Origin of the sequence: Paraburkholderia phenazinium (assembly GCF_900100735.1) — a bacterium.
Lineage (GTDB): Bacteria > Pseudomonadota > Gammaproteobacteria > Burkholderiales > Burkholderiaceae > Paraburkholderia > Paraburkholderia phenazinia.
Genome location: NZ_FNCJ01000001.1, coordinates 710,781 through 768,451 on the forward strand (window position 1 = coordinate 710,781; position 57,671 = coordinate 768,451).

Here is a 57,671-nt window from a genome sequence, read left to right on the forward strand (position 1 = left end):
AGTCGAGGCAGTGACAGAGCGCCTCGCTTTGCGTGGCGAAGCGCGCGCCCGCGGCGGCCTCGCCGGCCTGACCGGTTCCGCGGACGGTGCATTCCAGCAGGCCTTGGGCCGTATCCGCGTCGAGCAGGATGGCAACTGCGCTTTCCTGCACTTCGTCCTCGACCTTGCCGTACAGGGCGTCGGCCGGTTCGTCGGCATAGACGACCAGGACCGGCGGGGAGGGCTGTTTTATATGTTGCGCGTAAGCTTCGAGCAACGCGTAGCCGAGCGTTTCTGCGCCGGCCGATATCGCCGTCGCGGGCGAGCGATCGCCTCGCGCAATGCCGAAGATTCCGGACATGGCGTTGAGCACCGAAAGGCTGAAGGCGTTCGGCGAAACCGGTTCGGCTGCCGTGATGGTGCGCAAAATGTCCGTGGTGCGCCGCAGTTCCCCGTGCCGCGATGCGAACACCATGCGCATTGCCGGCTGCCCGTCTGCACAGTCGTGCGCGACCTTGAGCGCGGCCCGTGACAGGGAGCTCAGGCGTCGACGCACCATGGGCTCAATAAAACCTGCATCGGGTTTCGTCGCGGAGGTAGCGGACCAGAACGACCAGTGGCCAACTGGCATGGTCCAGCGCAAATCGGGCATATCGGTGTTCGTATATTGAGGACTGCAACGGTTTCAGGTTTCCCCGCCGGAGCGAAGTGTCAAAACTTTTTAAAACTTATCTCGCTACGGACCCTGATGGTGTGCAGAGGACGGTCAAGTTGTTATCGGTTATATACGTTAACGGCATGCCGTGCGAATTATATAGGTCCGAGAATGGAAATAATCCGAGTAGTCCGTCGGTCTTGACGAAATTTGACGCGCAGTGCGAACCAAATCGTTTTTACGGCAGCATCGCGCCGAATTTTTACTCGTCGATGAAAGCTTGGCGTAATGTAATGAAGCGTAAGCCCTTGTGTCTGGCCGCTTCAAACACGCGGGGCAATACGGAGAGGATCACCGGTTGGCCGTTCGCCGTGGTGGCGGCATTGCCGTCGTGTACGAGCAAGATGTCACGGGCCGCCAGATTGTGAAGCAAACGTTGTCGTACCCTCTCCGGATCCGCTTCGCGCGTGTCGAAGCCGCGTTTCGTCCAGGCGACCAGTCGCAGGTCGAAGTTTTGCAGCACGGGTTCCAGAAGGACGTTGCGTAACCCGGCCGGCGCGCGAAAGAACATCGGGCGTTCGCCGGTGAGTTCGATCAAGGTTCGCTGTGCCGCCTCCACTTCCTTGGCCAATGCGCCCGGTGCTTTAACGGAAAACGTGTGCCGGTGCGTGTACGAATGGTTTTCGACCGCGTGACCGCGCGCCACGATCTCGCGAGTGAGCGACGGATAGCGGCGGGCGCGCTCCCCGATGCAGAAAAAGGTCGCACGAATCCCGTAATGATCGAGCAGGTCGAGCACCTGCGGCGTGACGACGGGGTCCGGCCCATCGTCGATCGTCAACGCGATGCAGTTCGCGTTGCCGGCGACCGCCGGCAAATGGGTCCAGTTCGGCCCGAGCACCGACGAGCGTGGCCATAGTCCCGCGAAGGTGACAGCGGCATGGTTGATGGCCGTGCCGGCGAGCCACCACGGCCATGTGGATGGCGCGATCGCGCAACCGGCCAGCGCGGCCGCATGCCAGGCGGTAGTGAGTTTTAGGGCGTTGGGGTGGCCCGTGAGAGGCCAGCGACGTGGGGGCGGCGCTTCCAATCCGAGTGGCACCCGCGAGATGGGCTCGGTCATCCTGCTTCTTCTACTCTTGAATAAACAGCCGGCTGCGTGCAACGGGCCTCTACGACACGAATCAAGCTGACATTAAGCTAACAAAACGGAGCAGCTCGCCATTTACCAAGTATTCGCGAAAAACTCGAAGTTTATTGTATGAGGGCGGATTGGTGTAGGGGTAAATTAAAGGTGAGAGGATTCGGGATAGTGAGGACTTCCAGGAGAGCTTATTAAAGCATGATGTCTACACGCTGACTTTGCTCGGTGAGCGGGCGCGATTGTAAGGACCATACTTCATCGAGGCTGGGCTTCACCAGATCGAGCTCGGTCGATACGCCCGTCTCGCGGAGAAAGCGTGCCTTGTTGGCGGCTTGCGCCTCCACGATGGCCTGATCCTGATGGGCCACGTGACGCAGGAAGGGCCACGCGATCATCCGCACCGCCCACTGCGGCGCCCAGCGATTCTCGACGTGCAAGGTGCCATGCACCTGCGTCAGCGCTTCGCTGACCGGGCTGAAATGAAGGGTGAAATACAGCGCGCTACCGTCCTGATAGCGGTATTCGAGCTGCGCCGTGCCAGCCGCCGCGGCCGCAAAATGGGCACGCTCCAGATTACGTGGCGATTCGAACAAGCGGTACAACCAGCCGCTTTGTTGCGGCTGTCCGCGATAGTCGACCTGCAGTACGCCCGCCGAGCGCGTCACGCTGGCGCTGACGATCTGGCGATTGCTGGCGCCACGCACGAGCCCCGGGTGCACGAAATGCGTGTGCAGCGGGTCGAGGAAATTCTCCAGTGCGTCGACCGCGTGAGCCTTCCACGTGGTGCTCCAGGTAAAGCGGCGGCTCCCTTGCGGCAACCTGCGCAGAAACTCGGGCAGGTCTTGCGACCCTGCGCTGTTCATGGCGTCAGGTTTGACCCAGATGAGCCCATCATGCTCCATCACGCCGACCGAGCCGACCCGGACCAGCGGCTTGCACGCCGGCGGTGCCAGCCCAGGGATCGCTGTGCAGTGTCCGTCGGCGCCGAAGGTCCAGCCGTGATAGCCGCACTGCAGCCCTGCCGCCGTGACACGTCCTGCCGACAGCGGTGCATGCCGGTGCGGGCAACAATCGTCGAGTGCGAGCAGTTCTCCCGACTGCAGGCGCGCCAGCACTAGCGGCCGGTCGAACAGCGTGACTGCCAAGGGCTTCGACTTCAACTGTTGTGACGATGCGACCACGAACCAGCTTCGATACAGCGCGGGGTTCCATGCGTTCATAGCTGAAAGCGCCTCATGATCGGTACGCCGAGTCGGGTCGTCAGCATCTGCAGGGCGCGCAGCGTGCGGCGTGTCGCCGTCGGCAAATGGCGGCTCAGCACCGCGCTGTATTCGATGGCGGGCTCGCCGCCCCTGAGCCGTTTAAAGTGCGCAGCGCCTGCGCTCAGATTGAGGACGGCCTCGCGTTCCAGAGTCGTCTTCAGCACATGCGCCATCAGCAGGCGATACAGGCCTGCGGCAGAAGGCCAGCTTGTGTCGTAGCCGACAATCGGCGCACTCAGCAACGCCCCTTGCCCGAACATGCCGACCACCGCACGCAGTTCTCCGGTGTCGTCCCGGAAGCCGAAGAATTCAAGCAGTCCCGCGCGATGCCAGGCCTTCAGAAACGCGGCCGTATAGCTCGGGTTCAAGCGCGAGTATTTGTCCAGATAGAGTTGCGCGTAAAGCGCTTCGCTACGCACAAAATCCGCGTCGCTGAAGTCGTCGTGGCCGACCGGCATCAGCGGTGTGGTGCGCAGCAGATGCAGATCGCGGCGCAGGTTCTGATGCCGGGTCGCGTTCTGCTTCATCTCGCGAAACAGGTACACCTGGCGGGTCGGGATCAGGTCGAAGCCGGCCGCTTCCAATGCACGTAGCCAGTGTGCATGTTGCATGAGATTGAGCGAGCGGAACCACACCGCATGGCGCGGCCAGCGCGCTTGAGACGCCGCGGCGAGCGCGGCGAAATCGATGCCGTCAGCTGCGGGATACAGATTCGTGCTGATCAGCCAGTTGTTCAGCGATACCGCGTTGTCCAGCTCGGCGCGGCGCAGCCAACCGTCGGCGAGGCCGATCACCCCGCTTAGCGGCGCCGCCAGCACACGCGGCGCGACGCGGCGGGTCTCTTCAAGCGCATAGCCGCTATAGGTCGTCAACGGTGAGCAGACCCACGCGTTGTCCGGCACCTTGCCATTGACGGTGACCGGCAGGGTCAGGCCGCCGGCCTCGAGCGTCTCTACGTGAACGTCGATGTTGGAGACGAAACCGCGCGTGGCGACGCCTGCGTGCAGCGCGGCGAAGGCGGCAGCCCTATCGGCGAAGCACCCTCGCGGCACGTACAGGCATTCGCTCATGCTTCGGGTAGCTCCTCACCGTCCCACTCGATATCTTGCGTCGCCGCCTCGCGCATATTGCAACGCTTTGCCATCGCGAGCCGCGCACACGACGCCAGGTCGCGCAGGGCTCCGCCGATCGGCCCGCGGTCACCGGGCGTGCCGATCACATCGGACGCGCGGCGATAGTCGTGCAGCCAGCGGCCGAGTTCGCCGCGCCGTAGCGCGTCGATCAGACCCACGCTCAACATCATCGCGCTGGCCATGCGCGGCGCGCCCAAGGACGGTTCGATAGGCGCCGTGAGTGTGCTCCCGAGCGTGCCGTCGAGCGCAGCCGGCAGCGGGTCGTCGAGCGTGAACAGATGGCAGCCGCTGGTCGCGCGGGGATTGCATTCGAGCACGCTGACGCGTCCGTCGGCCTGCTGGATCCAGTCGAAGGACAACTGCCCGGTGAAGTCGAGCTTGCGCGCGAAGTTTTCGACGAAGCGGCGGATGGCGTCGATGCGTACAGCTTCGAAGTAGAAGCTCGAACTGGTCGACATCCTCCAGCGCGGCCAATAGACGCTATGTGCGACCAACTGGCCGCGGTCGGCCACGCTGTACGAGCAAAATTCCTGGCCCTCCGCGAACGCCTGCACGACCCAGTGGCCGAGCGGCGCGAGCGGCGGCGCATCGGCGGGAATGCCGTGGCGATAGAGCCGCACGTGGACTCCGAAGCGCGAGTACTCCGGCTTCAGCACGACCGGCCGGGTGCCCGCCCAGGCGCGGGCTTCGTCAAGCGATGCGACCTTGGCCGAATCCGGCACCTCGGCGCCGCAGCCGCGAGCGAGCGCAAGAAAGCGCCACTTGCTGTGCACGTCGCGCATCTTGCCGAAGTCTTCGGCCAGAACGCGCACATGGCCAGGCAAGCGGTGGCGATAACGCGAGACGAAAAACACCTCCTCGCAGGTCGGCACGATCAGGTCGATGCCATGCGTCAGCGAGGCGCGCCGCAAATCGTCCGCGAAGCTGGCCGGTGCGTGACGCGGCGACGCGACTCGCAGCGTTGCCGTTACCGCGTGAGAGGCGCCGCTGATCTGGCAGGGAATGCTGTCCGCCACCCACACCTTCCAGCCCTGATGCGCGAAACGGCGCGCGTGGTCAAGTGCAGCGGGTGCCCGGCCACCGAGGATCAGGACGTTACGCGTCATGACGCTGCCCGGCAGAGTTGCGGGGCAGGCTGCTGCCCGCAATGGCAGTCGAGACGGGTGCGGGCCGCCTCATGTCAGTACACCATCACCATGCCGCCGATCGTCAGGCCCGCGCCCGAGCCGATCAGCATGATGGGATCGCCGCGTTGCATCCGGCCGCCCGCAATCGCGTGATGCAAGGCGGACGGCAGCGAGGCGGCGACCTGGTTGCCGTAGTCGGCGAGGATATCGACCGTGCGGCTCGCTTCGATACGCAGCCGTTTGGCGAGGTGATCGATCGCGAGGCGACTCGCCTGATGCGGCACCACGAGGCGCAGTTGATCAAGCGTGAGTTCCGCGCTGTCGAGCAGTCCCTTGACGAAGCGCGGCAGCTCACGCGACGCCGCTTTAAAAAGGCGCGGACCGTCCATATGGAACAGCGACAGCGGATCGATGCTGCTGCTCAGCCGGCGCGGATGATAGCGCGAGCCGCCGGCCTTGATGTGGCAATACTCGGCGCCTTCGGGGTAGGTTTCGATACGCGAAGCCAGTATCGACGAGGCTTCCCCCGGTGCGCTCTTGCGGATCACCGCGGCGGCGGCGCCGTCGCCAAAAATCGCCGATTCGCCGAGCGTCGACCAGTCCAGCGAAAAGGTGGCGATATCGGCGGAGACGATCATCACGTTGCGGTAGCGTCCGCTTTCGACCAGATAGCTGAGCGTGTCGAGTCCCACCAGAAACGACAGGCAACTTGCGCCGACATCGAACGCGGCAATCCGTTTGGCGTGGCCGCCGAGCGCCGCGAGGATCATCGCCGCGTTGTAGGGCAGCGCCTGATCCATGGTGGCCGACGCGGAGACCAGACAGTCGATGTCGCTCCAGCCAAGGCCGGCATTCGCGAGTGCCGCTTCGCATGCCTGTACGGCCAGCGTGGCCGAGTTTTCATGCACGGTGCGATGCCTTGCGCGCACACCGTAGCGCTTGAACACGGTACCCGCCGGCAGGCCGAAGCGCCGGTCGATTTCATCGCTCGTCAACACCTGTTCAGGCACGGCGACGCCTGTTCCGCAGATGCGGATGCTGCGCCGGTGATTCGTCATATTGCTTCCTCTGCATAGCGGGCCGTGCTTTCCAGCGCTTGTAGCAGCAGCGTCTTGTTCACGGTGAGAAATACCTCACGACCTTCCTTGCTCGCCTCCAGCAGGCCCGCCGACTGCAACACGCGAACGTGATGCAGGACGGCGGTCCGGCTAAGCGGGAGCGCGTCGGCGATCTGCTTGATCGTCAGCCGCTCTCCCGGCTCGAAGAACAGCAGGATGCGCTGCCGGTAGCTATCGCCCAGTGCCGAGAAAACGGCGGCGAATTGCTCCCAGTCCACAGGGATGTCGTTGGCATATTCGTTTCGCATATCTACAAATCTAGATATGTAGTTATTTTAAGTCAAGCTTTTGTTGCTCGGCAATCTGCTGATGAATCGCCTTGGCCAAGGCGCATTCAGTAGTCAAAACGCATCAATCGCTCGGGTCGTCTGCCAATACGGTTGCCGTCCCGAAAACAATACAGTTTGGTCGCGCGATGTTTGGCTGTGTAGGGAATCCGGCCGGCCGCGCCGATAAAGTCAGCGGGTCTCCAGGGCGCCCGCGCGCCGCTTCCATCCAGAACCCGAGGTAACGAAATGAATGCAGTGAACGAGCAAGCGAACCTGTCGGTGCAGCAACTGGGCCATTTCATCGGCGGCGTGGCAGCCGCGCCTGCGAGCGGCCGTTTCAAGGACGTGTTCAATCCCGCCACCGGCAAAGTGACCGGCTCGGTGGCGCTTGCCTCGGTCGAGGAAGTCGACGCGGCGGTCCAGGCGGCCAAGGCGGCCTTCCACGCATGGAGCGAGACTGCGCCGATCAAGCGTGCGCGCATTCTGTTCAAGTTCAAGGAGTTGCTCAATCAGCACCACGACGAACTGGCGCTGCTGATTACGCGCGAGCACGGCAAGGTGTTCTCGGATGCGCAGGGCGAAGTGGTGCGCGGCATCGAAGTGGTCGAATTTGCGTGCGGCATTCCGAACCTGCTGAAGACGGACTTCACCGACCAGATCGGCGGCGGCATCGACAACTGGAACCTGCGTCAGGCGCTGGGCGTGGTCGCCGGCATCACGCCGTTCAACTTCCCGGTGATGGTGCCGATGTGGATGTTCCCGGTGGCGCTCGCATGCGGCAATACGTTTGTGCTGAAGCCGTCGGAGCGCGATCCGTCGGCGTCGCTGCGCATCGCCGAACTGCTGAAGGAAGCGGGCCTGCCCGATGGCGTGTTCAACGTCGTCAACGGCGACAAGGTTGCGGTCGATGCGCTGATCGAGCACCCGGACGTCGCGGCGCTCTCGTTCGTCGGCTCCACACCGATTGCCGAATACATCTATACCGAAGCCTCGAAGCGCGGCAAGCGCGTGCAGGCTTTGGGCGGCGCGAAGAATCACCTCGTCGTGATGCCCGATGCCGATCTCGACCAGGCCGTCGACGCGCTGATTGGTGCGGCCTACGGTTCGGCAGGCGAGCGTTGCATGGCGATCTCGGTGGCGGTGGCCGTCGGCAATGTGGGCGATCGCTTGATCGAAAAGCTGGTGCCGCGCGTGAAGTCGCTCGTCATCAAGAACGGTGAAAACGCCGACGCCGAAATGGGCCCACTGGTGACGGCCGAACACAAGGCCAAGGTGGCCGGCTATATCGCGTCGGGCGAAGCGGAAGGTGCGAAGCTGATCGTCGATGGCCGCACGCATCCGGTGGCGGGCGAAGACGGTTTCTTCATCGGCGGCACGCTGTTCGATCAGGTCGGCACGCAGATGAAGATCTATAAGGAAGAGATCTTCGGGCCGGTGCTGGCAGTTGTGCGGGTGCCGGATTTCGCGAGCGCGGTCGAACTGATCAACGCGCACGAATTCGGCAACGGTGTGTCGCTGTTCACCTCCGATGGCGGCGTGGCGCGCGCCTTCGGCCGGCAGATTCAGGTGGGCATGGTGGGCATCAACGTACCGATTCCGGTGCCGATGGCCTGGCACTCGTTCGGTGGCTGGAAGCGCTCGCTATTCGGCGATCACCATGCCTATGGCGAAGAAGGCGTGCGCTTCTATACGCGCTACAAGAGCATCATGCAGCGCTGGCCCGACAGCATCGCCAAGGGCGCGGAATTCACCATGCCCGTGGCGAAGTAAGACCGCAATGAGGCCGCGCGGTCCTCACGGTGACGAGCCAGACGGCACGATCACCGTGCCCGCGTAGTTAGTCCTAGTCCCGCACGTACGTCACGATCTCCACCCGGCGATCCGGCTGAAGGCATCGCACCAGGTCCGCGTTATCCATATTGCCGCATTGGGTCACCGGATCCTGGCTGCCGAGTCCGTCGGCACGGATCTTCTGCGCCGGCACCCCCTGCTGGACCAACACCGCTTTGACTGCCTCGGCCCGCCGTCTGGAGAGATCCAGGTTATAGGCGTCGGAGCCGAGCCGGTCGGTATAGCCGCGCACCTCGACATGACCGAACGGGCTGGCGCGCAGACGCGCCGCGATCTGCGCGAGATCGGACAGGCCCGCAGGGCGGATGTCGTTCACGTCGCCGCGATCGAACGGGAACAGCGCGTCCGCCGAGAGACGCTCGACCCGCGGGGGCGGCGGCGGTTCAGGCGCCGGTTGTACCGCTGCCGGATACACGCCGTAGGCGACGGTCGGTTGGGCCACCCAAGTGCCCGAAATCCACACGTAGCGGCCATGCTCCCATTGCCAATAGCCGTGATGCCACATATGTCCCGGACGGGGCGGCGGAACGTGTTCTTGAACCGGACCAGGAACCGGCACCAGTACGACCTGTGCAAATGCGGCAGGCGCCGTGGCGGCGAGTGCGGCTGCAGCGACCAGCGTACGCACCAACGTGCGTGAATACGAGGCCCGTTTGCGGGAGGGCAGCGCGCGGTTTGCGACCGTTTGTGATTGTAGGGACGTCATCAGGACAACTCCGGATTGTTGTGGGGCACCGTGGATGGGACAGGCACATGCGCATTCTAGGAAGGGCGCATATGACAAGCTCTCTCGGTTTGTAACGAGACGTGTGCGGCGTTACGGATTCTCTGGTGAGGCCCGCTGGCTGGGCATGAACGAATTGCAAACGATGGTTAAAGGGGTGTGAGAAGCAGGCTTCAAGAGGTGCAAACCAGTCGGAGCGCTGCAGTGGCGAGATAAGGCTGCGCTATGCATCTGATCCGATGCGAACGACTAAAGGTGAGGATATTCGGGAGCCTAAAAAGGCATCGAGGCGACCTATGAGAATGCGGCGAGCCGGCTGGATAGCATCGTGTCGGCTATTTGAAGGCGTACCTGGCAATGCAGATTAACTGCGGCTCAATGCAAAGGTGAGGTTATTCGGGAGCCGTGTGTGCCGACGAAGAGGTGCGCTCTTGAGCCCACTTTGGTTTCACCTTTTGCGGCTCATCGGTGAGGGTCTTGCCGCACTCGCCTATCACCTTCGCACCCGATCGAGGGACGGCTTGCGGATTGGCGAGACGAAGCGCTGCACACGCTTGACTCCCGCTTGATAATCTCTGGCGCATCAATCACTTGCATCGTTTGCTAGAAAGTTATTCACACCCTTGCAAACAAATTCTGTGGACAACTCATCTTGGTCTCCCGACGCTCGTCCAGTGGCCGGAAAAATGGGATAAACGGTATATACTGTTTTGACGTTTTCCACACGGAGATGACCATGGCCACATCCAGTACCAGAAAGTCGACCAGGAAAGCCGTTCAATCGCCCGCGGGCGCCAATGGCAGTGCCGGGGCCGTTCACGCACCTGCGCCGGAAACCAAGGCCACGGTTGTCAAAGCGGCCAGAGCCGCGAGAGCGCCCAAAGCGACCAAAGCTAGTGGAGCGACCGGGGAGACCAAAGCGACGGCCCCAACGGGCAAGCCCCGCGCCAAGCCACGCCGTCCGGCAGAATCCGAACCGCTCAGCGTCGCAGTGGAGCAAAAGACAAAGCGCGCGAAGAAGGAGAAGGTGGTTCGCGATAGCTTCACCATGCCGAAGTCGGACTACGAGAAAATCGACGCGTTGAAGCAGAAATGCCTGGACGCGGGCGTGGCCGTTAAGAAGAGTGAACTGCTGCGCGCGGGTCTGCTGTTGCTTGAAGGGATCTCAGTCGACCGCCTGCTCGATGCCATCGCGGCTGTCGAGACCGTCAAGACGGGTAGGCCGGCGAAGCACTCGGAGCAGGATGCGGTGCACTAGGTGCACTTAAGCACGCGACGAGCAGTCGCGACGCACACCATCGCCGCACTCGGGCACGCTGGTCCGTAACCGAAAGGTGAGACTTTTCGGGAGCGTGCTTGAAGTGCGTCGGCGATGGATGCGTGGCCTGGGAGCGTTGGCGTAGCTTCTCGCTTCCTTTGTCCGGACGGGATTAGGGCAACGGTCCCAGAAGGTCAGCAAACCGCCGGGCCGCTTCGAGGCCGAAGCGGCTAGGTAGCAAGGCTGGGTCGCGATCGTGCTGCACCTCGAAACCCATACGCCACGCAGCGATGCGCTTGCCATAGCAGATCAGCGTATCGAGCGATTGCATCACGAACACGATGGCCGGCAACACCTCCCGATACAACGCTTCGGCCCGCGCGGAGTCGCCGGCTGTGAAAGCCTGATAGACGCGTTGTTGCCAGTCGAAGCAATCGGGCGCGACGATCATGCCGCTGCAACCGGCGCGCAGATTGTCGAGTAGCTCGAGGCCGCCACGCCCGTTCAGCACGGGCATCAGACGGCCAATGCGTGCAACCGTCTCCGCCAGTACGATCGACGGCCCCTCGCCCTTGAGCAGACAGAAATTCGGACACTGCGCCGCGAGCCGTTGCAGGTTGTCGGGCGAGAGTCCCACGCCAAGATATTCGGGGGCGTTCTGAATGCCCATCGGCACATCGAATCCCTCCATCACGGCGGCGAAGAAGTCGGCATAGAAGCTCTCTGGCTGGGGCGCGGTGCCTGGCGGCAAGACAGGCGGCTGCAGGATAAGCCAGCTTGCGCCTTGCTCGACCGCGAAGCGGGCTAGTTCGCGTTGGGCTTCTACCGATGTGCCGCTCACAGTCACCGCAAGCGGCAAGCTCCCACCGCTGTCTTCACGCGCCCACTGAATCACCTGCTCGCGCTCGGCACGCGAGAGCTTGTTGACTTCAGTCGCTAGACCGAGCATCGCCACACCCGGCGCACCGGCGCGGACAATGGCCTGCATCTGTCTGCGCATCGCTGGCCGATCGAGCCGGTTGTCGCGGTCGAAGAACGCATAGAGGATCGGATAGATCCCTGCGATTTCAGGTCGGCTTACGCTTGACGGAGTCATGGCTTCGAAGGCGAGTTGCTCAATGCTTGAATCAGGTTTGCCGATCAATGTCTTGATGACCGGCATCGTGTTCGCTCAATGCGAGTCGCGCGGCACCGCTGCGCCGCTTGAGCCGACGAGGAACTCGAGATCCGCGCCCAGATTGGCTTGCTGCACGCTCTCCACGTATAGCTTGTACCAGCCGCGCTGAGGCGCGGGCGGGGCTTGCCAGGCCGCGCGACGGCGCGCCAGCTCGGCATCGTCCACGTCGAGATGAAGCCGCCGCCCCGCCACGTCGAGTTCGATCATGTCGCCATCTTTAACCAGCGCCAACGTGCCGCCGGCAGCCGCTTCCGGGGCCACGTGCAAGACCACCGCACCGTAGGCCGTGCCGCTCATCCGGCCATCGGAGATGCGCACCATGTCCGTAATACCCTGCTTCAATACTTTGGGCGGCAAGGGCATATTGCCGACCTCGGCAAAGCCGGGGTAGCCCTTCGGTCCGGCGCCCTTGAGCACCATCACGCAACTGGCGTCGATATCGAGGCTGTCGTCGTTGATGCGCGCATGCAGGTCTTCCACGCTTTCGAATACCACCGCGCGGCCGCGGTGCTGCAGAAGCGCAGCCGTCGCCGCCGACGGTTTGATCACCGCACCATCCGGCGCCAGATTGCCCTTCAGTACAGCGATGCCCGCATGGGCCTTGAACGGTGCCTCAAAGGAGAAAATCACCTTGCGGTCGAAGCATTCGGCTTCGCTGACGTTGTCCCAGATCGTGCGGCCGTTCACCGTCAACGCATCACGATGGAGCAACTGCGCCTGACCCAGTTCGCGTAGCACCGCAGGCAAGCCGCCGGCGTAATAGAAATCCTCCATCAGGAATTCGCCGGACGGCTGCAGGTTCACGAGGCAGGGCGCCTCGGAGCCGAGCTCCCAGTCTTCCAGCTTCAGGTCCACGCCAATTCGTCCGGCAATCGCCAACAGGTGCACCACGGCATTGGTCGAGCCACCTATCGCGGCATTCGCGCGGATCGCGTTTTCGAAGGCCTGTCGCGTCAGGATCTTGTCCATCGTGAGGTCTTCGTTGACCATCTCGACGATGCGGCGCCCCGCCATGTGAGCCAGCACCTGGCGGCGCGCATCGACGGCGGGAATGGCCGCATTGTGCGGCAGTCCCATACCGAGCGCTTCGACCATGCTAGCCATCGTCGAGGCCGTACCCATGGTCATGCAGTGGCCGCGCGAGCGGTTCATGCAGCTTTCCGCTTCGATGAACTGCTCCATGTTCATCGTGCCGGCCCGCACCTGCTCGGACATTTGCCAGACACCGGTGCCCGAGCCGAGCGTCTGGCCGCGATAGCGGCCGTTCAGCATGGGGCCGCCCGAGACGGCCAGCGTCGGCAGGTTGCACGACGCCGCGCCCATCAGCAGCGCAGGGGTGGTTTTGTCGCAGCCGCATAGCAGGATCACGCCGTCGATCGGATTGCCGCGAATCGACTCCTCGACATCCATCGACGCCAGATTGCGAAACAGCATGGCGGTGGGCCGCAGATTCGATTCACCTAGCGACATGACCGGAAATTCCACCGGAAATCCGCCCGCCTCGTACACGCCCTTCTTGACATACTCGGCCAGTTCGCGGAAGTGCGCGTTGCACGGCGTGAGTTCCGACCATGTATTGCAGATGCCGATTACCGGACGGCCATCGAACAGATGATGTGGCAGTCCCTGGTTCTTCATCCACGAGCGATGAATGAAGCCGTCCTTGTCGGCTTTGCCGAACCAGGCCTGACTACGCAAGGGTTTCTTGGCGGGATTGTTCACGAATGTCTCCTTTCGTGTGCTTTATGAGCGGAATCGATGGATGCGGGGTGTTGTTCGATATAAAGCCCGCACGAATCGATCAAGGGCGCGGTGCTGCCACGCTTGCTATCTGTAATGCACTGTACGAGTGGCTTGGTGGCCAGTCAACCGACGTGCGGGTGTCCCCGTATCTGAAGCGTTTTGCTTTTGGATTCGACAGTGCGCACCACGCAAAAAGCGTAAGCCGTGCGAGGCGGCGGAAGGGGGGCGGTAAGCGAAAGGTGAGTGTTTTCGGGAGCGTCAGGGCTTGGTGAGCATGTTGCGGCGTGTGGCAGCACCGCTCGTGGCGTGGATCTGAGGCAAACGTCCCGCTTGAGACTCAAGTCTGCGGGCCGGCGCCGATAGGTGAGAATATTCGGGAGCCGGACCCGGAGGGGCCTAGGTGAGTCAGCTGCGCTGAGCCAACTCACGGATATCGGCGACCGGCGCTTGCCCGAACGCGTCGCTCAAGACGAAATCGATCAACTGGGTCGCGCATTGCTCGGGTGAAGTCAGTTGCCCATTGCGCTTCAGGTCTTCGAATTTCTCGCGCAGCGGGAACTGCTCTTTGTCACTGCCGCGAATCTCCGCCTGCATGTTGGTATCGACCACCCCGGGTGCAACGCTGCAAATCCGCAGCGCGCGGTTGGCGTCGAGCGCGACCGCACGCGCATGGTGATCCAGCGCGGCCTTGGTCGCGCAATAGATGCTCCAGCCCGGATAGGCGTTACGGGCCGCACCGCTCGAGATGTGCGCGATGCGCCGGTCGCTTGCCGTGACGCTCGCAGCCGCGATGGCGCTCGCCAGCATCAGCGGCGTCGCCACATTCAGGCCGACCGCGGCAGCAATCGCGCCGGCGTCCTGCGTTTCGATCGGGCCAATCGGCTGCACCATGCCGGCGTTGTTGAATAGCAGCACGCTTTGCGCTCCGTCGACGAAGCGGCGCAACGCGTCACCCGCGATCCATTGCGCGACTCGGGCAGGATCGGCGAGATCGAGCTCGATTTCCTCGAGCGTTTGCGGGTAACGCTCGGCGAGTGCGGCGTTCCGCGAACGCGAAAGCGCCAGCACGGCAATATCGCGCGCCAGCAGTTGTTCCGCAAGCGCAGCGCCGAGGCCGCGGGTATGGCCGGTGACGATGGCGCGGGTAATGGCTGTGGTCATGATGGTCGACGGGGAGGGCAGGTAGAACCCAGGATTTTCTCACGATGCCCCGTAAGCCTGCAGCGCCGCCGCACTCATGCCGAGCGGAAGCGTTCCCGATACTGCATCGGCGTCGTGCCGATGCGCCGCACGAACACAATGCGCATGCGGTCCGCGGTGCCAAACCCACAATCGTAGGCAATCGCCTTGAGCGCCGCGGGGCTGCTCTCGAGTAGCTTGCGCGCCGTATCGACCCGCGCCCGCTCGACAAACTCGTGCGGCGTGACGCCGGTCTCCTGCACGAAGACGCGGGCAAAATTGCGCGAACTCATGCTGGCGACGTCCGCGAGTTGCTTCACCGTGAAGCGCTCGCCGATATGTTCCATCACATGGGACTGAACCTTGGCCACTGCCGACGTTTCGTCCGCAGGCGCCGTCAGATAAGGACTGAACTGGGATTGCCCGCCTTGGCGCTGCGCAAATACAACCAGGCGCTTGGCGACCGCGAGCGCGATGCGCGGCCCGTGATCTTCGGCGACGAGCGCAAGCGACAAGTCGATGCCGGCCGTCACGCCTGCCGAGGTGACGAGCCGTTCGTCGCGCAGATAGATGCGGTCGAAATCGACCCGTGCACGCGGAAATTGCGTGGCCAGTTGCGCGGCGTGCTGCCAGTGAGTCGTGACGCTGCGTTCATCGAGCAAGCCCGCATGACCGAGTGCGAATGCGCCGGTACAGATCGATCCGTAGCGCTTGCAATGGGCAGCGGCGCTCTTGAGCCAGTGGGTCAGTCGCGGGTCGGGTTCGCTCTCCGGCAGGGCGGGGCCGCCGGCCACCAGCGCCAGGTCGAAGGCACGGCGTGCCTGTTCGAAGGTCTCGTCGGCGACCAGCTTCATGCCATTGGACGTGCGCAGCGCACCCGCTTCGGCGCTCAACAAGGTCACGGTGTAGTGGGCCTCGGGAGGGAGGAACAGATTGGCTTCCGAAAACACGTCAACCGGTCCCGCGACGTCGAGCGCTTGCACTCCGGGAAAGATCGCGACGGCGACGGTTGGCATTTAATGACCTCGTTGAGAACTAGCCGCACCGGCACTCATTGGGTGGCTTGAGTGGCGACGGCAGAAAGCGCAGTGCGTTTGGCAGGGTTGAGCGGTCCGCGCTCGTTGCTCGCGCGAAGCGGCTGACGAATACTGAACTACATCAGCCCGGCCCGGGAAACCAATCTCGGAACAGCATAGCAAACCCTTGTTGCGCATGGCTGGGCCCATTTAACTGCATCCCTTTGGAGACGCTCAAATGAGCACGATTGCAGGCATCAAGATCCCCGATAGTCTGATGGCGCGAGAAGCTACACAGCTTGTCAGGGACACCGAAACCGAGCTCCTGTATCACCACTCGCGGCGCGTGTTCCTGTTCGGCTCGCTCGCGGGTCAGCGCAAAGGGCTCAAATACGATCCGGAGTTGCTGTACATCGGCGCGATGTTTCATGACATGGGCCTCGTCGAGCCGTATAGCAGCGCACACGACCGCTTCGAAGTGGATGGCGCGAACGCGGCGCGCGATTTCCTGCAACATCACGGGATTGGCGAGAGCGACATCGAGCAGGTCTGGAATTCAATCGCATTGCACACCACGCCGGGCATTCCGCAATATATGAAGCCGGTCGTGGCGCTGGTGACGGCGGGCGTCGAGATGGACGTGCTCGGGCTTGCCTACAACGAGTTCACTGAAGAGCAGCGCCATGAGGTCGTGCATCACCATCCGCGCGGCGATCATTTCAAGGAAGGCATCATCGACGCCTTCGCGCAGGGCACGATCCACAAGCCCGAAACGACGTTCGGCAACGTCAAGGCCGACGTGCTGGCGCTGAAGGATCCGCACTACCACCGCGAAAACTTCTGCACGATGATTTTGCACTCGTCATGGAAGAGCTGAACTTGCTGGCGTGAATGTGCCTGCGCCCGCGCCGGGTCACCGCGCGGGCGATTCTTTTATGTGCGGTGGGTATGTTGAAAAGGTGAGGATTTCCAGGGACTTGATCCTCACGCGTGCCGTGATCCCGAATAGTCTCACCTTTGTTTCTTCCAGGGTCATACCTGCCCTGCAAGTATTTTCAAGTCCTCTGTCATATCCGGTGCGTGACTTCGACTAAGTCCATGAAACACCTAGCCAGCCGTTTTCGATCTGCCGGCAAGGTGTTGTGTTTGCAGACGCGGCGCGTGCGACGGCAAGACCGGCGCCTGCTGCTCTGCTCAGTGGCTTGTTGTTTTTGTTGCCGTGCTGTCAGCGCGGCTCATCACGTGAAAACTGGAGACTGTCATGAAATCGATTCGAAGCATCATCGTATGCGGCCTGCTGCCGTTGGCACTGTTAGCAGGCTCGGTCCACGCGCAGGGCATTGGCCGCAGCGGCACCTACACCATGCCGCCGAACTGGGGGATGATGATGGACAAGCTGACTCCCGAACAGCGCACGCAGGCCATCGGCATTCAGGAAAAGATGATGCAGATGGAGATGGACTATCAGGACACGATGGCCCAGATGGAAATGAAGCATGCCCACGAGATGATGCAGATGCAGGCGCAACTGCTCGATCTGTTCAAGGGGCATTGAGCTTCGGCACGCTCAGCAATAGGTCGTAGGGCGCGAAAGGTGAGGTTTTTCGGGAGCTGGATGGTTTGCCGATTGCCTCACCGGGCGAGGCACCGCTACAAGCAGGTCGGTGAATGCCGAACTGCTTGTAGCCGCTCGTATTATCCCCGTCCGTGCTGCGCGGCAATCTCCTGGAGATCGAGATCGTGTTCGAGAACGGTGAGCATCTCATCGTCGATCAACTCCGACCGATGCATCCGCAACAATTCCGTGCGCCCTGCGGCAATCGCGGCCAACACCACGTCGTAGTGGGCGGCGCGTTCGTCGGTGGGGAATGCCGTCTCGAACTGATAGGCTTCGGTGATCCGCGCCCGGTAACTATATTGCTCAAGCAGGCGCGGATGAATGACGTTGCCTTCGGCATCGCGCACGAGCGGCTGGATCGCGGCGAGTTGCGCGGCTTCGAGACGCGCCCAGGCTTGCGGCTCGTTCAAAAGCCGTTCGTCGCGCGCCGCGTGAGCCGGCTTGACCCAGCGGATAAGCGGGCCGATGGTGGTGCCCTGCCCGAGCACCGTCACCAGAATCACGGCGAACGCGGCCACCAGAATCAGATCGCGACCGGGCATCGTGTCGGGCAACGACAAGGCGATTGCAAGCGTGACGACCCCGCGCATGCCCGCCCAACTCATGACGGTGGCCGAGCGCCAGTCGGGCGAGACGTTGCTGCGTCGCAGGAACTTGCAGAGCGGGCTTTTCAACGCTTCGCTGCCGAATACCCAGGCAAAGCGCGAGAGCACGACAGCTGCGAGGATCGCGGCCACCGCTGGCGTAAAGGCGACTAGCGTCTCGCCGACGCCCCCCAGGCGGACGATCACGCCGCGTAGCGACAAGCCGATCAGAATGAACACCAGTGCTTCCATCAGGAAGACGATGACTTGCCAGAAGGCCGTGCCGCGCATGCGTACGGCGGCGGAGAAGATGTCGTGCTGATGCCAGCCGAGCATCATGCCGCAACTGACCGTTGCGATCACACCGGAGACATCGAGCGTCTCGCCCACGATATAGCTGATCCAGGCGGATAGGCACGACGCCGTGATCATCAGATAGGCATCGTCGAGATAAACCAGTAGCTTCACGACGAGGAAGCCGATTGCAAGGCCGACCGCGATGCCACCTAGCGCGAGGATCGCGAAGCTGGCGACGGCATGGCTGGTGCTGAATGTGCCGGTCAGTGCCGCCACCAGGGCGAAGCGGAACAGCACCAGCCCGGCCGCGTCGTTCAACAGGCTCTCGCCTTCGAGCAGCACCATCAAGCGGCGCGGCAGTGAGACGCGTTCGAGTACGGCCTTGGCGGCGACGGCATCGGGCGGCGAGACGATCGCGCCGAGCGCGAAGCATGCGCCCCACGGCAGACCGGGCACGATCTGATGCGCGACCACGCCGACTACCAGCGTGGTGAAGGCGACCGCGCCGATCGCCAGCGCCAGGATGCCGCCGAGGTTGCGTTTGAACTCGACCCACACTGAGAAGTAGGCGCCGTCCATCAACAGAGGCGGCAGGAAGACGATCAGTACCAGGGCGGGGTCTAGCGTGACGGCGGGCAAGCCTGGCACGAAGGCCATTGCGGCGCCGCCTATCAGCAGGGCGGCGGCGGGCGGCAGGCGGAGTCGCTTCGCGAGCAACTGCAGGCCGATCATGGCGATGAGCGATAGCAGGACCAGCTTGAAGGCCACAACGGAGGACATAGGGTGGGCTCGGTGAGTTCGCGTTATGGGGGTGAGCTCACTTTCTACCATAGGTGGGGAGCGGGCTGAATAGGGCGGTGCGGAGTCTGGCGCCAGGTTGTCAAATTGCGTGGTAACGATCCCGACGCCGCTACGGTATGGTCAAATACGTACTGGTCGACAAGCAATGGTAATAATGATATGGACTACACATTAAACTGCGCGACCTTGCATTTGCAATGCGTACATGTCAGGCAGGTGGCGCGCAGCGATACAACGAGAACACTTGATTAAACTCGGACCGCACTTAACGAAGCGTTGCGCGCTTCGCAGTGTAAGGTGTATTAACACATGATACAATCAAACCGTACGGTAGTTCTAAAAACGTACCATGATCCGATCTTTTAAACACAAAGGTATAGAGCGCTTCTTTGAGACGGGTTCTGCAGCAGGGATACAGGCTGCGCACCGGGCGCGACTGAGTCGTCAGTTGACGGCGCTGAACAGGTCAAAATCGCCGCAGGACATGAATCAACCAGGTTGGGGATTGCACCTTCTTAAGGGGAGTGAGTCAGGATTGTGGGCGGTAGCGGTAAACGGCAACTGGAGGCTGACGTTCGCGTTTGAAGGTGAAGATGCAATCCTCGTTGATTACAGGGATTACCATTAAAGCGGCAGATCGCTAGGCGCTGCCACTGCAATATGCTACGAAAGTCGCCTGGCACATCAGATTTCCATAGTGAAGAAAGCTATGTCCAATATGTTCAACCCGCCGCACCCCGCAGCCATCCTTCGTGAAGACGTGCTGCCTGCACTGAACCTGACGGTTACCGAGGCTGCAAAGCAACTCGGAATATCGCGGGTGACGTTGTCTCGTCTGCTTAATGAGCGCGGTGGCATCACGCCAGAAATGGCGCTGCGCATCGAGCAGTGGCTCGGAGTCGAGCGTGGCGGCCGGGCCGACCTGTGGCTCGGCATGCAACTAGATTACGATCTATGGCAGGCGCGCAAGCACGCCCCCAAGAAGATCAAGCGGGCGCCGACAGTGGTAGCCGCATAGCCGGCGGGTCCGCTCACACCTTCAACGTCCCCCCCGCCACCTCTTCCCGCGACTGCACCTGCAACACCGCGTCCCGCTTATCCAGCAAGTGCTGCCGCAAGATCGCGCTCAACCGCTTGCCATCGCGCGCCTCGAGCGCCTCCAGCATCTCTCCATGATCGTGGACCGCGCGGTCCCACTTCGGAATCTGGAAGTTCGATCTGAAGCGTAGCGCCTGCAACCGCCGATTCACCGAAATATAAGTCTGCCGCAACGCCGAGTTGCGCGCTGCCTCATTGATCTTGTCGTGGATCGCCTGATTGCGGCTGTAGTACCCCGCCAGATCGTTCTGCGCCCGACACGCCAGCATCGCGTAATGCAACGCCTTGATCTCGGCCAGCTCAACCGCCGTAATCCGCTCGGCCGCCAGCTCACCCGAAAACGCCTCGAGCCCGCTCATCAGCTCGAAGGTCTCGCGCAGCTCCGCCTCCGACATCTTCGACACCGACGCGCCCCGGTTCGGCCAGATCTCGATCAGCCCTTCCGCCGCGAGCACCTTCAGTGCTTCGCGCAACGGCGTACGGGAAATGCCGAGCGTCTCGCACAACTCGCGCTCGTTGAGCTTCTTGCCCGGTTCCAGTACGCCCTCGACGATAAAGCGCCGAATGTGCTCGACCACGGTGTCGTGCAGCCGCTGCCGCTCAACCTTCGGCATCAGCGGGGTGCCAGCGGTGTCCGCCTCAAATTCCGAATTTTGCATACAAAAACCCTCACTATCACTGGAGGCGATTTTATAGGAACCTGACGCAATAGTTAATATGCCGGGTAAACACGGGTGTCACAGCACAAATTTAACCTTGGGTTCACCGTCGATCGTCTGATATAGTTTTTTGCATGCAAAATTCAATTGGAGAAGACAGATGCTGAAACTCGACTTTCACCCCGCTGGCCGTCACTTCCTGCAGATTCCGGGGCCGAGCCCTGTGCCCGACCGGATCCTGCGGGCGATGAGCTATCCCACCATCGATCACCGTGGCCCTGAATTCGGCGCACTCGGGTTGAAGGTGCTCGACGGCATCAAGAAGATCTTCAAGACCCAGCAACCCGTGGTGATCTACCCGGCTTCGGGCACCGGTGCGTGGGAAGCCGCGTTGTCGAATACGCTGAGCCCCGGCGATCACGTGTTGATGTTCGAAACGGGTCACTTTGCGACGCTGTGGAAGAAGATGGCCGAAAGCCTTGGGCTCAAGCCGGAGTTCCTCGGCCTGCCGGGCATCGAAGGCTGGCGCCGTGGCGTGCAGCCGCAAATGATCGAAGCGCGTCTGCGCGAAGACACCCAGCATGCGATCAAGGCCGTCTGCGTGGTGCACAACGAGACCTCGACGGGCGTCACCTCGGATATCGCCGCCGTGCGCCGCGCGATCGACGCAGCCGGCCACCCGGCCCTGCTGCTGGTCGACACGATCTCGGGTCTGGCCTGCGCCGACTATCGTCATGACGAGTGGGGCGTCGACGTCACGGTGTCAGGCTCGCAAAAGGGTTTGATGCTGCCGCCGGGCATTAGCTTCAACGCGGTATCGCCGAAGGCGATCGCGGCCGGCAAGACGGCCAAGTTGCCACGCAGCTTCTGGGACTGGACCGAGATCATCGAGATGAACAAGTCCGGTTACTGGCCGTACACGCCGAACACGAACCTGTTGTACGGCTTGTCGGAAGCGCTCGACATGATTCTCGACGAAGGGCTCGACAACGTCTTCGCGCGTCACGAACGTCTGGCCGAAGCCTGCCGCCGCGCGGTGCAGGCGTGGGGTCTGGAGATCCAGTGTGCGGACCCTGCCGTGTATAGCCCGGTGCTGACGGGCGTGATGATGCCCGAGGGGATCGATGCCGACGCCGTGCGCAAGACGATCTACGAACGCTTCGACATGTCGCTCGGCACGGGCCTCGGCAAGATGAAAGGTCGCATGTTCCGGATCGGCCATCTGGGCGACTGCAACGACCTTACGCTGCTGGCAACGCTGGCGGGTTGCGAAATGGGCCTGAAACTCGCGGGCGTGCCGGTCGCGGCGAGCGGCTTGCCGGCCGCGATGGAATGGTTGACGGCCCAGGCGCAAGAGGCCGGTCTGAAAGCCGCCGCCTGAGCAGCAAGCGGTGAGCAGTAAAGGGGAAGGTAAGAGGCCTTCCCCGGCGGTAACGGGCAGTGGCGATCCAATAACGCGACGCCCATGCAGCGCACGCTAGGGGAACAACGACCCAGCGCGCCGTTCCAGGCGAGCGGTCGACACCAGCAACGGAGACAGACGATGAAGCGGTTTCGTGTGACCAGTGCGAGCAGTATCGTTTTAGTGATGCTATGCATCATGTATTTCATTACGTATCTAGACCGCGTCAACGTCAGTACCGCCGCAGCGGGATTTGGCAAGGAGTTCCAACTTTCACATACGCAGATCGGCCTCGTCTTCTCGGCCTTCGCCTATCCGTACCTCGTGTTTCAGATCATCGGCGGCTGGGTGAGCGATCGCTTTGGCGCGAAGCGCACGCTGATCTGTTGTGGCGCGGTGTGGGCGGTGGCCACCATTCTCACCGGGCTCGCGGGTGGGCTGACCTCGCTGCTCGCCGCGCGCCTGCTGCTCGGCTTTGGTGAGGGCGCAACCTTTCCTGCGGCGACCGCCGCAATGGCGCGCTGGGTCGCCAAAGAAAAGCGCGGCTTCGCGCAAGGCATTACACATGCGGCGTCGCGTATCGGCAATGCGGTGGCGCCCGGCGCGATCGTGCTGGTGATGGCGACATGGGGCTGGCGCGAATCGTTCTATATCTGTGGCGTGTTCAGCTTGGTGTGGGTAATCGTGTGGGCGGTGACCTTCACCGAGCATCCCAAAGACCATCCGCGCATCACGTCCGAAGAACTCGAAGTTCTGCCGATGCCGAAGCCGAAGGCTGCCAACGTACCGTGGAAAGCCCTGTTTCGCCGCATGGCGCCGGTCACGATTGTGTACTTCTGCTACGGCTGGACGCTGTGGCTCTTCCTGAGCTGGATTCCCCAATACTTCCTGCATAGCTATCACCTCGACTTGCAGAAGTCGGCCATCTTCGCTTCGACGGTATTTTTTGCAGGTGTGCTTGGCGACACGCTCGGCGGCATCGTCACGGACAAGATCTACATCCGCACCGGCAGCCTGAAACATGCACGTAGCTGGATGGTGTCGATCTGCATGCTGCTCACGCTGGCTGTGCTGGTGCCGCTGATGTTTGCGCACAACCTGTACATCTCGATGGCGTGCCTTTCGGCCGGCTTCTTCTTTGCAGAAATGACGATCGGTCCGATGTGGGCGATTCCGATGGACATTGCGCCGGAATACTCCGGCACCGCCAGCGGCATGATGAACACCGGCTCGGCGCTGGCCGCAATCATTTCGCCGGTCGTAGGCGGCTTCCTGATCGACCGTTTCGGCAGCTGGGAATTGCCGTTTGTCGGCAGCATGGTGTTGATGGCGATCGGTGTGGTGCTCGCCTTCCGCATGCAGCCGGAGAGCAAGTTCGAACTGAACGCGGCACCGGGCGCGCATCCGGCGCCGGGCCTCAAGGTCTGAGCGCGCGGCAGACGCTTGCGCCGAATTATTTCCAACCCTTCGCCTTCCACAATGAACCAAACCGATATTTCCACTCTGAGCCAGCGCCTCACCGATGCGCGGGCACGCCACCAGACGCTCGACAGCTTGCCGCCTGAACAGATCCCGGCTGATGCCGATGCGGCCTACGCGATCCAGCACGAGATCCTGCGTTTGTCGGGCGCACAGATTGGCGGCTGGAAGATCGGAGCGAAGTCGGACACCGGACCGATCCAGGGCGCGCCGCTGCCGGCGGTAGATGTCCATGACAACGGCGCGAGATTGCCGCGCGAAGCCTTTACGCCACTCGCCCTCGAACTGGAGATTGCCTTCCGTTTTGGCCGCCGCTTCGAACCGTCGCAACAACCCTACAGCGAAGCCGAAGTGCTGGCGGGTATCGGGTCGATTGGGACAACGATAGAAATTGTCGCGAGCCGTTATGCCGCGTGGCCGAATGTCGACAAACTGGCGCAACTCGCCGACCTGCAGAACAACGGCGCACTCTTGGTGGGCGAATTCGAACCGTATCGCGAAGACTTTCCGTTTGTCGCGCCGTCGCTGAGCTTCAGTTTCGAGGGGCGCAATGTGGTGCTCGAGGCAGCGGCGAACCCGGCTGGCGATCCGCGCCGGCTGCTCACCTGGCTCGTGAATCACTGTGCGTTGAAGCGTGGCCTGGCCGTGACCCCGGAGATGGTGATCACGACCGGCTCGTACACCGGCATGTTTTTCCCGCAGAGCGCAGGCACGGCAAGCGGCCGCATTGAAGGGCTCGCGCCCGTCAGTGTGACGCTCTTCTAAAGATTTCTTCGGGCCGATGCTATGACGAATGCCGCTTCCCCCATGCTCGTCAAACCGATTCATCTGGTGCCGTCCAGCGCCCGGATGACGACGCCGCTCGCCAAACGCCTGCGCGACGCCCTGCGCGGCGATGTGCTATTCGACGCCGCCAGCCGCGGCCGTTACGCCACGGATGCATCGATCTACCAGATCACGCCGATTGGCGTCGTGGTGCCGCGTGACCAGGACGACCTGCGCATTGCGCTCGAAGTCGCGCGCAGCGAGAAGGTGCCCTTGCTCGCGCGCGGCGCCGGTACGAGCCAGTGCGGGCAGACCGTCGGCGAGGCGCTGGTGGTCGACACCACCAAGTGGCTGAACAATATCGTCGCGTTCGATGCCGAGGCGCGCACCGTGACGGTCGAGCCGGGTGTCGTGCTGGATCACCTGAACGCCTGGCTCAAGCCGCACGGGCTGTGGTTTCCGGTGGATGTGTCGACGGCGGCGCAATGCACGATCGGCGGCATGGCCGGCAACAACTCGTGCGGCTCGCGCTCCATCGAGTACGGCAACATGGTGCACAACGTCGAGGCCATCGAGGCGATTCTCGCCGATGGCAGCGAGGCCCGCTTCGCGTCGCTGCGCGAGGCGCCGCAGGGCGCGCGCTTGCAGCAGATCGTTGAAGGTGTGAAGCGCATCGCACTGCGCGAACGCGACGAGATCGTGGCACGCGTGCCGAAGGTGTTGCGGCGCGTGGCTGGCTACAACATCGACGTGTTCGATTGCCAGAATCCGCGCGCCTATACCGATGACGGCATCGCCAACCTCGCGCATCTGCTGGTCGGCTCGGAGGGTACGCTCGCGTTCAGCCGGCAGTTGACGCTGAAGCTCGTGCCGTTGCCCGCCCACAAGACGCTTGGCGTGGTCAACTTCCCGACCTTCTGGCAGGCGATGGACCTCACGCAGCATATCGTCAAGCTCAAGCCCGTGGCGGTCGAACTGGTGGACCGCACGATGATCGAGCTCGCGATCGGCAACCCGGCGTTCCGCCCGGTCATCGAGAAGGCGCTGGTGGCCCGTCCCGAGGCGATCCTGCTGGTGGAATTCGCTGGCGAAAGCCGCGACGCGCAGCTCGCCAGTCTTAAGCAACTGACCGAGCTGATGGCCGACCTCGGCCTGCCCGATTCGGTCGTGCAGATGCCGGACGCCAACGAGCAGAAAGCCTTGTGGGAGGTTCGCAAGGCCGGGCTGAACATCATGATGAGCATGAAGGGCGACGGCAAGCCGGTGTCCTTCATCGAAGACTGTGCGGTGCCGCTCGAACACCTGGCCGAATACACCGGCAGGCTGACCGAGGTGTTTCACCGCCACGATACGGAAGGCACGTGGTACGCCCATGCAAGCGTCGGTACGCTGCACGTGCGGCCGATTCTCGACATGCGGCGCGACGGCGCGGCCAAGATGCGGGCGATTGCGGAAGAAGCCGCGGCGCTGGTGCAGGAATACAAGGGCGCGTACTCGGGCGAGCACGGTGACGGACTGTGCCGTGGCGAATGGGTGGCATGGCAATACGGGCCGCGCCTGAACCAGGCGTTCAGCGAGATCAAGGCGCTCTTCGATCCCGGCAATCGCTTCAATCCGGACAAGATCGTGCGCCCGCCGAAGATGGACGACGCGCGCAATTTCCGCTTCGCGCCGGGTTATCGGGAACGGGCGTTGGAGACCACGCTCGACTGGTCGGCATGGAACGTCGTACGTGATCCGCTGACCGGCGAGGAGACGCCGCCGGGCACCGGCAACGACCTGTCCGGCGGCCTCGCCAAGGCCGTCGAGATGTGCAACAACAACGGCCATTGCCGCAAGTTCGATGCAGGCACGATGTGCCCGAGCTATCGCGTGACGAAGGACGAGCAGCACGTGACGCGCGGCCGGGCCAATACGCTGCGCCTCGCGATCTCAGGGCAACTCGGCGAGGAAGGGCTGGCGAGCGATGACGTCAAGGAGACGCTCGACCTGTGCGTCTCGTGCAAGGGTTGCAAGCGCGATTGCCCGACCGGCGTCGATATGGCGAAGTTCAAGATCGAGGCACGGGCAGCGCGCGTCAAGCGGCACGGCCTGAGCGTGCGCGACCGGCTGGTGGCGTTCATGCCGCGCTATGCGCCGTTCGCGAGCAAGGTGCCCGGGTTGATGGCGCTGGCTGAGAATGTGCCGGTGTTGTCTGCCTGGTTTAAGCGTACGGTGGGTTTTGCGCCGCAACGCTCGCTGCCGCGCTTTACCAAGTCGTTCCTGGCGAGCGTTGTGGCGAGCGGATCGGTAGCGTCGGCGCGCGCACGCGCCGACGCTACCGCGAAGACGAAAGAAGTCCTGTTATTCGTCGATACCTTCAACAACAACATGGAACCGGAGAATGCACGCGCCGCCCAGCAGGTGCTGGAAGCCGCCGGCTACAACGTGCATTTCAACACCCGCGCAGGCGAGCGGCCGGTGTGCTGCGGACGTACGTTCCTCGCGGCGGGCCTGGTAGACGAAGCGAAGCAGGAAGCGCGGCGCATGCTCGACACGTTCAGGCCGTTTGTCGAACGAGGTGTGCCGATAGTCGGACTTGAGCCGTCGTGCCTGCTGTCGTTGCGCGACGAGTTTCTGCAATACGGCTTTGGCGAAGAAGCGCAGCAGCTCTCGAAGTCCGCCTTCCTGTTCGAAGAGTTTCTGGTGCGCGAGCAGAAGGCGGGGCGTCTCGCACTAGAACTCAAACCGTTGTCCACGGCAAACGCCCTGGTGCATGGCCATTGCCATCAAAAAGCCTTCGACGCCTTCACGCCGGTGCAAACCGTATTGAACTGGATTCCGAACCTGAAGGTGTCGACGGTCGAATCGTCGTGCTGCGGGATGGCCGGCAGCTTCGGTTACGAGGCCGAGCATTACGCGACCTCGCAGGCGATGGCGGAGTTGTCGTTGCTGCCGGCGGTGCGCAAGATCGGCACCGATACGGTGATGGTGGCCGACGGCACCAGTTGCCGGCATCAGATTCACGATGGCGCCGGCGTCGACGCGGTGCATGTGGCGCGCGTGCTGGCGATGGCCCTGAAGTAGTCGTCGCGGCTACGCTGCCCGAATGGCTTGCCGGTAGAGCATTGGCGGCACGCCCAACGCTTCGCGGAATCGGTGGCTGAAGTGGCTGGCATTCGCGTATCCGCAGCGCGCCGCGATCTGGGCGAGCGGCAGCGCGGTGGTGCCCAACAGCACCCGCGCCCGCTCGACGCGCTGCTGGGCAATCCATGCAGCCGGCGGCAGGCCGAACGAGGTGCGGAACATCCGCGCCAGGTGGTACTCCGACAGACAGGCCACTTCGGCCAGATCGCCGAGTGTGATCGGTTGGGTCAAATGCTCGTCGATATAGTCGCGCAGCCGCCGGCGCGTCGCCACCGAGAGTCCGCCCGTCAGCCTGGCGTCCGCGCGGCTCACGCCTTGCGAGCGCAGCAACAGGCTCAATACCTCATGCGCCGTCTCGTTGGCGCGTAGCAGGCCGTCGGTGTCATCCCAGCTTTCGTTGGTCAACGACTGGCACAGCGTGGCAATGCGCGCGTCTTCGAAATAGGTGCGGTCGGCCAGCGTCACCTCACGCGGCTCGCGGTCCAGCTCGCGCACGGCGCGCTGGGTGAAGTGCTCGGGCAGGAAGTACAGGTGCATGAAATGCATCTGGCCGCGCACCCACCAGCGTGAGTCGTGGTCGCCGGGCAGGGCACAAAGCCGTGCCGGTGCGCCAAACCGGCCCGGCAGCTTCTGACGCTCAGTGCGGTATCCGCCATCCAGGTAGCACGACAGCGTGTGATGGCCCGGGTTGTCGTAGACGGTTTCGGCTTCCTTGGTCTCGCGGGTCCATTCGGCCACCGCTAACTGGTCGCCGAGCCATGCGAAGCGATGCAGCTCAGCGTTGGCGTCGCGCAGCGTGTGACACACCGACTGAAGGCCAAACGGGGTTTCGGCGGGGGCGGTCACGGAATCGGGCAGACGGCTGTTCACGGCAGAATGAGTGGCAGATTGCATGGCTTACAGTATAGAGCGGGTGCCGCGCTCGACGCTTGCCGCCACCAACAAGTGCGCAATCCTGGACAAGTGTCAGGCGTCTCGCGGGCGCATAGTCGGGTGGACAAATCCCCGCATTCACCCCTGCAAGTCTTGCCATGAATCTGTTCCTCTACGCGCTTACCGTTCTGATCTGGGGCACCACCTGGATCGCCATCAAATGGCAACTCGGCGTGGTGCCGCCGCCAGTGTCGATTGCCTGGCGCTTTGGGCTCGCCGCGCTCATTCTGTTCGCGCTGCTGCGCATCATGCGCCGGCCGATCTGGCCGCCGCGCGCGGCCTGGCGGTATCTGTTTGCGCAGGGCCTTGCGCTGTTCTGCTGCAACTTCCTGTGTTTCTACTACGCCGAGCAGGTTGTGCCGAGCGGTCTGGTCGCGGTGATTTTCTCGATTGCGCCGCTGCTGAATGCGATCAATGGCCGGCTGTTTATGGGGCGTCCGCTGCAACCCACGGTGATCGTGGGCGCGCTGCTGGGCCTTACCGGCATCCTGTGCCTGTTTGTGCCGCAGGTGGCCGGACACCTCGGTGACCGTGCCGCGTGGCTCGGGATGGGCGTCGCGTTGCTCGGCACCTTGTGTTTTTCGACCGGCAGCCTGCTGTCGAGCCGGATGCAGTCGATGGGCCTGCACCCGCTCGTCACCAATAGCTGGGCCATGCTGATCGGCGCCAGCATCTTGACGGTGGGGAGCGCGGCGGCGGGCTTGTCGTTCGCCGTGGAACCGAATGTGCGATACCTCGGCGCGCTGGCGTATCTGGCCGTGTTTGGCTCGGTGGTGGGGTTTACGGCCTACCTGATGCTGGTCGGACGCATGGGGCCGGAGCGTGCCGCTTATTGCACGGTGCTGTTTCCGATCGTGGCTCTGGCGGTCTCGACGGTGTTCGAGGGCTATCACTGGACCGTCCTGGCGGTCGTCGGTCTGATGCTGGTCGTGGCCGGCAATCTGGTGGCGTTCGATCTGACGCGGCGCTTGTTCGTGCGGCGCGCGGCGACCTGACCACGCCTTATCACCTAATCCGCCGCAGCCCATTGCGGCCACCGTCCCAGCTCGGCGAACAGTTCGAGCATGGTGGCCCGTACCTTCTGCACGGCGTTGCTGAGCAACGCCGTGTCATGCCAGCACAGCGACAGCGTGCGCGAGAACAACCGGTGATCAACCTTGGCGAGCTTCAGCTTGTGCTCGTCGAGTTCGACATGCGCGGCGCTCCACGGCAGGATCGTCACGCCTAGCTTCGCCATCACGGCCGCGAACAACAGCGAAGTGGAGCTGGCCTCGAACAGGATCTCGCATGGCAGACCGGCTTCCCGCAGCGCCCAGTCGACCCGGCTGCGGATCGTGTTCGGCGCGCTCGGCAGGATCAGCGGCATGCGCGCCAGTTCGGCGAGCGTGACCGGTTCCTCGGGCATGGGGAATTCCGGCCATGCAATCAGATAGAGCGCCTCGCTGAGGAGTCGTTGGGCGACGACGCCGCGCGTCTCGACGGCGTCCACCACCACCGCCAGTTCCACCCTCCCGCCGCCGATCAACCCGCCGAGATCCGCACTCGGCGCTTCGATCAATTCCAGCGCAATGCCCGGATAGCGGTCGCGAATGGTCCGCGCGAGCGGGATCGCCAGCACGCGCGCCGTGCTCGACGGCATGCCCACCGACACCTTGCCCTGCGGCAACTCGGCATCCTGACGCAACAGTTCGCGGGTGCCGTCGGCCTGCCGCAACAACTCGAGCGCGTGGCGGTACAACGTCTGCCCGGCGGCGGTGGGCGCAACCCCATGCACGCTGCGCTCGAGCAGTTGCATTTCCAGATCGGCCTCGAGGTTGCGCATCTGCTGGCTGATCGCCGGCTGCGCGATATGCAGCGCCTCGCTCGCTCGCGTGACGTTGCCGCACTCCACTACTTTGACGAAATACCGCAGTTGCCGCAGATCCATCCGCGTCTCCTCGCTTTACCGATCCCATAGGAAAATCCGATGGATTAAGAGAAATATCATATTTTTCGGCGATTGAGCGCGTTCTTATACTGGGTTCACAAAAAACCGAAGCGCGCCCCAGGCTGACTTGCCGCGCGTCGCTTCAGAAGGGCTGGCATCGACTGGCCCACAACCATCTTGCATGGGACCGGAGTAAGCGCTTTGCTCTCACTCCGGTCGACAGGAGACACAGATGTTCAAAGCGATCGCTGCATCGACGCAGGGGATCAAGCCCCTGCGCACGCCCCTTACCCGCGAGCAGATCGGCGGCTTCTGGGCGGTTTACTCGGGATGGGTGCTGGATGGCGTGGATTCGGTGATCTACGCGCTCGTGCTGATTCCGGCGCTCACCGAGTTGCTGCCCGCCTCGGGCATTGCCGCGACGCCGGGCAACCTCGGCATGTATGGCTCGATCCTGTTCGCGCTGTTTCTGATCGGCTGGGGGCTGTCGTTCATCTGGGGGCCGCTCGCCGACCGCTTCGGCCGGGTCAAGACGCTGGCCGCGAGCATCCTGATCTACTCGGTGTTCACCGGTGCCGCCGCGCTTGCGCACAACGTCTGGGAGCTGGCGGCGTTCCGGCTGATTGCCGGGATCGGTGTGGGCGGTGAGTGGGCGCTGGCCGGCACCTATGTGGCAGAGAGCTGGCCGGAGGACCGCCGCAAGATGGGCGCGGGTTATCTGCAGACCGGTTACTACCTCGGCTTCTTTCTGGCTGCGCTCCTGAACTATACGGTCGGCGCGACCTACGGCTGGCGCGCGATGTTCCTGTGCGGCCTGGCGCCGGCGCTGCTGGCGATCTTCACGGTGATGAAGGTGAAGGAGCCCGGGCAGTGGCGCAAATCCGCGCATGGCGTTGGCCTGGCGAAGGCGCCTGTGGTGACAGGGCGCCGTCCGCTGCTGGAGATATTTGCGCCTGCCTATCGGCGCCGCACCTTGACGAGCGCGAGTCTCGTCGGTGTCGCGATCATCGGCTTGTGGGCCGGGTCGGTCTACGAAGCAAGCGCCGTGGTGACGCTGGCGGCGCGTGCGGGCATCGACCGCATCGGTGGCGTGCATCTGGCGTCGATCGGGGCGGCGGTATTGTCGTTTGCGACGATTCTTGGCTGTCTCGCCGCGCCTTGGCTGGCTGAGCGGCTCGGCCGACGTGGGGCGCTTGGCGTGTACTTCGCCGGCATGGCGGTGTCGATCGTAATCGCCTTCGGCTGGGTGTTCTATCTGCCGAACGGGCTCAACCTGTTCATGGTGTCGCTGCTGTTCCTCGGTTTCTTTGGCGGCAACTTCGCGATCTTTTCGCTGTGGCTGCCCGAGCAATATCCGACCCGGATGCGCGCCACTGCATTTGCCTTCAACGCTTCGATCGGCCGCTTGCTCGGCGCCGGCGTCAACTTCCTGCTGGCGGCTGCGATCCACTGGCAAGGGTCGCTCGGCTTGCCGGTTGCGTGGACCGCGGCGGCCTTCGTGGTGGGCCTGCTGATCCTGCCGTTCGCCCTTGAAACGCGTCATCAGACGCTGCCGGAGTAGCACGCCGCGCCCTCGTTGTGGGCCGCGCTGGCCCCATCTGGGCGGCCGCCCCCGTCATCAATCCGCTGGAGAACTGGATGCAAGCATTACAAGGAATCAAGGTCGTCGAACTGAGCCGCGCGTTGTCGGGGCCGTTCTGCTCGATGGTGCTGGCCGATCTCGGCGCGGATGTGGTCAAGGTCGAACCGGGTCCAGGTGGCGATATGAGCCGGACCTGGGGGCCGTTCGATCGGGGTGTGAGCACCTACTATCTGTCCTGCAACCGCAACAAGCGCGGTGCGTGCATCGATTTTAGAAACCCGGAAGGGTTAGCCGCGATCCATCGGCTGATCGACGGGGCAGATGTCGTAATCGAGAACTTCAAACCGGGCACCATCGACAGCATGGGGCTCGGCTATGAGGTGCTCAGCGCGCGTAATCCGCGTCTCGTGATGGGCAGCATCAACGCGTTCGGCGCGGATGGTCCGATGAGCGGCTGGCCCGGCTTCGATCAGATCGCTCAAGGCTATTCAGGGCTGATGAGCCTGACCGGCTTCGCCGAGGGCGACCCTACGCGGACCGGCACCGCGATCGGCGATCTGAGCTCGGGCATGTGGCTCGCCATGGCGATTCTCGCTGCGCTGCTGGAGCGCGAGCGGACCGGGCGCGGCCAGCATGTGAGCACCTCGTTGCTGGCGAGCCTGGTGGGACTGTTGAGCGTCCATGGTCAGCGCTATCTGAGTCTGGGCGATATTCCGCGCCGCACGGGGAATGCGCATTCGGTGATCGCTCCATACGGCGTGTTTGAGACTGCGGATGGCCCGCTCAATCTGGCGCCCATCACCTCCGATATGTGGCTGCGCCTGTGTCAGTTGCTCGATCTGCCTGCCCTGCCGGACGATCCGCGTTTCGCCACCAACGAGGCGCGCGTGGCGCATCGTGAGGAACTGAAGGCCGTGCTCGAAACGCGCCTGAAGACGCGCAGCAAACGCGAGTGGACCGAACTGTTTATCGGCGTGGGACTGCCGGCTGGCCCGATTCATACGCTCGATGAGGTATTCGACGATCCGCAGGTGCAGCACTGTCAACTGGTCGAGACGCTTGCGCATCCGACGCTCGGTACACTGCGTCAGGTGGTGACGCCGGTGTCCGCCTCCGCTGCGGCAGCGGGCGGCCTGGCCCCGCACGTCAGCCGCCATGCGCCGCCGGCGCTGGGCGAACATACCGTCGAGATATTGTGCGAGGCGGGCTTCGATGCGGCGTCGATCGAAGCATTGCTGGCCACGAAGGCCGTGCATCAGCAGGAGCAGCCGGGCGCTTACAATTCGCAGACGAAGGTCCTGGAACCCGCTGCGGGAGTGACGCAATGAACAGCACGCAAACATCGACGGCTACGGTGACGGTCGATATCGTCGAAGAACGGATCGCCCGGATAACGTTCAGTAATCCTGCGCGAAGAAATGCGCTCAGCGCCGACTTGCTATATGCGCTCGATGCGCATCTCGCTGAGCTTGCAGCGCAACCCATCGCGGCCGTCATACTGGGCAGCGGCGTCGGGCAGGACGTTTGGAGCGCAGGCCATGACCTCGGCGAACTGGCGCACGACCGCGATCCCATCGCCTATGGCAAGCCGCTTGAACAGGCGTTGCGCCGTGTACGAGCGTTTCCGGGCGTGGTGATCGCGATGGTGTCCGGCTCTGCCTGGGGCGGCGCGGTCGATCTGGCGATGAGCTGCGATCTCGTCGTTGCCGACGGCAGTGCGCGCTTCGCGATGACGCCGGCGAACATCGGCTTGCCGTATACGACGAGCGGCCTGCTGCGCTTCTTCCATAACCTGCCGATTCATGTGCTGAAGGAAATGTTTTTCTGCGCGCAACCGCTCGACGCGCAGCGTGCCGAACGCTTCGGCGTGATCAACCGGCTCGTCGACAGCGACAAGCTCGAAGCCACCGCGCTCGAACTGGCACGCGGGATTGCCAGCAAAGCGCCATTGGCGATTCAGGCGGTGAAGGAACAACTGCGCATTCTCGAAGACCTGCAGCCGATGCCGGTTCAGGCGATGGAGCAGATTGCGGAGTTGCGTAGGCAGGCGTGTGAAAGCGCCGATTTCAGCGAAGGACTGGCGGCGTTTGCGGCGCGGCGGCCGGCGGTGTTTAGCGGCAAGTAAGCGCTGCGGCTGCGAGGCGGCGTGTCGTGACGTGTCGTGGTTCGTCGCGTCACACGCCCGCCATGGTGAGGGTCGGCCAGCCGCCACTCGCACCTTCTCGTCTTTAAGGTGAGTCTTTTCGGGAGTTGATTTGGCTGGGCCCGCTGCATCAGTCCTCACAGGTGAGAGCTTTCGGGAGCCGAATTAAAGTCCGTTACCACCAATGCAAATTGCATTGGCCAATTCAGTCGTGCTGTAAAGCGAATTTTTGTCGATTATTTTTCCGAAAAATTATGCGAGGATAAATCGCCGTAGCTGAAATGACGCGCGATACCGATTTATCTGCGTGATGGTCGACGCACGCGTGGCGCTTCACCCGTGGCGCCGCGCTTCTCGCAAGGAAATGATCGTGAAACTCTCTTCCCGCTTAGGCGCGGCCATGCTCGTTGTGCAGAGCATGGCGCCCTGCGTTGCGCTTGCTCAATCGCAACTCACCTACACCACTTCCTGGATCGGTAATAGCTTTGGTTTCGGCGACGGCAAATGGATGCAGCAGGATATTCAGACCATCAATGTCGCACCGAATGGAACCGTATATACCGATTCGCCATGGGATGAAAGCGGCAGTGAAATAGCTGCGTATCAGAACGGCAATAAACTCGCTGTGGCGGGCAATACCCATGGATGGGGCGCGGCGGGTGGCGATGCGGTCGCCGTTAATGACACGTACCTGTACGCGGCGATGTCGATCGGCAATGAGAACAACTCGCTGGTGGGCGCCGACTACCCGCCGCAGAACCAGACCTGGTTCGGCATCACGCGGCGCCCGCTGTCGAACATCGCATTGGGTGCGCCGTTTGCGTCCGGCATCGGCAACAGCGCCAACCCGACCAAGAACAGCTTTCTGCGCGTCCAGGCGGTGAAGGCTGGCGTGGATGCCGGCATTCGCGGCCTCGCCGCCACCGATAGCGAAGTGTACGTGGCCGATACCTACGGCAACCGCATCGTCGTACTCGACGCACAAACCATGCGCCAGTTGCGCTCATGGAGCGTGCCGGCGCCGGGCCGCATTGTGATCGATACCGATACGACGCTCTGGGTGATCAGCGGCTTCGATTCGTCGAGCGCGAGCGTCGTGCACTATTCGAACACGGGTGCCCCGTTGCCAGGGACGGCAACGCTGCCGGCGGGCACGATCCCCACCGCGCTGGCGCTGGCGCCCTCGGGGCAACTGCTGGTGGCGGACAACGGGCCGTCGCAGCAGATCCTCGTGTACAACAAGATCGCCGGCGGCCAGACGCAGCTTGCCAGCGCCCTTGGCACGCGTAACGGCATTTTCCATCCGGTCGATGGGAGGCCAGGCAACTGGCGCTTCAACGGCATCACGGGTATCGGCTTCGATCAGAGCGGCAATCTCTACGTGGGACAGAACGGCGAGGGGCCGCGGCCGATCGGCTCGGCAACGGTCGGCCAAGGCGCGGTGCTGGAAAGCTACGGGCTCGCGTCGCAGCAACTGAACTGGCGGCTATATGGGCTCACCTTCGTCGATAGCGGTGCATTCGATCCAGCCAATCCCGCCAGCGTATATAGCGGCTCGAAACGCTTCTCGCTCGATTACAGCCGACCCACCGGCCAGGAATGGTCGTACGCGGGCTTTACGCTGGACCGTTTCGCGTACCCGGACGACTCCGCATTTCATCTGCCGCGCGGCGTGCGGGGCGAACCGATGGTCAGGCGCATCAACGGCCAGCCGTATCTCTACACGCTCGACCCGTACTCGCACTACCTGAGCGTGTACCGCTTCGACACCGCACACGGCGAGGTCGCGATTCCCTCGGGGCTGCTGGCGGAGAATCCGATCCCCGGCACCTGGCCGGCCGGGCAGCCTACCTATGGCGAGTGGATGTGGCGTGACAGCAATGGCGACAGCGTGGTTCAGGCGAGCGAGATCACCAGCAACCCGTCCACCGGCAGCACGGTCGGCGACGGCTTCTGGTGGGTGGACAGCGCCAGCAACGTCTGGCTCGCGACGCCGCTGAGCGGGATCCGCGAAATGCCGCTGCAGGGCCTGGATTCGTTCGGTAACCCGATCTATCAATACACCGGCGCGAAGTGGTTTGCGATGCCCAGGCAGTTCACCCGGCTCGGGCGCATCGTCTATGTCGCACAGACCGATACGATGTACGTGACGGGTTTTACGGCGGCGAACCCATGGAACGCGACGCTCTGGAAAGAGGCCGGGCCGCTGCTGGCACGCTACGACAACTGGAGCAGCGGCAATCCGCAACTAGTCTACACGGTCGCCTTGCCATGGAATACGCAGAGCGATCCGCAGGTGACGACGGTGGGTGTGGCGGTGGCGGGCAACTATGTCTTCGTTGCCGAACTGTTCACGCAGAAGATCGATGTGTACGACGCGCGCAGCGGCCAGGCGGTCGGTTATATGACGCCCGGCGCGAGTGTGGGCAATACGAGCGGCTGGGTGGATGTGTACCTCGGCATCAGCGCCGTGGAGCGCGCCAATGGCGAATACGACGTGCTGGTGGAGGACGATGCGCGCGCCAAGATTCTGCTTTATCGGTGGACGCCTTAGCACACGGCTGAGCGGGTGGGCATGCGGCGAATGGACGAATAGACGGCCGATCGCGATCGGTATATAACAACATTAGAGATTCGTTCATACACCGCTGCCACCACTGGAGAGACGTTCCATCATGACGCGTGATGTTTCGCAAAAGCAGGAAACCGACGAACGGCCCGACCTCGAACACCTCGATGCGGCCATCAGCCATGTCGACCAGTTGGTGCGTTCGGGCGGCATTGCATCCGGCGCGGCCAAGGGGCTGTTGTATAGCCTGATCGAAACGCTGGGCACGCTGGTGGGCGACCCGGATTTGCCGGAGCACGCCCGTTCCGGGTACGAAGGCCTGCTGGAAACGGCGCGTGAATTGCGGATCAAGCTCGAGCGTTGAGATTGGTCAGGCGATTCACGCTTCCGCACCTTCCTGTGCCGTCAACGCTTCGAGCAATTCCGGCGGCGCCGAGCCAATCTGTACCTCAGGCGTGCCATGCCAGTCCGCACAACGCTGGAAGGCACGCCGCAGATCCGCGGCGAGACGGCCACTGACGCGCACCCCTGGTTCCAGGTGAACGGCCTTCAGCTCGAAGATGCCATTCGTGCGGTGCGCCTTCGCATCGGCGCGGCCGATCAGCTTGCCGCGGCTCAGGATCGGCAGCACGAAATAGCCGTATTTGCGCTTGGCCGCGGGCGTATAGCACTCAATTGCATAGTCGAAATCGAATAGCGCGGCGGCGCGCTTGCGATCCCACACCACCGGGTCGAACGGCGAGAGCACGGTCGTGACCGTCGACGCTAGTTTGCCGCTTGCCGCATCGTCGATCAGCGGCGCGAATTCCCGATGCACGAACGTGTCCTGCTTCCAGCCGTCGACGCGCACCGGCACCAGCTCGCCTTCGTCTGCCAGCGCATGCAGCGCTTCGACATACGGCCGGCGCGGCAAGCGGTAGTAATCGGCGACCCAATCGGCACGCGCTACGCCTAACGCGCGGCAAGTGCGCCGCAGCACTTCCTGCTCGACGGCTTGCGCCGGTTGCAGATCCCGCGCGTCGTTCCAGTCCGGCAGCACCCGTTCGGTCAGATCGTAGACCCGATGAAAATTGCGCCGCTCGGCCACCATCAACTCGCCGATGGCGAACAGCACTTCGAGGTGGCGTTTCTCCGGTTTCCAGTCCCACCAGCCGTTACTCTTGCCGGCCTCGCGGACAAAGTCCGCCGAACGCACGGGTCCGTTCGCGCGAATCTGCTCGAGCAGGCGTGCGATCTCTTTGCGGTATTTCTTGTGCCATTCGGCGGCGTATTTCCAGCCCATGCCGCTTGGATCAAGCATGCGGTGGCGCAGCAGGCCATAGTCCTCGATCGGCACAAAACAGGCTTCATGCGACCAGTATTCGAACAGCTTGCCCTCGGCGAGATGCTCGTCGAGCCACTGCGGCGTGTACGCGCCGACGCGGCTAAACAGAACGAGGTAAGGGCTGCGCGCAACGACGTGGATCGTGTCGATCTGCAACTGCGCCATGCGGCGAATCGCGTCGAGCAGGTCGTCTTTGGTGGCTTTGCGCCGCGGCGGCGTGAGCAGGCCTTGTGCGGCTAGATGAAGGGTGCGGGCGGCGGATAACGGGAGTGTCTTCACGCGGTCGATCGCTGGGTGCTTATCGGATGGGCGGCAACGAGGGGCGCCGAAGGTGCGCCGCCTCGCCGGACATCCGCTACTTTAGCGCGAATCCGTCATACCTTATGCGCCCAGCGCCACCGCCTCCTCGCCCTCGGTCACCGCGAGCATCTGGTGGATCTGCGACACGACCGCGGCGCCTTCGCCCACGGCGGCAGCGACCCGTTTGGTCGAGCCGGCGCGCGCGTCGCCAATCGCGAACACCCCGTCCACCGAAGTACCGAGGTCGCAGGTGGAGTTCATGCCTTTTGAGCCGGTGAGCACGAAACCCTTCGCATCGAGCTGCACACCGCAGGTCTGCAGCCAGTCGGTGTTCGGGTCGGCGCCGGTGAAGAGGAACAGGTGACGCGAGGCAAAGCGATCGGTGCCGTCCGGCAGCGCTCGCTTAAGGACGACCGCAGATAGACCGCTGTCGTCCGCTTCGAGCCGGTCGATTTCCGAATGAGGATGCACGAAGACGTTCGGCAGCGAGCGAATCCGGTCGATCAGATAGCGCGACATGGTCGCTTCGAAACCGCTGCGGCGAATCAGGACATGCACCTTCGCCGCGTGCGTGGCGAGATAGACGATCGCCTGGCCCGCGGAATTGCCGCCGCCCACCAGCACGATCTCTTCGCGCTTGCACAGCTTCCCCTCGACCGGCGAGGCCCAGTAGTAGACGCCCCGTCCGTCGAAACGCTCGAGTCCTTCGATGGCAGGCCGGCGGTACACCGCGCCGCTCGCAATCACGATGCTGCGCGCTTTCACGCTGCCGCCGCACTTGAGTTCGAGCCGGTGTGGCGACTCTTCGCAATGCAGGGCCTTAACCCTGACCGGAATCGCGACGTGCGCGCCGAACTTCTGCGCCTGCACAAAGGCGCGGCCGGCCAGCGCCTGGCCGCTGATGCCGGTGGGAAAGCCCAGATAATTTTCGATGCGCGAACTGGCGCCCGCCTGACCGCCGGGGGCACGGCTGTCGAGCACGATCACGGAGAGGCCTTCCGAGGCTGCGTACACCGCGGTGGCGAGCCCTGCGGGGCCCGCGCCGACGATGGCGACGTCGTATATGAGTGAGGCGTCGAGCTCCGGCAGCATGCCGAGGCAGGTCGCGAGGTGGGGATCGCTCGGATGGCGCAGCACGGAACCGTCCGGGCAGATCACCAGCGGCAGGTCTTCAGGCTGCGCGCCGAACTGTTCGATCAGGCTGAGCGCGTCGGCGTCGCGTTCGTCGATGACCGAATGCGGGTGACCGTTGCGCGACAAAAAACCCTGCAGCGAGACGAGCCGCGCATCGTTGCTCTTGCCGATCAGGATCGGGCCACCGGCGCCCTTTTCGATCAGCGAGACGCGCCGCAGGATCAGCGCACGCATGATGCGCTCGCCAAGCTCGGCTTCCGCCACGATCAACGCGCGTAGCCGTACCGGCGGAATCAGCAACGCATCGACAGGTTCGAGCGCCACACCACTGACGAGACAGACACGCCCGGACAACTGACCCACTTCGGCGAGGAACTGTCTTTCGCCACGCTCGGAGATCAGGCGTTCGCGGCCGAGTCCATCGCGTTGGAAAATCTTGACGCGTCCCCCCAGCAAAACGAACATGCCCGGGCCGATATGACCAGTTTCGAACAGCAGTTCACCGGGTTCCCAGTGCTGCACTTCGCCGAATTTGCGCAGCCGGTTGATTTCTTCCCAGGTCAGTAAGGGGAACATTTGATGTTCCCGCGTCGCCAGCGAAGAGAAGGGCGCGTCGGCAACCACAGCTTGTTGTGCTTCGGCTTCTTGAATCTCAACCATTAAACCGCTCCTTCTGTCTTTTTTTAGTGCAGCAGGACAGGCGTCGTGGCGTCCATGCATCTGGCGCGGCGCTAGCGGCGCGCGGACTTGCTAAACCGCCGGCGCCACGCCGGGGTGGACCTCGTGCACCGGCTCGTCCTCGAGCGGCTCGAGTTGCCGGCCCGCGTCACGCCATGCATCGAGACCGCCGCGCAGCGGCAGCACGTCGCTGAAACCTGCTTCGTTGAGTTGCTTGGCCATCCATGCCGCGGAAATCTCGTTCGGGCACGAACAGTAGATGACCAGTTTCTGCTCCGGCGAATACTTCGCGATGATCTCGTTGAGCTGACGCTCGTCGGCGAACTGGGTGCCGGGAATCACGAAAGGATCGAGCTTGCGCTTCTCGCGCGACCGGATGTCGAACAGCACCGGCGGCTGGCCGGCCGCGATCAGCTTGTACAGTTCGTCCACCTCCATGCGGGCGGTAGCGAGCTTCTTGATGAGCTGACGCCGGCGGATCCAGCGGTACGTTGCGTAGAGCAGCAGCAACGCGCCGATCACGACGCCCGCCATCTTGCCCAGGCGCCCGGCGCCGGCCAGCACCATGTCGATCTGCTGCGCGAACAGGGCGCCAATGATGAGACCGGTTCCAGACCATAGCGCCGCGCCGATGCTGTCGTAGGTCAGGAAGGTGCGATACGTGGTGCCCATCGCGCCCGCCATCGGGATGGAGACGATCGACAGGCCCGGCACGAACTTCGCCACGGCGAGCACGCGCACGCCCCAGCGGCCGAAGAAGCGCTCGGTTTTCTTCACACAGGTGTCGCGCGACAGCGACAGCTTGCACAGTGTCTTGAGCGTGTTGCCGCCGTAGATACGGCCGGCGAGGTACCACACGCTGTCGCCGATCAGCGTCGCGAAGATCGCCAGGATCAGCACCGAGGCGAGCTGCGAGCCGACGGTGGCCGGATGCATGGCCGCCATCGCGCCGAACAGGACAAGACACGGCATCGCGGGCACGGGCAACCCGAGCGATGCGGCGAGCACATTGGCAAAGACGAGTGCAGGCCCGTACTGCTCCACGAGGTCATGTAGCATCGGCTTACTTCCGCGGCGTTTCCGACGGGAAGGGGAAGAGGTAACTCAACGATTATGGACGCATTTCCAAGACGTGCAAGCGTCTGGAAACGTGACAGATGGGTGATGCGGGAGATGCGTGGCTGGGTCAGGCGCCGCGGGCGACCACCGCGCCTGGATTGACGCGCCGGCCGGCCGGGAACGCTGTGCGGCGGTTGCCCGGCGGCCGGGCGGCGGCATTCGCGTGCGCCAATGCCGCCGCCGTTTTAGGTACGGTGGTTATGCTGTTCGCCCGGCAGTTCGGCGCCGTGCGCGCGAATCGCCGCGATCAGTTCCGCCGGCGTGATTTCATAACGCACTTCGCGGTGGATGCCTGGCTTGCGTTCGTCGACTTCGATCAGAAGAATACCCTTGCCGTCTTCTGTCGACTCGAGGCGCAGTGAGCGAAGTTCGCGCGCCGTTGCGTCGTCGAATTCGGTGAGCAGGGCCATTGACCCGGAAGACCCGGTAGTGCGCATCGAAGTTGTCCTCGTTCCGTTGTTGATCGAACCATTGTACGGGCAGCCGGTGCGCCGTGTGTCGCGCCCCGTTGACGCCGTGGCTCCACGAGCCGCCGAGAGCCGCGCCACGCTTTGCGATGCGTGATACGACAGCGTCGCGCCAGCCAGTTTAACGCGACTCATTGTTTCGCCGGATGCATTTTTCATGCCCCGCCGCGGTGCAACCGTTCCCGCCGATTGTCATGCCCCTGACGCGTAGCCGGGTTAGGGGCATGCGCGCTGCAAATGTGCGCCGCGCAACGCCGTTGCACGCGGGCGGGGCATTCTCTTGCAGTAAACGGTGCGCCCCCTGTCGCCGTTGACCGGCGCGTTGGCTGTGGGTTTTTAATGGCGGCCTTTTTTGTGGCTGAGACGTCCGCAGGTATTTATTGCTGTTTCATGCGCCTGGCATGTTCACCGGAGTTTGTAAATTGCCGTTTTTATGCGCGGTAGCGCACACAAAATCGAGCACACAAAAAAATAGCCCGTCCTGTGAAGGGCGGGCTACTAAAACGCCGTTTTTACTCGGGTCAGCCGACCCGCACAACCGGGGCGCTGACGCAGTCATGCTGAGCCGCAGACGACCCTTTGTCGAGGTGGGAGTAACGCCGATCTATCAGACCAAAGCCGGTTCCTGCGACTCGGCGTGGCGGGCCGGCGCGTCGCTTCTGGAAGCGTTGGACATGCGGCTTGCCGAGCCCTGCGTCGCGTCGGCGACCGTGAACAGCCGCACCGCTTCATCCAGCACATCGGCCTGTTCCGCGAGGCGTTGCGCCGTCGCGGCGGCCTGCTCGACGAGGGTGGCATTCTGCTGCGTTGCGCCGTCGAGATGCGTGACGGCCTGATTCACCTGGCGGATGCCTTCCGCCTGCTCGCTGCTGGCATTCGCCACTTCGACGATGATCGACGAGACGCGGCTGACCGCTTCGTCGATCACGCGCATCTGCGAGGTGGTGCGCGCCACCAGTTCGGTGCCTTGCGCGATTTCGGTGACGCTCGCTTCCACCACCGACTTGATCTCCTTCGACGAGGCCGCGCAGCGCTGCGCGAGCGTGCGCACCTCGCCGGCGACCACCGCGAACGAGCGCCCCGCTTCGCCTGCGCGGGCCGCTTCGACGGCTGCGTTGAGCGCGAGGATATTGGTCTGAAACGCGATGCCGTCGATCACCCCGGTGATGTCGGCAATCCGCTTCGAAGCTGCGGTGATGCCCGCCATGGTCTGCTCTACCTGGCCGGCGATCTTGCCGCCTACGGCCGCTGCGGCCTGGGCATCCTTGGCCAGGTCGAGCGCCCGCACGCTGGCGTCGGCATTGGCCTGCACGGTGGTGGTGAGCTGGTCCATGGTCGCGGCGGTCTCTTCCAGCGAGGCGGCCTGCAACTCGGTGCGGCGCGCCAGATCGACATTGCCGCTCGAGATCTCGCGGGCCGCGTCGAGCATGCCGGTGATCTGCGAGCGCACATCGGAGACGATGGCGGCAAGATTCGCCTTCAACTGGTTGAGCGCCTGCAGCACTTCGCCGAGGTCGTCGTGACGTGCAATCACGAGATCCGTGGTCAGATCGCCGGCGGCCAGACGCGTGGCGAACCCCGACATGTCGCGCATCGGCTCGGCCAGATGGCGCGCCAGCAACTGCCATGAGACCACGCTGATCAAGGCGGTGACGCCGAAGGCGATCCAGAACGCCAGCGGCGGCGTGCCGTTCCACGCGGCGAGGCCAGTCAGCAGCAAGGCGAGCGGCGCCAGCGCATAGCCGAACGCCGCACGGGTCGCCACCGGCAGGCGCATCGTCGCCTGCAGCCGGCCCGCCAGGCCGGTTCGCACGACGGTGCCGCGATGCAGCTTGTGCGAGCGCGATTTGCCCTCGCGAATCCGCGCATACAGCGCGTCAGCGGCGCGCACGGCCTCGCGCGACGGTTTCACGCGCACGCTCAGATAGCCGACCACCGTGCCTTTTTCGACCACCGGCGTGACGCTGGCCTGCACCCAATAGTGGTCGCCGTTCTTGCGCCGGTTCTTGACCAGCGCGGTCCACGGACGGCCGCTGCGAATCGTCGTCCACAGGTCGGCGAAGGCCTCGCGAGGCATGTCCGGATGGCGGATCAGATTGTGCGGCTGGCCGATCAGCTCCTCTTTCGAATAGCCGGAGACGGCAATGAACGCCGGATTGCAGTATTCGATGCGGCCGGTCAGGTCGGTCGCGGACACGAGCATCTGGGAGGAAGGGTATTCGTACTCTTGCTGGGTAACAGGCTGGTTATTGCGCATTGCTTTCCTTGCAGGGTGGGCGCGCACACGGCGCAGTCCATTCGTCGCTGCAAGCTTTAACGGCATTAACCTCATGACCTTTAGGGTTTTCCTGGTGTTCCACTCAGGTTTAGAGGACATCTGGCCGTTATTAACGGCCCTCGCCGATGCTGGATGCATGCGTTTGCCGGATGCATCGAACGCGCTACACTGCGCCGGACAGTGCGATAAGTCCGCAGAGGCGACTGCTTGCGAACGAAGCCAGTAGCGGTTTGCCCGTGCGAATGACGCTAACCACGCGAATCACGCGAACGACGGGACCCCATGCAGAAGACCCTCGACCGTACCCAGGCGTCGCTTGCCGAAGCTTTTGCCTCGCTGGCGAAAAACGCGAAACGCCAGCAGTACCACTATCTTGCGACGATCGTCACCCTGATGGTCATCGTGGTGGTCTCCGCGGTGCTGGCCGCCGTGCTGGCGGCCGGCAAGCAACTGGACTATCGCCGCGGTCTTTTCACCCAGTATGTCGCCGATATCTCCCTGCTGATGCATGGCGAGGTCTCGTTCTTGCGGCGCACCGAACTGACTGTCCAGTTCTACCAACAAACTGCCGAGGTGCGCAGCCTGCCCGAGAGCGTCGCCGCTTCGATCCAGCAAAGCGGTGTGGCGCTGGGCGATGCCGGCACTGACGGGTCGCACTTCGACCTGGTGGTAGCCGAGTCGGCTCGCAATGCCTGGGGCGCTGCGCTGAACGAGAAGCTCTGGCGCCTGTATGAGGCGGGGCAGTCCACGCTCGCCACGCAGCAGGCGTTCGAGCTGAATCATCGCGCCATGCTGATCGGATTGGCCGACGACTATGCGGTGGTGATGCCGTCGATCCAGGCTGCCGCGGACGGCCACGTGCGGCCGCTTCAGCCCTCCGATATCGCAGCGCTGCGCGCTACGCTGTTGCATGAACTGCAGGCGCAGACCGGCCGGCGACTGCCGGCCAGAAACGAGCGGGTGTGGGTAGGGCCGTATGTCGATCCGCAACTGGGCGTACCGGTCATGACCGCGCTGAGCGCCTATTACGCGGGCAATACGCCGATCATGTTGATGACGATGAGCATCCCTGTGGATGCGCTTGTCGGCCGCATGTACCGCCATTCCCACGTAGGCACGCTGCTGCTGCTGAGCGCCGACCAACGTGCGGTCGTCTCGTCACCTCCGCTCCCTGTGCAAACCGCGCGTATGTTGCAAACGACAGCCGCACAGATGCCGGACGATACGTATCGATACACCAGTCAAGGCGCGATTCTGCGCGGGCCGCTCATGCCTGGCTTCGGTTCGCTGCTTGGCTATTTGTCCTGGGGCAGCCTGGCGGCGGCGCTGGCCTGGCAATTTGCGGCGATCGCGTGCGGCGCGCTGCTCCTGCTGGCTGGGATCGCGTTGACCGCGCGCTTCTGGGGATTGCGCCTGTTGCGCACCAATTGCGCTCAAACGGCGCGGGCGCTGGAGAACGAGGCCATCAACCATGTGCTCGTCAGCGCTACGCCGATCGGCCTGTGCATTGTTCGTCGCAGCGACTATTCGATCGTGACCGCGAATGCTCTCGCTGTCGAGTGGTTGCAGTGCGCGCCGTCCGCAAGCACGCTGCCTGCGCATATTGTTGCGGCTTTCCAGAGCGGCTTGCCCGCTGCGGGGGAGGCCAGGATAGCCACCTTCGCCGTGCCGCTTCAGCCGGGGCAAACCGACCTCGCCAGCGCACAGTTTCTGCAATTTACCTGTTCTCCCGCCCGCTATGCCGGTGAGGACGTGCTGTTCTGCGCGGTCCTCGATATCACCTCGCAGCATGCGCTCGAAACCCAACTGCGCTCGGCCCAGCAGGCGACCGAGACGGCGATGCGGGAGCGCTCGAATTTCTTTGCCTCGATGAGCCATGAGATTCGCACGCCGTTGAACGCCTTGCTCGGCAACCTGGAGTTGTTTTCGCGCACGCCGGGTCTGGAAGCGCACGAGCAGCGTTTGCGCGCGCTCGATCTGGCGGCCGACGCGCTGCGCCGCATCGTCAACGACATCCTCGACTTTTCGAAGATCGACGCGGGCGAGATGAAGCTGGTGACGGAATCGTTCCGGCCCATCGACGATTTCGAGAATCTTGCGCTGTCGTACGCGCCGATGACCCGAGGGCGCCCGATTCGTTTCTATGCCCACCTCTCGCCGACGCTGGATCAGACCTTGCGCGGCGACCGCACCCGCATCGCGCAGATCGTCAATAACCTGTTGAGCAACGCCTTCAAATTCACTTCTTCCGGCAAGATCATGCTTGGCGCCGAGGTGCTGACCGATACGCAGGGCCGCAGCGTTCTCCAATGCCGGGTCTGCGACTCGGGGATTGGCATGGACCCGTCGCTGGTGGCGCGCATCTTTCGCCCGTTCGTGCAGGGCGAGGCCACCACGTCCAGCCGGTATGGTGGGACAGGGCTCGGCTTGTCGATCTGCGCGAGCTTGTGCGAACTGATGGGCGGCCACATTTCGGTGGAAAGCGTGAAGGGCGTGGGGAGCGCTTTTAGCGTCTCGATTCCGATGGCGCTTCCGCCCGATGAAGAGCGTGTGCCGCGGACCACGCCCGCGCGGCGCGGCAACGTACTGGTCGTGTGTCAGGAGAGTGTGTCCGGCCAGATTATCGGCGACGGGTTAGGGCTGTACGGATGGTTCATCCGCAGCGTCACGTCAGTGCAAGCCGCCGAGGAATGGTTGCAGAGCAACCGTCCCCTCGTGCTGGTTGTGACCGGCGAGTACGGCCTCGATGTGATCGCCGCGCTGCGCGCTGCGCAGCCGGTGAACGCGGTCTGGATTACGCGCGAGGGGCCGCATCGTCCGACGCCGCGCGGCGAAGGCGTGCTCGAAGTGAGCGAGTTCAGTCACACGGCGATTGTCGCGGCGGTGGACCTTGCCGCGAGCGGGACGCGCCACGGCGTCAACCCGGCTCACGCACTGGGAACTCAGGGCGCTACGCAGCCTGCGATGCCTCTGGCGGTTGCTTCGGTTGCCGAACAAGCGCTGCGAGGTTTGGTCGTTCTGGTGGCGGAGGATAACCCGCTCAATCAGTCGTTGATTGTCGAGCAATTGACCACGCTCGGATGCGAGCCGATTCTCGCAGGCGACGGCCGCCAGGCGCTCGCGGTGCTCGAGCATACGGAAGTCGACGTCGTCTTGACCGATATTCACATGCCCGTCATGGACGGCTATGAACTGCTCGCGGCACTGCGCCGCTTGCATCCTGGCCTGCCGGTGCTCGCGTTCAGTGCGGTCACCGATACTCAGCAAACCGAGGAATGGCGCCAGCGCGGTTTCGCCGGCCACATTCCCAAGCCGACTTCGCTCAAGGCATTGGAGGCGGCGCTCGGCGCGTTGGCGGCGAATGAGGATGAGGCGGCTGAATCTGCGTTCGAGCCGGTCGAGGCACAAGCCCAGTCCCTTGCCGCCACGATCGAGTCCGGACGACAGCCTGGTGCCGTTCCGCGGGGTACGACCGATCCGGCAGACACCTTCGAGGTGCAGAACAAGGCTCGTTATGTAGCCATGCTAAAGGACCATCTTGGGACCGACCTGCCCAAGCTGTTGGCTATCGTCGAGCGCTGCGACCGCGTCGCGTTGCGCGACTGGGCGCATAGTGCGGGGGGCGGCTTCCTGATCGTGGGAGAACCGCAGTTCGCGGCGCAATGCCGCGAACTGCAAAGCCTGTGTCAGAAGCACGAGCAATGGAACGAGCAGATGGCCGGCCTCGCCATGGCCTTGCACGAAGGTTTGCGCAGCCATTTTGGCCTCGATGAGGCATCGCTGCACTGATCGCGGTTCTAAAACGCAACACGTCCGTTCAATGTCACGCGGACGGCATTTTTCGCATGCTACGATGGGTTGCGATGTGACCGATGGTCGAGTGAGCGATGGCAACCCTTTACGACAAGCTTGGCGTTCAGCCGAACGCCACCGGCGAAGAGATCAAGCGGGCGTACCGAAAGGCTGCGATGCGCTGGCATCCCGATCGCAACGTCGGCGCCGAAGAGGCGGCGCGCACCGCGTTTCAGGACATCAAGGACGCATATAACATCCTGTCCGATGCGGCGCAACGGAAGGTCTACGACGCGGTGTACGCCGAACAGATGCGTACATGGGAAGCCCGCCGCCAGCGCATGGAGCGGGAACGGGCCGAGCGTGAAGAAGCGGCGCGCGCTGCCGAACAGGCGGCTTACGCAAAGAGGGTGGCGCTCGCGATGCGCTTCGCAGACGAAGGTTATAACCGCGACGTGGTGTTCGGCGTGCTGCTCGGGCAGCAATGCGAGGCCAGCCTCGCGGGACGGATTGCGGACAGCGCGCTGGCGCTGCATGCGTCTCGTCAGCAGCAAAGTGTGCCTGCCGAACCCGTGGCCGACGAGCCCGTGCAACCCAGCGAGTCCGCGCAACCCAGCGAACCTGCTGCAGCGCGCCACGATCATGAACCGGCCACCCACGGCAGCACCCTCAGCGGGCTGTGGTTTCAATTCCTGAATGGTCTGCGATTCTGAGTCTCGCAGCTGGCGTAGGCCATTGCAAAAAGAGCGCTGTTAATGCGCTCTGATTGCTTATAGTAGAAGTGTGCTGGAGCAGCGCAATCGTCTTGCACGGGATCGGAGTAAGTGCTTTGCATGACGCGCACATTTGATGGGGGAACGGTGCGATGACAACAGCAACCGGTTCAGCCTACGCGATGGGAACGAGCACGCCCGCATCGCTGCGGGAGCTCGCCAGCTATCTGGAACTGGCGCTCGATGCGGGTCAAGCCGTGGTCGTGATGCGATATGGCGAGAATCACCGCTCGGTGTACATCGGCGACCCTGCTGATTCGCTGGACACCTTGTCGAGCAGTGACGCGCTCGCGGCCCACCTCGCGGACGAGATGCTGGCTTTGACCGAGCCGGGGATGAACCGGATCACAGCCGACGGCCAGGTGTATCGGTTCACGCGAACGCATCGATATATCGAGGACCGGCAGGCGGTGATTTTCGCTCCGGCTTGAGCGGACCGGCACAACGTTAGCGCAAGCCCGCTCCCACAAAAGCAAAAAGCGAACCGAAGTTCGCTTTTTGCAAATCTGCGTTATCTATTCGCCACCGGTGGCAGCGAACCAAACGCTATGTCTTACGCGCCGGCGGAGACGGTCGCCACTAATTGCTTGGCGGCCTTGCTAGCCGATTCGTACGTGGCGTTGGCTGCCGAAAATGCCGAGTTCCATGCTGCTACCGCGCCTTCGCTGCCGGCCGGTGCGTTCTTTGCCAGGCTTTCGATGAAGCCTTGTGCGTCTTTCTGGGCTTTCTGAAGCTGTGCCGTGGCGGCGCTCGAGAAGTCGGCTTGTGCACCCGAGAGGATTTCATGCACATGACGGCCGTATGCCGCGGCCTTTTCCGATGCCGGCTGCGACAGGCTAGCCGAGAGGGCAACCAGTTCGCTCGGATCTTTCACCGTGAGGGCCTTGGTCACGACTTCTTGCGTTTCGGCCAGCGTGGCTTTGCCGACTTGCAGATTCAGGGCAACCAGCTTTTCGATGCTTGCAAACGCCTGGTTCGCGAAGCCGAACAGGGTTTCGAGGCTAGCTTGCTGTGCGGCGATCAATTGTTGGGGGGTAAGCGTGCTCATCACTGCTCCAAAGGGTAAGGCGGCGAGTGCGAGAGGGCTCTAAGTGAACAAGATCCGCGCGCCGCAAGGGCTGAAAGTGGGTTGCTGCAGTGCAACAAAAACAGATTCTACGGGGTAATCCCGAAAAGTCAACGGATTTCGCAAGGTTTGCGAAGCGCTGCTCCGGGCGGCCCAAGGGCTGGTCTTTGAAGTCCGCGTCTGCTCGCTCGTTTCACTCACAGAGATCCCTCGTGCATACGGAGAGCTGCTGATGAATATCGACTTTCACTATGGTGTGATCTATGCCGTCGCCCGCGTCGGCGGATTGCCGCCGGACGCAGCACAGACCGTGGCGCACGCGTGCCAGTACGTAGATGACGCAACCACGCCGGGGATCTTGCGCTTTGCCGGCGGTGAGACGTTCGAGCGCTTTGCGACCGCGCACAAGCTGATCGACTATTCCAACACGGAGAACGACAAGAACAGCCTGGTCTGGACGCCCTTCCACTTTCTGCCTGCCGGCGAGGGGCAAACGCTGCAGGAGAAGGCGGTGTGCCGCCCGGACAGCGTGGTTGCGCGAGAGGTGATGCGACGGGCGATTCGTCAACGGGGCGCCGAGAATGCCTTGCACCGGCTGGGCGTGACGCTTCATACCTACGTGGATACATGGGCGCATCAAGGCTTCGCTGGGATTGAGTGCAAATTCAACCGGGTGTCCCGGCTCGAGGCTGGAGACTGCACGCCGGAGAACTGGCTGGCGCGCCTCGCAGGCGCCACCGGGCACCTGATTGAGCATATGGAGTCGGCACTGCTGTCGGAGGACCTCCCCGTCGGGCACGGCGCTGCGCTGCATTACCCCGACCTGCCATGGGCGCAATGGAGCTATATAGACGGCACCGGCATGCTGGTGAACCGGCAGAATCTCGACGAGTTTGTCTGCGCGGCCGAGATGGCTTGTCGCGCCGTGCAGGCGTTCGTCGCCGGAAGCGAGGCGTTTGAGTCTGCGCCGGGCCTGCCAGCCAACGTGAAGGACGCGCTGCGCCACCTGCTGCGCACCAATACGAGCAACGACGATCAGCAACGACTGGAAGGAATTTGCGCCGCGGTGGGCACGGGGGGCATACCGGGTTTGCAGGAGATGATTCCAGGCTACGTCGCAAAGGGGCCCGGGTCGTGGAAGTGCGACGCAACCGGTTTGCTGTCGGACGACGATCGCGGCGAGCGTCCACGGTGGAGCGAGGCCTTCGAGCGCAGCGACTACCGGTGCTTCCATGATGCTGTGAAGGAGCATCGCTTTGTCGTCACACAGGAGATTTTGCCGGCGCATGGGTTGCGGATCGCCTGAAACAGGCGTGAAATGCGCAGGCGGCCGGGACGCAGCGGGCGTGTACCGGACGTGACGGTAGCCGTCACCGGAGCGCCCGTGGCATAGTGCGACCCATTCATGAGCGACTGCGTAAAGGACCAAAGCGAAGCCGATGACCAGCCCCCTCGATTCTTACCAGCAGGACCAGGTTGTCCTGCTCGCCGACGTGCCCAGCCCCACCGCCGATACTCCGGAACCGTTTGTTGTCGCGAACGAACGGCGAGTGGTGATCGCCTATCGGATTGCCGAAGCCGACTTCGAGCGCTTCGGCCCGTTTGACGCAGACGACGACCCGTTCTGTGTGGTCGAGTTTTCGGCGGCGGCGTTTCATCAATTCGGGCCGCCCGGCGACGAGGGCCTGCACGCGCATCCTTTAGCGCCGCAAGGTTTGCGGGGCCATTCAGCGCATGAGATCGTGAACTCGTCCCTGGTGGCGGATTCGTGGGGACCGGACTCAGCGCACGATGGCCGGCGTCATTATGTTCTGACGTTTCAGGACAGCACGTATGAATGCGTGGCGGCCGATTGCACGGTTGTTGGCATCTACGGGAACGGCGATATTGCTAGCCGGGAGGCGTTTTCGCTGTGTAAGTAAGTTGGGGCGAGTCCACGGGGCGCGCGGCCACCGCGTGCCGCGCGTTTCTGCGTGACGGCTTGCATACGCAGGTTAAAGAAGCATCACGTGCCGTGGCTATGTCAATCGAAGAGATATGTAGTGCGAATCGATCCGTTCCAATTGATTGACACATATCCGCGCGCGGCATGAACGCAGTGCTTCTTTGCGCGACAATGTCTAGGACAAAATTACTGTATAACCTGGCCGCATTCCATGCAAAGAACGGCGTAAGCAAAGTAAGCTTTCTTGACCTGGCGGCGCGTTTGAATGTTCGAATTTTGCTGGCTTTAGAAATCGGGCTGCGATATTTATAGAGGGGCAGTCAGTCTGCATCACCTCATCAATTCGTAGAATCCCGTGATTGAAATACCTTTGTCAGATGACGACTGGATGCACGTCGAGCATCTATTTCGTGAGTCACCGTCGGCGCGAGGAAGGCCGCGCCGTGCGGCTCGCGACATCCTCAATGCGATTCTCTGGATTCAGCAAACTGGAGAAAAGTGGCACCGGCTCCCCGCGAGCTTTCCACCGCAACAGACCTGCTACGCAAAATATATTGCGTGGCGCCGCTCAGGCGAATTGCAACGCGCCGTCGAGCTTCTCATCAAGCGCCAGCGCGGCGACGTCTAAGCGTAAAGAGGTATTCGCCACCTGATCTGACAAGCTCACGGGGTTGGCGGCGCGCGCGTGTTCGCTCGGTTCGGGCGTAACGCCGTAACGTGGGCGACGTAACACCATGGCTAAAGCCGCGTTTGAATGCACTTTCTGGGCACTCCGCGCTTAGTCGTGTTTGCAAGATAAGGTCCTGTTTTGAAAAGCCTTTACTGGGCTTGGGTCATTTTTTGAATCGCCTTGACCCAGCGTTGGCATGCAATGTGCAAACAGTCGTCCGGTTAGCGTTCGGAGAGAAGCCGCCTCATGCACCTTGTTCAAAGCAACGACCAGTCGGCGCGTCAGCGCCCCACCGCCTATGCAGCCAATGTCATGGATAAGCAGAAGAGTCGAATGTCCGATGGGCACATAGGGGACGGTCTGGCTAATCGCATTTCGCAAGGGCTGCGCGCCGGCGAGTTTCACATGATGTATCAAGGGGTCTATCACGTCGGCACTGGATGGTTGTCGCGGGCCGAAGCGCAAGTGCGCTGGATGCATCCGCAGTATGGGCTTTTACTGCCCGGCGTTTTTATGTCGCAGCTCGAGCAGTCTGACGTCGCGCATCAAATGAGCTGCTTCATGGTTGAGCGTACTTGTCACGAGCTGAGTGTTTGCCTGGCGCAGGGATTGAAACCGTGTCCGGTTTCGCTCAGCGTTTATCCCTTTGTGGCGATGTCCGAGGGTTTCGCAACGGACATCCGGGAGATCGCGCGGTCTTACGGTGTAGCACCGAATCTGCTTGAGATCGAGCTGCCTGAAAGCGAGGATGCGGCGCGCGTCCTTTCTGTTCGGGTGCTCACCGAGGCTCTTAGGGATTTGGGTGTGGGAATCTCATATGGTGAGTTCGGCGCGGGACGGGCGTCGCTTGCGAGCTTAGGCGCACTTGATATGGATACGGTAAAGCTGGCACGGGAGTGGGTGGCGAGCGTGCCAGACGAACCACGCTCGTGCAAGGTTGTCGAGGGCTTGCTGGCGTTGTTTGAGACGCTGGATGTGCGAGTGGTGGTAAGCGGGGTTGAGACGGAGGAGCAGGCGCGGTGGCTGGGCCGGTGGGGTGGGGCGCTGGCTCAGGGCGGATTTTATTCGCGGCCAGTGCGGGAGTTAGCGGGAATGCTTGAGTGACACTTGTTCTTCGGAGCGCGTCAGCAACGGGGTGACGTGCTACGTCGAGTGTCGTCGAAGTCCTTACCTGTTACGGACGTTGTTACGTAACGAGACAGCGCAAGGTTTGCTTGGGCAGGTCAGGATCGACCCGCCGGGTGATCGTGCGCCCGTTTCCATGGGACTTTTAAAGCGCGGAACTCGTTTTGAGTGGAGGCGCTTTCGTTGGCACACTTGCTGCTTTAAAAATGGCGCGCTGCACAATCTGCTCTAAAAGAAGGATAACTAAGGACGTAATTCTCCAATCGACCAGGCTGCCTGGGGAAGACTGGTGGAGTAGTGCGTTATTGCGCTTCGCGTGCTCAAGCGGGGGAAGTCTTAAGCTTCGCGAAGGTCGTTAAAAAGAAGATTGTCTTACGGCAACGCGCCACAACGCGCTCAAGACTAAACAAATGCTCAGAAGACTGCCTGCACAACAACCACAATTGACACCGAAGGCGGTCGCGCTTGGCGCGGCCTTAGTGTTCTCCGTCTCGGCGCATGCAGTTGACCCGGCCCTTAACGCGCTCGGTCAAGCGGGCGGTCTGGTCATTCCGTATGGCTTCACGTTGCCATCCGGCGTCGGGGAGGCGCAGTACAACGATTACCTCGATCCACGTTACGGAAACGAGGCGACGGGCTCGCAGATCTATTGGGGCGCGTTTGGCCTGTTTCCCTATGTGGAAGTGTCGGGTGGGCTCGCGAACTATCCGGGCAATGTGCCGGCGCCATTTTCCGGTGCCGATCACTTCATCCTTCGTCACTTGATGGCCGACGTCAAAGTCGAGGTGCCGCAGTTTTTCAAGTACCAACCGGACATTGCGTTCGGCGTGACGGACGTGGGCGGCCAATCGCATTTCTTTCGGTCGAAGTACGGCGTGGTGTCGCAGGCGTTGGGGCCGGCCACCCTGACGGTGGGTTACGGGCAAGGTGACCGGCTGGATGGGGTGTTTGGCGGCGTGCAATTGTCCCTCTGGAATACGGGCCTGTCGCTGCTGGCCGAAGACGACGCAAAGACGCCCTATGCGGGCGTCCGCTACCAGTCCCCGGCAATCAGTTGGCTCGCCGACGCGAGCTTGGTGGGCACCTTGATGGGATCGGTCCGGAAGACGGACGGTGTTTCGCCGCGTGCCTCCGTATCGATTGGCGTGCAAATCCCGCTGGGCAAACGGTTCAGTCCGCAGCGCTGCGCTGAGCCGCGCTGCAAGGACAATCCGGCCGAGACGACGGCTACTGCGGATGATGGGAGCGACGTTCGCGCCATCGCGCTGCGCAACCTGCCGCCGCTCGATATGACGAGCGCTGCCGCGAACGGCGACGGCCTGGCGGGCGAGGCGATCTCCTATGTCCCGCCGCTGCAGTCGTACGCCTCGGTGGTTGTGAGCGAGGCGCCGTCCCCTGTGCCAGGCGCGTCCACGCCGGCCGTTCCACAAGCGTTGGACACGTCAGCGCTGGAAACCATTGCGCACCAACTTGTTGCCGCGGGGCTGGAGCGTGTTCGTGTCGGTATCAGTGGACGTGATCTGATCGTCGAATACGAAAACCACCGCTACAACCAGAACGAAGCAGACGCGCTTGGCATTGTGTTGGGCGTCGCAACCGTTAATGCGCCGCACGGCATCGAGCGGATTCGTGCGGTCATCAAGAAGGCGAATGAGCCGATCGCCGAGGTCAGCGTCGATCGTAGTGCTTATGCGCAGTTTGTCGCGGGTGGTGCACCCGGACCGGCAAGCGGATCGTTGACGATGAGCATGCGTCCAACCTATGACGCCGATTCGATCGCCTGGGTTGGCGACGCGCACAGTCATGGGTTCTCGCGGATTCAGATCAAGCCGGTGACGAGCTACCTGTACGGCACCGAGTACGGCAACTTCGACTTCTCGCTCAGGGCAGACGTGGAAGCATTCGTGCCGCTTTGGCGCGGTGCGGAATTGTACGGCAGTTATATCGCGCCGATTTACAACACCAGGAACATGGACGATGGCCGCGTCTTTAGCGAATACCGTCTGCATGGTGGCCTCTCGACTGCGGCGCTGGCCCAGAGCTTCTGGGTCATGCCGCAGGTATTCAACGTGGCGGCAGTTGGGAAGTTCGATTACGACTACCTCGGGGCCGAGAATGAAACCACGGTCTTCGTGCCCGGACGGCCTGACCTGGTGCGATTGAAGCTCGCCTATCTGCATCAGGAGCCGGGCCACGAGACATTGCCTGATGAGAAGAACGCGGTGCTGACGTACCGGTGGGTTCAGCCTGCCTGGAATATGTGGATCGAGGCAGGCGTCGCCAGGTATGTAGGCGGAGACAAGGGGCCGCTGATCACGTTGACGCGTTGGTTCGACGATGTGTCGGTCAGCGTGTCGGCTGAGCATAGCGGACAAGGCAGCTTTGTCGGCGCGGCAATCAGCTTCCCGCTTACGCCGCGGCAGGGCATGAAGCCGGGTATCAGCCAGTTGGACGGGACAGGACAGTTTGCGCTCGACTTCCGCACACGGGTCAGTTCGCGGAACTATCTGAATACCGTGGCGGCGGAGAACCTCGACTTTCCCTATAGCACGCAACAGTATTTGCTGAACCAGGGGCGCTTTAGCGCTGAGTATTTCGCTACGCAGCTGTACCGGATGCGGGATGCCTATGTGCGCTATGCGCGACCTGATGGTGATGCGCCGACGCCATAACCGCATGCGCAGACGCTCGAACCTTCGGCATTGATCGCGCACGTACCGGGCGCCGGCGATATCAGTTCACACGATGTAAGCGAGGGACAGGCGTTTCTGCCTGTCAATTGTCAGCGACGTCCTCCAGGAGAGAATCGATGAAGCTTCTTAACGCTGTCACGCTGCGTAGCTTGCAGTTCGGATCAGCCGCTTTCGCAGCCAGTGCGCTTGTGGCATGTGGCGGGGGCGGTGCGTCGCCAGAGGGTACCGTAAGCGGCACCGCTGCGGTCGGCGCTGCGCTCGCCAACGCGACCATTCAACTGAGTTGCAAGAATGGCTCGGGCAGTGCTACTGCAAACGCAAACGGCGCTTATTCGGCCACTTTCCAGTTTGACGGACCCTGCACGATCACTGCGACGAGCGGCGCGATCACGGTCCAATCATTCGCCTCGGGTTCGGGGACCTTCAATGTGACGCCGCTGACACAGCTGCTGTTGAGCTATCTGGCTGGCGAGCTGGGTACCACGGTAGATGGCTTGCTCGCTGGACTCGCCACGAACTCGACGTACCAGAGTGCGTTGACGAACAGCACGTTGATCGCCAACGCTGAAAGCAGCGTGGCCAAGCTGCTGCAGAGCATGTATGGCGTGACACTTTCGACCACCTCGTTCCTGACGGTTTCGTTTACGCCTGGACAGCCTGGCGCCGATGCGGATCTGGACGCACTGCTTGCGGCTGGGGCGATCGGTAGCAATGGTCAACCGGTCACTGCTCTGATCAACGCGGCCATTGCGGCGGGTGCTGCGGTAGGCGGTCAATCTAGCAGTGGATCCACCGGCACCGGTACGCCGACCGGTGGCACCGGCGGTACGGGCGGCACCTAGTCTAGTTCGAGCAACTACTAGCTGTCCTTTGGGGGAGTGGCGAGCGTCACGCCAGGGCCCGGCATGCACTCGCCTGTGCGAGACGTGTAGCGCCTGCGGCGAGCGCGTTTTCGGTGTTCCCATTGTGCGTAACACCATCGGTCGCGCTACGTAACATCCAGCCTTCCCGAGGCATTACCGGCGGTCATTTGCGCTTGCTGCGAGACCCATGGAACGTCGCATGCCATTGTTTGAAAAGGATTTTTTGCTGCGCCGCAAAAAAGTGCCGAGTCGAGCGCCCGGTTGGCACGGGATGTGCAAATACGTTGCGCATACAACAAGCGACATCAGCACGGGGAAGCGTGATCATGGATTTCAAAGACCAAAGCGAGCATGACGGCGACGTCGTAGACGCACCATGGGGTCGTGACGAACAGATGGCGTACGTAACGGCCGCAGCTGACGGACTGCCGTCCCATGAACTCGAAACCGATGTCTGTGCCGTGATCCTCGCCGGTGGTTCGGGTACCCGCCTGTGGCCGTTGTCTCGCGAACAGTATCCGAAGCAGTTGATCGGACTGCTAAAGACAGAGTCTCTTCTTCAAGAAACGGTTTGCCACATCAAGGGGCTCGAGACAGGTTTACCTCCTGCAAAACGCATGCTGGTCGTATGTGGGGAAGCGCAGCGTTTCATCACCGCAGACCAATTGCGCGAGGTGGGCGCAGCAGCGCAAATCGTTCTTGAGCCGGCACGCCGCGATACCGCTGCGGCGTTGACGGCAGCGGCGTTCATGCTAAAGCGCGAGGGCCGCGATTCGATCATGGTTGTGATGCCCGCCGATCACGCCGTGGGTGACGCTGCCGCGTT

The 57,671-nt window shown here is 62.8% G+C and carries 49 protein-coding genes (2 of these 49 cut by a window edge); 26 read left to right on the top strand and 23 right to left on the bottom strand.

Features of this window, described 5'->3' with window-relative positions:
* From BLQ92_RS03230 to BLQ92_RS03260, 7 genes are all read right to left on the bottom strand, one after another.
* A protein-coding gene (locus BLQ92_RS03230; protein WP_090681625.1) for a beta-ketoacyl synthase chain length factor crosses the window boundary here: on the bottom strand, positions 1-631 show its 5' portion. The gene continues 71 nt to the left of window position 1, outside the view; the window shows 631 of its 702 coding nt (coding positions 1-631); its start codon is at positions 629-631; its stop codon lies off the left edge, out of view.
* Positions 632-896: 265 nt separating this feature from the next.
* Complete coding sequence (locus BLQ92_RS03235) at positions 897-1,757, bottom strand: polysaccharide deacetylase family protein (protein ID WP_090681626.1); 861 nt, start codon at positions 1,755-1,757, stop codon at positions 897-899.
* A 212-nt stretch (positions 1,758-1,969) separates the two neighbouring features.
* Positions 1,970-2,998, bottom strand: coding sequence for an aromatic ring-hydroxylating oxygenase subunit alpha (locus BLQ92_RS03240; RefSeq protein ID WP_090681628.1), 1,029 nt, complete (start codon positions 2,996-2,998; stop codon positions 1,970-1,972).
* Complete coding sequence (locus BLQ92_RS03245) at positions 2,995-4,110, bottom strand: hypothetical protein (protein ID WP_090681629.1); 1,116 nt, start codon at positions 4,108-4,110, stop codon at positions 2,995-2,997. The genes BLQ92_RS03240 and BLQ92_RS03245 overlap by 4 nt, the downstream gene beginning before the upstream one ends.
* Positions 4,107-5,279, bottom strand: a complete 1,173-nt coding sequence (locus BLQ92_RS03250) for an ATP-grasp domain-containing protein (RefSeq protein WP_090681630.1) — start codon at positions 5,277-5,279, stop codon at positions 4,107-4,109. The genes BLQ92_RS03245 and BLQ92_RS03250 overlap by 4 nt, the downstream gene beginning before the upstream one ends.
* Positions 5,280-5,353: 74 nt before the next feature.
* Positions 5,354-6,358, bottom strand: a complete 1,005-nt coding sequence (locus BLQ92_RS03255; RefSeq protein ID WP_090681631.1) for a 3-oxoacyl-[acyl-carrier-protein] synthase III C-terminal domain-containing protein — start codon at positions 6,356-6,358, stop codon at positions 5,354-5,356.
* Positions 6,355-6,666, bottom strand: coding sequence for an ArsR/SmtB family transcription factor (locus tag BLQ92_RS03260; RefSeq protein ID WP_090681633.1), 312 nt, complete (start codon positions 6,664-6,666; stop codon positions 6,355-6,357). The genes BLQ92_RS03255 and BLQ92_RS03260 overlap by 4 nt, the downstream gene beginning before the upstream one ends.
* 267 nt (positions 6,667-6,933) lie before the next feature.
* Between BLQ92_RS03260 and BLQ92_RS03265 the strand changes: the two genes are divergently transcribed.
* Complete coding sequence (locus tag BLQ92_RS03265) at positions 6,934-8,457, top strand: CoA-acylating methylmalonate-semialdehyde dehydrogenase (protein ID WP_090681634.1); 1,524 nt, start codon at positions 6,934-6,936, stop codon at positions 8,455-8,457.
* Between the two features lie 73 nt (positions 8,458-8,530).
* Here the strand turns inward: BLQ92_RS03265 and BLQ92_RS03270 are convergent, their stop codons facing one another.
* Positions 8,531-9,244: an OmpA family protein gene (locus BLQ92_RS03270; RefSeq protein ID WP_090681635.1), complete on the bottom strand. Its 714-nt coding sequence runs from the start codon at positions 9,242-9,244 to the stop codon at positions 8,531-8,533.
* A gap of 754 nt (positions 9,245-9,998) precedes the next feature.
* Here BLQ92_RS03270 and BLQ92_RS03275 point away from each other — a divergent pair.
* Positions 9,999-10,520 (top strand): hypothetical protein, encoded by a 522-nt coding sequence (locus BLQ92_RS03275; RefSeq protein ID WP_090681637.1) that lies wholly within the window; start codon positions 9,999-10,001, stop codon positions 10,518-10,520.
* Positions 10,521-10,692: 172 nt separating this feature from the next.
* Here the strand turns inward: BLQ92_RS03275 and BLQ92_RS03280 are convergent, their stop codons facing one another.
* From BLQ92_RS03280 to BLQ92_RS03295, 4 genes are all read right to left on the bottom strand, one after another.
* The gene (locus BLQ92_RS03280; RefSeq protein ID WP_244106123.1) at positions 10,693-11,682 is read right to left on the bottom strand and encodes a dihydrodipicolinate synthase family protein; all 990 of its coding nucleotides are present in this window, start codon (positions 11,680-11,682) and stop codon (positions 10,693-10,695) included.
* 9 nt (positions 11,683-11,691) lie between these two features.
* The gene (locus tag BLQ92_RS03285) at positions 11,692-13,419 is read right to left on the bottom strand and encodes an IlvD/Edd family dehydratase (RefSeq protein WP_090681639.1); all 1,728 of its coding nucleotides are present in this window, start codon (positions 13,417-13,419) and stop codon (positions 11,692-11,694) included.
* 426 nt (positions 13,420-13,845) lie between these two features.
* Positions 13,846-14,601, bottom strand: a complete 756-nt coding sequence (locus BLQ92_RS03290) for an SDR family oxidoreductase (RefSeq protein ID WP_090681640.1) — start codon at positions 14,599-14,601, stop codon at positions 13,846-13,848.
* Between the two features lie 74 nt (positions 14,602-14,675).
* Complete coding sequence (locus tag BLQ92_RS03295) at positions 14,676-15,635, bottom strand: GlxA family transcriptional regulator (RefSeq protein ID WP_090681642.1); 960 nt, start codon at positions 15,633-15,635, stop codon at positions 14,676-14,678.
* A gap of 238 nt (positions 15,636-15,873) precedes the next feature.
* Between BLQ92_RS03295 and BLQ92_RS03300 the strand changes: the two genes are divergently transcribed.
* A complete protein-coding gene (locus BLQ92_RS03300; protein ID WP_090681644.1) occupies positions 15,874-16,512 on the top strand; it encodes an HD domain-containing protein in 639 nt (212 codons plus the stop codon).
* 384 nt (positions 16,513-16,896) lie between these two features.
* Positions 16,897-17,190 (top strand): hypothetical protein, encoded by a 294-nt coding sequence (locus BLQ92_RS03305; protein WP_090681645.1) that lies wholly within the window; start codon positions 16,897-16,899, stop codon positions 17,188-17,190.
* A gap of 140 nt (positions 17,191-17,330) precedes the next feature.
* Here BLQ92_RS03305 and BLQ92_RS03310 read toward each other — a convergent pair whose 3' ends face one another.
* Complete coding sequence (locus BLQ92_RS03310) at positions 17,331-18,914, bottom strand: Na+/H+ antiporter (protein WP_090681647.1); 1,584 nt, start codon at positions 18,912-18,914, stop codon at positions 17,331-17,333.
* 370 nt (positions 18,915-19,284) lie between these two features.
* Between BLQ92_RS03310 and BLQ92_RS03315 the strand changes: the two genes are divergently transcribed.
* A complete protein-coding gene (locus BLQ92_RS03315; RefSeq protein WP_090681648.1) occupies positions 19,285-19,563 on the top strand; it encodes a type II toxin-antitoxin system RelE/ParE family toxin in 279 nt (92 codons plus the stop codon).
* A gap of 81 nt (positions 19,564-19,644) precedes the next feature.
* Positions 19,645-19,953: a HigA family addiction module antitoxin gene (locus BLQ92_RS03320; RefSeq protein ID WP_090681650.1), complete on the top strand. Its 309-nt coding sequence runs from the start codon at positions 19,645-19,647 to the stop codon at positions 19,951-19,953.
* A gap of 13 nt (positions 19,954-19,966) precedes the next feature.
* On the opposite strand, the gene BLQ92_RS03325 is transcribed toward BLQ92_RS03320, so the two are convergent.
* Positions 19,967-20,692 carry a GntR family transcriptional regulator gene (locus BLQ92_RS03325; RefSeq protein WP_090681652.1) on the bottom strand — a complete coding sequence of 242 codons (726 nt, stop codon included), beginning with the start codon at positions 20,690-20,692 and terminating at the stop codon, positions 19,967-19,969.
* A 160-nt stretch (positions 20,693-20,852) separates the two neighbouring features.
* Between BLQ92_RS03325 and BLQ92_RS03330 the strand changes: the two genes are divergently transcribed.
* The 4 genes from BLQ92_RS03330 to BLQ92_RS03345 all read left to right on the top strand — a co-directional run bounded on the left by BLQ92_RS03330 (position 20,853) and on the right by BLQ92_RS03345 (position 27,404).
* Positions 20,853-22,073 (top strand): pyridoxal-phosphate-dependent aminotransferase family protein, encoded by a 1,221-nt coding sequence (locus BLQ92_RS03330; RefSeq protein ID WP_090681654.1) that lies wholly within the window; start codon positions 20,853-20,855, stop codon positions 22,071-22,073.
* A gap of 162 nt (positions 22,074-22,235) precedes the next feature.
* Positions 22,236-23,522, top strand: a complete 1,287-nt coding sequence (locus tag BLQ92_RS03335; protein ID WP_090681656.1) for an MFS transporter — start codon at positions 22,236-22,238, stop codon at positions 23,520-23,522.
* A 51-nt stretch (positions 23,523-23,573) separates the two neighbouring features.
* Positions 23,574-24,338 carry a 2-keto-4-pentenoate hydratase gene (locus tag BLQ92_RS03340; protein ID WP_175772169.1) on the top strand — a complete coding sequence of 255 codons (765 nt, stop codon included), beginning with the start codon at positions 23,574-23,576 and terminating at the stop codon, positions 24,336-24,338.
* A gap of 21 nt (positions 24,339-24,359) precedes the next feature.
* Positions 24,360-27,404, top strand: a complete 3,045-nt coding sequence (locus BLQ92_RS03345) for an FAD-binding and (Fe-S)-binding domain-containing protein (RefSeq protein ID WP_090681657.1) — start codon at positions 24,360-24,362, stop codon at positions 27,402-27,404.
* A 9-nt stretch (positions 27,405-27,413) separates the two neighbouring features.
* On the opposite strand, the gene BLQ92_RS03350 is transcribed toward BLQ92_RS03345, so the two are convergent.
* Positions 27,414-28,334 carry a helix-turn-helix domain-containing protein gene (locus tag BLQ92_RS03350; protein ID WP_425194900.1) on the bottom strand — a complete coding sequence of 307 codons (921 nt, stop codon included), beginning with the start codon at positions 28,332-28,334 and terminating at the stop codon, positions 27,414-27,416.
* Between the two features lie 161 nt (positions 28,335-28,495).
* Here BLQ92_RS03350 and BLQ92_RS03355 point away from each other — a divergent pair, with 161 nt between their 5' ends.
* Complete coding sequence (locus tag BLQ92_RS03355; protein WP_090681660.1) at positions 28,496-29,392, top strand: DMT family transporter; 897 nt, start codon at positions 28,496-28,498, stop codon at positions 29,390-29,392.
* A 14-nt stretch (positions 29,393-29,406) separates the two neighbouring features.
* Here the strand turns inward: BLQ92_RS03355 and BLQ92_RS03360 are convergent, their stop codons facing one another.
* A complete protein-coding gene (locus BLQ92_RS03360; RefSeq protein WP_090681662.1) occupies positions 29,407-30,324 on the bottom strand; it encodes a LysR substrate-binding domain-containing protein in 918 nt (305 codons plus the stop codon).
* Positions 30,325-30,556: 232 nt separating this feature from the next.
* On the opposite strand from BLQ92_RS03360, the gene BLQ92_RS03365 reads away from it, so the two are divergent.
* From BLQ92_RS03365 to BLQ92_RS03385, 5 genes are all read left to right on the top strand, one after another.
* Positions 30,557-31,885 (top strand): MFS transporter, encoded by a 1,329-nt coding sequence (locus BLQ92_RS03365; RefSeq protein ID WP_090681664.1) that lies wholly within the window; start codon positions 30,557-30,559, stop codon positions 31,883-31,885.
* Between the two features lie 77 nt (positions 31,886-31,962).
* Positions 31,963-33,234, top strand: a complete 1,272-nt coding sequence (locus BLQ92_RS03370; protein WP_090681665.1) for a CaiB/BaiF CoA transferase family protein — start codon at positions 31,963-31,965, stop codon at positions 33,232-33,234.
* Positions 33,231-34,031, top strand: coding sequence for a methylmalonyl-CoA decarboxylase (gene scpB / locus BLQ92_RS03375; RefSeq protein ID WP_090681667.1), 801 nt, complete (start codon positions 33,231-33,233; stop codon positions 34,029-34,031). Before BLQ92_RS03370 ends, scpB begins: the two co-directional genes overlap by 4 nt.
* Before the next feature lie 382 nt (positions 34,032-34,413).
* Positions 34,414-36,603: an NHL repeat-containing protein gene (locus BLQ92_RS03380; protein ID WP_244106136.1), complete on the top strand. Its 2,190-nt coding sequence runs from the start codon at positions 34,414-34,416 to the stop codon at positions 36,601-36,603.
* A gap of 121 nt (positions 36,604-36,724) precedes the next feature.
* The gene (locus BLQ92_RS03385) at positions 36,725-36,982 is read left to right on the top strand and encodes a hypothetical protein (protein WP_090681668.1); all 258 of its coding nucleotides are present in this window, start codon (positions 36,725-36,727) and stop codon (positions 36,980-36,982) included.
* A gap of 15 nt (positions 36,983-36,997) precedes the next feature.
* Here the strand turns inward: BLQ92_RS03385 and BLQ92_RS03390 are convergent, their stop codons facing one another.
* The 5 genes from BLQ92_RS03390 to BLQ92_RS03410 form a co-directional block, all read right to left on the bottom strand.
* Positions 36,998-38,221: a winged helix-turn-helix domain-containing protein gene (locus tag BLQ92_RS03390; protein ID WP_090681670.1), complete on the bottom strand. Its 1,224-nt coding sequence runs from the start codon at positions 38,219-38,221 to the stop codon at positions 36,998-37,000.
* A gap of 102 nt (positions 38,222-38,323) precedes the next feature.
* Positions 38,324-40,036, bottom strand: coding sequence for an FAD-dependent oxidoreductase (locus tag BLQ92_RS03395; RefSeq protein ID WP_090681671.1), 1,713 nt, complete (start codon positions 40,034-40,036; stop codon positions 38,324-38,326).
* 90 nt (positions 40,037-40,126) lie between these two features.
* Entirely contained in the window at positions 40,127-41,113 is a 987-nt protein-coding gene (locus BLQ92_RS03400) for a DedA family protein/thiosulfate sulfurtransferase GlpE (RefSeq protein WP_090681673.1), read from the bottom strand.
* 245 nt (positions 41,114-41,358) lie between these two features.
* Positions 41,359-41,610 (bottom strand): hypothetical protein, encoded by a 252-nt coding sequence (locus BLQ92_RS03405; RefSeq protein ID WP_074266701.1) that lies wholly within the window; start codon positions 41,608-41,610, stop codon positions 41,359-41,361.
* Between the two features lie 637 nt (positions 41,611-42,247).
* Positions 42,248-43,897 carry a methyl-accepting chemotaxis protein gene (locus tag BLQ92_RS03410; protein ID WP_090681674.1) on the bottom strand — a complete coding sequence of 550 codons (1,650 nt, stop codon included), beginning with the start codon at positions 43,895-43,897 and terminating at the stop codon, positions 42,248-42,250.
* Positions 43,898-44,200: 303 nt separating this feature from the next.
* Between BLQ92_RS03410 and BLQ92_RS03415 the strand changes: the two genes are divergently transcribed.
* The 3 genes from BLQ92_RS03415 (at position 44,201) to BLQ92_RS03425 (ending at position 48,914) form a co-directional block, all read left to right on the top strand.
* Complete coding sequence (locus tag BLQ92_RS03415; RefSeq protein WP_090681675.1) at positions 44,201-47,707, top strand: ATP-binding protein; 3,507 nt, start codon at positions 44,201-44,203, stop codon at positions 47,705-47,707.
* A gap of 98 nt (positions 47,708-47,805) precedes the next feature.
* Entirely contained in the window at positions 47,806-48,423 is a 618-nt protein-coding gene (locus tag BLQ92_RS03420) for a J domain-containing protein (protein WP_090681677.1), read from the top strand.
* 152 nt (positions 48,424-48,575) lie between these two features.
* Positions 48,576-48,914, top strand: coding sequence for a hypothetical protein (locus BLQ92_RS03425; protein ID WP_090681679.1), 339 nt, complete (start codon positions 48,576-48,578; stop codon positions 48,912-48,914).
* Positions 48,915-49,036: 122 nt separating this feature from the next.
* Here the strand turns inward: BLQ92_RS03425 and phaP are convergent, their stop codons facing one another.
* Complete coding sequence (gene phaP, locus BLQ92_RS03430; RefSeq protein ID WP_090681681.1) at positions 49,037-49,531, bottom strand: TIGR01841 family phasin; 495 nt, start codon at positions 49,529-49,531, stop codon at positions 49,037-49,039.
* A 250-nt stretch (positions 49,532-49,781) separates the two neighbouring features.
* Here phaP and BLQ92_RS03435 point away from each other — a divergent pair, with 250 nt between their 5' ends.
* The 3 genes from BLQ92_RS03435 (at position 49,782) to BLQ92_RS41330 (ending at position 52,122) form a co-directional block, all read left to right on the top strand.
* Positions 49,782-50,855 (top strand): DUF6765 family protein, encoded by a 1,074-nt coding sequence (locus tag BLQ92_RS03435; protein ID WP_090681682.1) that lies wholly within the window; start codon positions 49,782-49,784, stop codon positions 50,853-50,855.
* 133 nt (positions 50,856-50,988) lie between these two features.
* A complete protein-coding gene (locus tag BLQ92_RS03440) occupies positions 50,989-51,471 on the top strand; it encodes a hypothetical protein (protein ID WP_090681684.1) in 483 nt (160 codons plus the stop codon).
* Positions 51,472-51,882: 411 nt separating this feature from the next.
* On the top strand, positions 51,883-52,122 hold the full coding sequence (locus tag BLQ92_RS41330) for a transposase (protein ID WP_218133027.1): 240 nt from the start codon (positions 51,883-51,885) through the stop codon (positions 52,120-52,122).
* Here BLQ92_RS41330 and BLQ92_RS40385 read toward each other — a convergent pair.
* Positions 52,063-52,254: a hypothetical protein gene (locus BLQ92_RS40385; protein WP_176072117.1), complete on the bottom strand. Its 192-nt coding sequence runs from the start codon at positions 52,252-52,254 to the stop codon at positions 52,063-52,065. The genes BLQ92_RS41330 and BLQ92_RS40385 overlap by 60 nt on opposite strands.
* Before the next feature lie 156 nt (positions 52,255-52,410).
* Here BLQ92_RS40385 and BLQ92_RS03450 point away from each other — a divergent pair, with 156 nt between their 5' ends.
* The 4 genes from BLQ92_RS03450 to BLQ92_RS03465 all read left to right on the top strand — a co-directional run.
* The gene (locus BLQ92_RS03450) at positions 52,411-53,268 is read left to right on the top strand and encodes an EAL domain-containing protein (RefSeq protein WP_090681687.1); all 858 of its coding nucleotides are present in this window, start codon (positions 52,411-52,413) and stop codon (positions 53,266-53,268) included.
* Between the two features lie 431 nt (positions 53,269-53,699).
* Positions 53,700-55,961: a YjbH domain-containing protein gene (locus tag BLQ92_RS03455; protein ID WP_090681689.1), complete on the top strand. Its 2,262-nt coding sequence runs from the start codon at positions 53,700-53,702 to the stop codon at positions 55,959-55,961.
* Between the two features lie 137 nt (positions 55,962-56,098).
* Positions 56,099-56,824, top strand: coding sequence for a hypothetical protein (locus tag BLQ92_RS03460; RefSeq protein WP_090681690.1), 726 nt, complete (start codon positions 56,099-56,101; stop codon positions 56,822-56,824).
* A gap of 416 nt (positions 56,825-57,240) precedes the next feature.
* A protein-coding gene (locus tag BLQ92_RS03465) for a mannose-1-phosphate guanylyltransferase/mannose-6-phosphate isomerase (RefSeq protein ID WP_090681903.1) crosses the window boundary here: on the top strand, positions 57,241-57,671 show its beginning. Its footprint extends 1,066 nt past the window's final position; the window shows 431 of its 1,497 coding nt (coding positions 1-431); the start codon lies at positions 57,241-57,243; its stop codon lies off the right edge, out of view.

Coding starts and splice junctions, on each gene's coding strand:
- BLQ92_RS03235 (WP_090681626.1), bottom strand. CDS start 1,757: ATGACCGAGCCCATCTCGCGGGTGCCACTCGGATTGGAAGCGCCGCCC.
- BLQ92_RS03240 (WP_090681628.1), bottom strand. CDS start 2,998: ATGAACGCATGGAACCCCGCGCTGTATCGAAGCTGGTTCGTGGTCGCA.
- BLQ92_RS03245 (WP_090681629.1), bottom strand. CDS start 4,110: ATGAGCGAATGCCTGTACGTGCCGCGAGGGTGCTTCGCCGATAGGGCT.
- BLQ92_RS03250 (WP_090681630.1), bottom strand. CDS start 5,279: ATGACGCGTAACGTCCTGATCCTCGGTGGCCGGGCACCCGCTGCACTT.
- BLQ92_RS03255 (WP_090681631.1), bottom strand. CDS start 6,358: ATGACGAATCACCGGCGCAGCATCCGCATCTGCGGAACAGGCGTCGCC.
- BLQ92_RS03260 (WP_090681633.1), bottom strand. CDS start 6,666: ATGCGAAACGAATATGCCAACGACATCCCTGTGGACTGGGAGCAATTC.
- BLQ92_RS03265 (WP_090681634.1), top strand. CDS start 6,934: ATGAATGCAGTGAACGAGCAAGCGAACCTGTCGGTGCAGCAACTGGGC.
- BLQ92_RS03270 (WP_090681635.1), bottom strand. CDS start 9,244: ATGACGTCCCTACAATCACAAACGGTCGCAAACCGCGCGCTGCCCTCC.
- BLQ92_RS03275 (WP_090681637.1), top strand. CDS start 9,999: ATGGCCACATCCAGTACCAGAAAGTCGACCAGGAAAGCCGTTCAATCG.
- BLQ92_RS03280 (WP_244106123.1), bottom strand. CDS start 11,682: ATGCCGGTCATCAAGACATTGATCGGCAAACCTGATTCAAGCATTGAG.
- BLQ92_RS03290 (WP_090681640.1), bottom strand. CDS start 14,601: ATGACCACAGCCATTACCCGCGCCATCGTCACCGGCCATACCCGCGGC.
- BLQ92_RS03295 (WP_090681642.1), bottom strand. CDS start 15,635: ATGCCAACCGTCGCCGTCGCGATCTTTCCCGGAGTGCAAGCGCTCGAC.
- BLQ92_RS03300 (WP_090681644.1), top strand. CDS start 15,874: ATGAGCACGATTGCAGGCATCAAGATCCCCGATAGTCTGATGGCGCGA.
- BLQ92_RS03305 (WP_090681645.1), top strand. CDS start 16,897: ATGAAATCGATTCGAAGCATCATCGTATGCGGCCTGCTGCCGTTGGCA.
- BLQ92_RS03310 (WP_090681647.1), bottom strand. CDS start 18,914: ATGTCCTCCGTTGTGGCCTTCAAGCTGGTCCTGCTATCGCTCATCGCC.
- BLQ92_RS03315 (WP_090681648.1), top strand. CDS start 19,285: ATGATCCGATCTTTTAAACACAAAGGTATAGAGCGCTTCTTTGAGACG.
- BLQ92_RS03320 (WP_090681650.1), top strand. CDS start 19,645: ATGTCCAATATGTTCAACCCGCCGCACCCCGCAGCCATCCTTCGTGAA.
- BLQ92_RS03325 (WP_090681652.1), bottom strand. CDS start 20,692: ATGCAAAATTCGGAATTTGAGGCGGACACCGCTGGCACCCCGCTGATG.
- BLQ92_RS03330 (WP_090681654.1), top strand. CDS start 20,853: ATGCTGAAACTCGACTTTCACCCCGCTGGCCGTCACTTCCTGCAGATT.
- BLQ92_RS03335 (WP_090681656.1), top strand. CDS start 22,236: ATGAAGCGGTTTCGTGTGACCAGTGCGAGCAGTATCGTTTTAGTGATG.
- BLQ92_RS03340 (WP_175772169.1), top strand. CDS start 23,574: ATGAACCAAACCGATATTTCCACTCTGAGCCAGCGCCTCACCGATGCG.
- BLQ92_RS03345 (WP_090681657.1), top strand. CDS start 24,360: ATGACGAATGCCGCTTCCCCCATGCTCGTCAAACCGATTCATCTGGTG.
- BLQ92_RS03355 (WP_090681660.1), top strand. CDS start 28,496: ATGAATCTGTTCCTCTACGCGCTTACCGTTCTGATCTGGGGCACCACC.
- BLQ92_RS03360 (WP_090681662.1), bottom strand. CDS start 30,324: ATGGATCTGCGGCAACTGCGGTATTTCGTCAAAGTAGTGGAGTGCGGC.
- BLQ92_RS03365 (WP_090681664.1), top strand. CDS start 30,557: ATGTTCAAAGCGATCGCTGCATCGACGCAGGGGATCAAGCCCCTGCGC.
- BLQ92_RS03370 (WP_090681665.1), top strand. CDS start 31,963: ATGCAAGCATTACAAGGAATCAAGGTCGTCGAACTGAGCCGCGCGTTG.
- scpB (WP_090681667.1), top strand. CDS start 33,231: ATGAACAGCACGCAAACATCGACGGCTACGGTGACGGTCGATATCGTC.
- BLQ92_RS03380 (WP_244106136.1), top strand. CDS start 34,414: ATGATCGTGAAACTCTCTTCCCGCTTAGGCGCGGCCATGCTCGTTGTG.
- BLQ92_RS03385 (WP_090681668.1), top strand. CDS start 36,725: ATGACGCGTGATGTTTCGCAAAAGCAGGAAACCGACGAACGGCCCGAC.
- BLQ92_RS03395 (WP_090681671.1), bottom strand. CDS start 40,036: ATGGTTGAGATTCAAGAAGCCGAAGCACAACAAGCTGTGGTTGCCGAC.
- BLQ92_RS03400 (WP_090681673.1), bottom strand. CDS start 41,113: ATGCTACATGACCTCGTGGAGCAGTACGGGCCTGCACTCGTCTTTGCC.
- BLQ92_RS03405 (WP_074266701.1), bottom strand. CDS start 41,610: ATGCGCACTACCGGGTCTTCCGGGTCAATGGCCCTGCTCACCGAATTC.
- BLQ92_RS03410 (WP_090681674.1), bottom strand. CDS start 43,897: ATGCGCAATAACCAGCCTGTTACCCAGCAAGAGTACGAATACCCTTCC.
- BLQ92_RS03415 (WP_090681675.1), top strand. CDS start 44,201: ATGCAGAAGACCCTCGACCGTACCCAGGCGTCGCTTGCCGAAGCTTTT.
- BLQ92_RS03420 (WP_090681677.1), top strand. CDS start 47,806: ATGGCAACCCTTTACGACAAGCTTGGCGTTCAGCCGAACGCCACCGGC.
- BLQ92_RS03425 (WP_090681679.1), top strand. CDS start 48,576: ATGACAACAGCAACCGGTTCAGCCTACGCGATGGGAACGAGCACGCCC.
- phaP (WP_090681681.1), bottom strand. CDS start 49,531: ATGAGCACGCTTACCCCCCAACAATTGATCGCCGCACAGCAAGCTAGC.
- BLQ92_RS03435 (WP_090681682.1), top strand. CDS start 49,782: ATGAATATCGACTTTCACTATGGTGTGATCTATGCCGTCGCCCGCGTC.
- BLQ92_RS03440 (WP_090681684.1), top strand. CDS start 50,989: ATGACCAGCCCCCTCGATTCTTACCAGCAGGACCAGGTTGTCCTGCTC.
- BLQ92_RS41330 (WP_218133027.1), top strand. CDS start 51,883: ATGCACGTCGAGCATCTATTTCGTGAGTCACCGTCGGCGCGAGGAAGG.
- BLQ92_RS03450 (WP_090681687.1), top strand. CDS start 52,411: ATGCACCTTGTTCAAAGCAACGACCAGTCGGCGCGTCAGCGCCCCACC.
- BLQ92_RS03455 (WP_090681689.1), top strand. CDS start 53,700: ATGCTCAGAAGACTGCCTGCACAACAACCACAATTGACACCGAAGGCG.
- BLQ92_RS03460 (WP_090681690.1), top strand. CDS start 56,099: ATGAAGCTTCTTAACGCTGTCACGCTGCGTAGCTTGCAGTTCGGATCA.